The organism is Oscillibacter acetigenes (assembly GCF_025567605.1).
GTDB lineage: Bacteria > Bacillota > Clostridia > Oscillospirales > Oscillospiraceae > Oscillibacter > Oscillibacter welbionis.
Genome location: NZ_JAOQKG010000006.1, coordinates 235,053 through 291,402 on the forward strand (window position 1 = coordinate 235,053; position 56,350 = coordinate 291,402).

A 56,350-nucleotide genomic window follows, 5' to 3' on the forward strand; every position below is an offset into this window, starting at 1 on the left:
GGAGGAGACATCATGAATCAGACCATCCGCGGCATGGGGCTTCCGGACCCCGACGCGGTTTTTCCAAACGAATACGGCACATCCTGCTATATCAAAAATGTGGTGACGGCCCCGAACATCCAGATCGGGGATTACACCTACTACGACGATCCGGTGGACCCTGCGGGGTTTGAACAGAACAACGTCCTGTTCAACTATCCGGAGTTCGGGGACCGGCTCATTATCGGCAAGTTCTGCTCCATCGCCGCCGGGACCCAGTTCATCATGGGCCCGGCCAACCACCGGACCAGCAGCGTCAGCACCTACCCCTTCCAGGTGTTCGGCGGGGCATGGGCTGACCAAGCGCCGCCTCACCTGGGCCAGTTGCCCCGAAAGGGGGACATCATGGTGGGCAACGACGTGTGGATCGGCCGGGAGAGCGTGATCCTGCCGGGGGTCCACATCGGCGACGGCGCCATCATTGCGGCCCGCTCCGTAGTGGCGAAGGATGTGCCCGCCTATACCGTGGCGGGCGGCAATCCGGTCCGCGTGCTGAAGCAGCGGTTCCCAGAGGATCTGGTCCAGTTGCTCCTGGCATGGCGGTGGTGGGACCTGCCCCCGGCGGAGTTGGCGGAGGCCGTGCCGCTGCTGTGCGACCCGGATCTGGACGCGGTGCGGACGGACCTGCGCCGTCGCCTGGGAATGGCGGAGTGAGTGGCTGTATGCAAAAAAGTCCCGGCCCTTTTTAGGGCCGGGACTTCTGCTTTTTTATGAAGCGCCGTCTTTCTTGGGCTCGATCAGATAAGACGGCAGGCTCCGCTGGCAGCCGTTTTTCTCATAAAACGCTTCCGCCCCCGGCTGGGCGCCGAAATACAGCAGCGTGGGGGTATGGGCCGCAGCCAGCCGCAGCAGCCGGCTTCCGATGCCCTGCCGCTGATATGCCGGCAACACCAGCAGCTCCGTGATGGTGCCGAAAAAGCAGCCGTCTGTGAGGACTCGCAGGCAGCCCGCCAGCTGGCCGCCGTCCCAGGCAGTGAAGTTCATCGTTTTTGACAGCGCGGCGCGGGTCTGCTCCAGATTGTACGCTCCCGGCCAGACCTGCTGGACAAAGTCGAGGAAGGTCTCTCCGGAAAGGCTCCGGTCGTCCACACGATACTCCATGGCAGCATCCTCCAATCCCGTCACGCCTCCGCCATCTCCCGCATCAGGGCGATCTCCCGGGCATAGCCGGGCAGGTCGTTGGGGGTCTCCAGACAGAAGGGAAGATCCTTCAGCGCCGGGTGGCGGACGATCCGCCCCAGCGCCTCCAGACCGATGGTCCCCTCCCCCAGACAGGCGTGGCGGTCCTTGCGGCTGCCGGGGGGATTCTTGCTGTCGTTCAAATGAATCGCCTTCAGCCGCCGGAGGCCGATGATGCTGTCAAATTCTGTCAGCACGCCGTCCAGGTCGTGGACGATGTCGTATCCTCCGTCGGACACGTGGCAGGTGTCCAGGCAGACGCCCACCTTGCCGGAGAGCTCCACCCGGTCCAGAATGGCCCGCAGCTCCTCAAAACGGCCGCCTACTTCGCTGCCCTTGCCTGCCATGGTCTCCAGCAGAACGGTGGTGGCCTGATCGGGCCGCAGGATGGCGTTGAGTCCGTCGGCAATGAGAGCGATGCCGGTCTCGCTTCCCTGCCCCACATGGCTGCCGGGATGGAAGTTGTAATACTGTCCTGGCACATGCTCCAGCCTAGCCAGGTCGTCCGCCATGGTCTCCCGGGCGAATATCCGGTTCTTCTCCTCCGCGCCGCAGAGGTTCAAAGTATAGGGAGCGTGGGCGACAATGGGGCCAAAGCCGTGCCGGGCCAGCAGGTCCCGCAGGGCTGCAGCGTCCGCCGGGTCCAGGTCCTTGGCCCGGCTGCCCCTGGGATTGCGGGTGAAAAATTGAAAGGTGTTGGCCCCCAGCTCCAGCGCCTGGCGGCCCATGGCCGCAAAGCCCTTGGAGGAGGACAGATGGCAGCCGATATACAGCATGGCCGCGCCTCCTTCTCTCGGTCTGTACTGCTCTGCATCCGCCGGAAGGCGGAAGGAGATTATATTTTATCATACCACATGGACACTGCCTATGCACGGGCAAAAGCAACAAAAAGCGGGGTCTGCCGGCCGAAACCGGTGACCCCGCTGAGACACTGCCGGACGCTGGTAAAGCGGCGGCCCCGTCCGGCGGGGGCCTTATATGTTTCGGGAGAGCGGATCGGCTTCATCGTCTGTGATGAAAAGTTCCTCCGCCTTCTGCTGCGCATCGATCAGCCGGGCCTGGAGCCGGCGCAGGGATTCCTCCGCATCGGTGATGGCGTTGAAGAGCAACAGATATTCCTTGGAGACCTTCTGCATTTGGTATTCATCCTTTCTAAACCGCCACAAGATCTGGGGACTGCCCTTATCATACACAAAGGCCGGGCGAAATTCTGTCTGAATCTGTCGAGATACCCAAGGTTTTGCAAAAAATTCAAAAACCAACACAAAATAGCAGGAATTTCCGAAAAAACGAAAAAAATCCAGGGCCTTTTGCCGGAAAAAATGGAAATGGCAAAAAAAAGCGGTCCGCGTCAGGCGCGGACCGCTCCGGAATTCAAGTCAGGTTTCGGGCTGCTCCAGCTCCCGCAGGCCGGCGATGTCACCCACCGGCAGGGAGAACACCAGGGACTGAGCGGCGCTCTGGATGCCCGCCTTGGCCATGATGGCCTTCATAATGGGCTTCTTCGCCTCGCTCCGGGCCAGGATGAAGACCATCTCCTGCTCCGACGCGATGGACACGCCGAAAAACTTCCGCACCAGGTCTGTGCCGGTGCCCTTGGCGTGGATCACCGTGCCGCCGGTGGCGCCTGCCTCCCGGGCGGCGTCCATCACCAGGTCGGTGGACCCCTGGTTGGCAATGACCACGATCAGATCGTGGGCAATCTCCCGTTCCATAGCAGTTTCTCCCTCCTGTTCATGCAGCAGATATTCCTTGGCGGTGGATCCGCCGATGCTGTTCACCGGCACAGTCATCAAAACGCCCTGGCCGGGCACATCCAGCCACAGGTCACGGGCCGCCTGGCGCACCAGCCGGGGGGACCGGGGGGACACGCAGAACAGCACGGCCTTCTCCGTGGCCTCCAGGCCCAGAAAGTCCAGCACCTCCGTGGTGGCGGTGCCCTGACCCAGAGCTGTCAGCACCAGCGAGATCCCGTGGGTCCGGAACCAGGCGGCGAACTGCTCTGCCCGGCTGCGGTCAGTGATGGTGATGAACAAATCGACGCCCTGCATGGCGGTCTCTCCTCTCTTTACGATGTCGGACGGACTGCTCACAGCTCGATGATCTCCTCGTCCACCGGGGCGGGAGGCGTCTCCTGAGCGGCTCTCTTCATCTTGAGCTGATACAAAAGGCCCAGCATCTGGATGGTCAGCAGCGGCGTCATAGCCACCATAGCCACCACGCCGAAGGCGTCCGTCACCACATTGCCGCCCAAGGCCTCGCAGGCGCCCTGAGCAAAGGGCAGCAGGAAGGTGGCCGTCATAGGCCCGGAGGCCACGCCGCCGGAGTCAAAGGCAATGGCAGTAAAGATCTTGGGGACGAAAAAGGACATGACAATGGCGGCCAGATACCCCGGCACCACCAGCCAGAAAATGGAAATCCCGGTCATCACCCGCATCATGGCCAGACCGATGGAAACCGCCACGCCGATGGAGAGGCTGGTGCTCATGGCCTTGCCGGGAATGGCGCCGGAGGTGATCTCCTCCACCTGCTTGTTCAGAACATGGACCGCAGGCTCCGCCTGGACGATGAACCAGCCCATCAGCATTCCGATGGGAATCAGGATCCAGTTGAAGGACAGGCCGGCGATCTGGCGGCTGAGGTAGCTGGCCGCCGGCATGAAGCCCACGTTGGCGCCCGTAAGAAACAGGACCAAACCCACATAAGTATACAGGATGCCGATGACAATTTTCAATACTTTTTTCTTCTTTAATTTCAGGGAAACCGCCTGAAAAACGGCGAAGAACAGTGCGATGGGGGCCAGACACACCGCCACTTCGCTGAGATACGCCGGAAGTTCCACCTGAAACAGGTGCCACAGAGCCCGGCTGTCTGTCACGGAGGGGATTTCCACCGGGGTGTAGACGCCCGCGCCCGGGTAGATCAGGGCCAGCACCATCACCGCCAGGATGGGGCCGACAGAACAGAGAGCCACCAAGCCGAAGCTGTCCTGGGCGGCATTCTCGTCGCTGCGGATGGAGGCCACGCCCACGCCCAGGGCCATGATAAAGGGCACGGTCATGGGACCCGTGGTGACGCCGCCGGAGTCGAAGGCGATGGCCAGGAAGTCCTCCGGTACAAAGAGGGCCAGCGCAAACACGAGGATGTAGAACACGATCAGCATCCGGTTCAGGGGAATGCGGAACAGGATGCGCAGCATGGCGATCACCAGAAAAACGCCCACGCCCACGGCCACAGCGCCCACCAGCGTGGCGTTGGGCACACCGGGCACCTGCTGGGCCAGCACCTGGAGATCCGGCTCCGACACGGTGACGATGACGCCGATCAGAAAGCCGACAGCCGCCACAACCCAGAGCTTTCTGGAGCGGGTCATGGCGGCGCCCACCCGTTCTCCGATGGGGGTCATGGCGGTGTCAGCGCCCAGGGAAAACAGGCCGATGCCCAGAATCACCATCACCGCGCCGATCAGAAAGGCCAGCAGCGTCTCGGTGGGGATGGGCGCAACAGTAAAGCTGAGGATCAGCACGATCACCGTAATGGGGACCACGGAGGCCAAGGCTTCCCGGAGCTTTTCCCAGAGGATGGTTTTATTCCGCCCCAATCGTTCCTGCCATTGCTCTCGTCTCTTCCACGGCAATCTCATCACCTCTCCAAAATTCATACAATTTATATAGATATGATTATAATAACATAAATAGGCCGCCCACAGTGACGAAAAAGCAGAAATTTACAAAATCTTTATAAGCGGAGCGGTGATTCCCTTTTTTCCCGAACTGTGCTATGCTGTACCATATCACCTTCACAGGAGTGCGCAGGATGAAGAAGAGTCCTTACGACAGAGAGCGGTTTTTTGAAAAATACAGCCAGATGGACCGCTCCCGCCTGGGACTGGCGGGCGCCGGGGAGTGGGAGTCCTTGGAGCCCCTGCTGCCGGACTTCGCCGGGAAGCGGGTGCTGGATCTGGGCTGCGGCTACGGCTGGCACTGCATCTATGCGGCGGAACACGGCGCGGCGGCTGTCACCGGCGTGGACCTGTCGGAGAAAATGCTGGCCGTGGCCCGGGAAAAGACCACGGCTCCGCAGGTGACCTATATCCGGGGGGATATGGCGGAGACCCCATTCCCGCCGGAGAGCTTTGACGTGGTCCTCAGTTCCCTGGCCATCCACTATCTGCCTTCCTTTACAGACTTTTTGGAGCGGGTGCGGCAGTGCCTGTCACCCGGCGGCGACTTTGTCTTCTCTGTGGAGCACCCCATTTTCACTGCTGCCGGTCCCCAGGAGTGGTACTACGGCCCGGACGGCACCCCCCTCCACTTCCCTGTGGACCGGTATTTCGAGGAGGGACGGCGCACCGCCCGCTTTCTGGGGGAGGATGTGACCAAGTACCACCGCACCCTCACCACCTATCTGGACGGCCTGCTTACCGGCGGATTCCAGCTGCTGCGGGTGGTGGAGCCTCAGCCGCCGGCGCGGATGCTGGGCCAGCCGGGAATGCGGGACGAGCTCCGCCGCCCCATGATGCTGCTGGTCTCCGCCCGGAAGCGGACGGCGTGGCCGCACGGAAAACCGGGGCGGCGCGACGGCCCCGGATGAAAAACTGCTGGAAGATCATGAATACACAGAAAGGAAGGACTGCTCCATGAAAACAGGTCTGGTGCTGGAGGGCGGCGCGCTGCGGACGATCTTCTCCTCCGGCGTGTGCGACGCTTTTTTGAACGAGAAACTGCCCATGCCGGACTACACCATCGGCGTCTCGGCCGGGATTGCCTACGGCGTCAGCTACCTCTCCCGGCAGAAGCGGCGGAATCTCCAGCTGCTGATGCACTACGCCAATGACCGGCGGTACATGGGCTGGGGGAATTTCTTTGATCCCCGGAATCGCAGCTACTTCGGGCTGAAGTTCGCCTACGACACCATCCCCAACGAGCTGGTGCCCTTTGATTACGACACCTTCGAGGCGTATCCCGGTCAGGTGGAGGCGGTGGTCACCAACCTGCAGACCGGCCGGGCCGAGTACCGGGAGGTCCCCCGGCGGGACGCCAGCTTCCTCCTGCTCCAGGCCACATGCGCCATGCCCGTGCTGTTCCAGCCCATCCGGCTGGATGACGGCGCCCCCTATCTGGACGGGGGCTGCTCCGACGCCATTCCCTGGAAGCGGGCGCTGGCGGTGGGCTGCGACCGGGTGGTGGTTGTCCTGACCCGGGAGCGGAGCTATCGGAAGGAGCCGGAGCAGCTGATGCCCCTGTTCCGGCGGGTGTACCGCAAATACCCCGTCTTTCTGGAAGGACTGCGGACCCGGGCGGAGCGCTATAACCAATGCCGGGAGGAGCTGTTTGCTCTGGAGCAGGAGGGCCGGGTGTTGGTGATCGCGCCGGCGAACACCCGGGGCTTCTCCCGCACGGAGCGGGACCGGCAGAAGATCCTGGCCCTGTGGCAGGACGGCTTCTTCGCCGGCCGCCGGGCTGCGGAGGCGGTGCGGGACTTCTGGACGCGGGAGACACCTTCCGCTGGGACACCGGAATAGCAGCAGACCGCCGCCCATCTTTCAGTGGGCGGCGGTTTCCTCTTGGCGGAAGTGGTTTTGCACAAGAAATCCGTACTGCTTTTTGCGTTTTACCATATTTTTACGCAAATTTTACAAAATCTTAGAAATCCTCTTTCCAGCGTGCCGCTTTGCATATATAATGTTGGAGCGCAGTATACATGACAGAATCGGACCGGCCGTGCCAGACGGTCTGGAATACTGGGAAAGGAAAGCGCAGTTATGGACATTTTCTCCGTCTTTACCCTCTGCGGCGGCCTGGCGTTCTTCTTGTACGGCATGACCGTCATGTCCAAGAGCCTGGAAAAGATGGCCGGCGGCAAGCTGGAGCGGATGCTCAAGCGCATGACCTCCAGCCCCTTCAAGAGCTTGCTGCTGGGGGCGGGCATCACCATCGCCATCCAGTCCTCCTCCGCCATGACGGTGATGCTGGTGGGCCTGGTGAACTCCGGCGTCATGGAGTTGAGACAGACCATCGGCATCATCATGGGCTCCAACATCGGCACCACCCTGACGGCGTGGATTCTGTCTCTCACCGGCATCGAGAGTGAGAACGTCTTTGTGAACCTGCTGAAGCCGGAGAACTTCTCTCCCCTGATCGCTCTGGCGGGTATCCTGCTGATCATGGGCTCCAAGCGCCAGCGGCGCCGGGACGTGGGGCGCATCATGATGGGCTTTGCCATTTTGATGTACGGCATGGAGCTGATGAGCGGCGCCGTCAGCCCTCTGGCGGAGATGCCCCAGTTTGCCGGGCTGCTCACCGCCTTTGAAAATCCCCTGCTGGGTGTGTTGGTGGGCGCGGTGTTCACCGGGATTATCCAGTCATCCGCTGCCTCTGTCGCCATTCTGCAGGCCCTGGCCATGACCGGCTCCATCACCTACGGCATGGCCATCCCCATCATTATGGGGCAGAACATCGGCACCTGCGTCACCGCCCTCATCAGCTCCATCGGCGTCAACCGCAACGCCAAGCGAGTGGCGGTGGTCCACATCTCCTTCAACGTCATCGGCACCGCCGTGTGCCTGATCCTCTTCTACGGCGGCGACATGATCCTCCACTTCACCTTCCTGAATCAGGCCGTGGGGGCCGTGGGCATCGCCTTCTGCCACACCGCCTTTAACGTGTTCACCACGATCCTACTCCTGCCCTTCTCCCGCCAGCTGGAAAAGCTGGCGCGGAGACTGGTGCGGACCGAGGACACCCGCGAGAGCTTCGCCTTCCTGGATCCCCTGCTGCTGCGGACCCCCGGCGCGGCAGTCAGCGAAAGCGTCGCCATGGCAGGCCGCATGGGACAAGCCGCCCGGGAGAACATCTGCCTGGCGACGGACCAGCTCTCCCAGTACAGCCGGGAGCGGGAGACCCAGATCCTGCAGAACGAGGACAAGCTGGACATTTACGAGGACCGGCTCAGCAGCTACCTGGTGGAGATCTCCCAGCACGGGCTGTCCATGCAGGATATGCGCACGGTTTCCCGCTTGCTCCACGCCATCGGGGACTTCGAGCGGATCGGCGACCATGCCGTGAACATCCAGGAGTCCGCCCAGGAGCTCCACGACAAGGAGCTCCGGTTCTCTGACAGCGCCCGGGAAGAGCTGCAGGTGCTGCTCTCCGCGCTGGATGACATCCTGGACCTGACCATCCGCAGCTTCCAGGCAGCGGACATGGAGACCGCCCGCCGGGTGGAACCCCTGGAGGAGACCATCGACCAGCTGATTGAGGAGATCCGAAGCCGCCATATCCAGCGGCTCCAGGCGGGCCAGTGCACCATCCAGCTGGGCTTTGTGCTCAGCGACCTGCTGACCAACATCGAGCGGGCGTCCGATCACTGCTCCAACATCGCCGTCAGCGTCATTGAGGAGTGCTCCGGCGGCCCCGGCCGCCACGCCTATCTGCAGGAGGTGAAGGCCGGCGGCGCCTTCGGCGAGGACCTGCGGCGCGACCGGAAGAAATACCATCTCCCCGAGGCATGACGGAAAGCGGACAGGCTCTGTGTCTACCAGACGCAGGGCCTGTTTTTTATCATTCAGGTATAGCCGTCCCCTGTCGGAGGGAAAATACCCCTATCTCACCGAAAACAGGAGGAATCCGTATGTCTGTGGATCTGAAGAACAGCGAGACCCTGAAAAACCTCATGCGGGCCTTTGCGGGCGAAAGCCAGGCCCGGAACCGCTACACCTTTGCCGCCTCCGTCTGCCGCCAGCAGAAGCTGCATGTGGTGGAGGCGGTGTTCCGCTTCACTGCGGACCAGGAGAAGGAGCACGCGGAGATTTTTTACAACCACATGAAAGAGCTGGCGGGCCAGACCGTGGCCATCGACGGCACCTATCCCGTGGACCTGACGAACGATGTGAAGGAGCTGCTCCGCAAGGCGCAGCACAACGAGTATGAGGAGCACGACCCGGTATACAAGACCTTCGGCGACGTGGCCCAGCAGGAGGGCTTTTCCGCTGTGGCGGCTTCCTTCCACAAGATCGCAGAGATCGAGCAGGCCCATGGCAACCGCTTCGGCAGGCTGGCGGATCTGCTGGAACAGGGAAAGCTGTTTGTCTCCGATGTCCAGTGCGCCTGGATGTGCCTGAACTGCGGTTATATCTTTGAGGGGGCGGCAGCCCCCAAGGTCTGCCCTGTGTGCCAGCACGACCAGGGCTTTTTCGTGCGGCTGGAGATGGCACCCTTCGGGGACGCGGTGCTGAAAAAGTGAATCAGGCTCCCAAGGCGGGGAGGCCGGAAAAGCGGCCTCCCCGCCCTCTTGCAGTCGGATCTGAATATTCACTCTTTTATTCATCTGCAATATACATCGATGCTGGAAATATTCACAAATTTTCGGCTGTTTTTCCGGGATTGAACCGGATAAAATAGAGCACTCCACCAACAGGGGCAAATAAATATTCATTTTTGCACGAAAATCTATTGACAAGAGGGAGGGAACGTGATAAGGTAAGGCATGTTCCGGCGGGAGGTGCTTCCTCCCTTGGAAATTCAGAGAAAACCGCCCCGCGACCGCGGGAGCATGAAAAAGGGAGATTGCGATACCATGAAGAAGTTTCTTGCATTGATTCTGACGCTGGCCATGGCGCTGTCCGTCACGGCCTGCGGCGGCAGCGACGACACTGCGGATGACACCGCCGACGGCGAGGGCTCCGGCACGGAGGAGACTGCGGATTACGCCTCCATGACTGACGACGAGCTGAAGGCCGCCATCACCACTGTGGAGGGCGGGAAGCTCACCGTCGCCACCAGCCCGGACTTCGCCCCCTATGAGTTCTACGCCATTGATGAGAACGGCGATCCCCAGCTGGCTGGCTTTGATATGGACCTGGCCCAGTATATCGCCGACTACCTGGGCCTGTCCCTGGAGATCGTTCCCATGGACTTTGACGGCACCATCATGGAGCTGCAGAACGGCAATGTGGACTTGGGCATGGCCGGGTACTCCCCCGATCCCAAGCGTGCCGACAGCATGGACTTCTCTGACATTTACATCACCGGCGGCCAGTCTTTCGTGTGCGTGGAGTCCAACAAAGACCTGTTCACCTCTTTGGAGGATGCCAACAATGCCGACTATCAGATCGGCGCTCAGGTGGGTTCTATCCAGGCGGATCTGGCGCATGAGAACACCCCGGACGCTGATATCATCGAGCTCGCTAAGGTGCCCGATATCATCGCCGAGCTGGTGACCGGCAAGCTGGACGGCGCCTTTATCGAGACCATGGTGGCCGAGAGCTATGCCACCCAGTATCCCGAGCTGTGTCTGGTGCTGGAGGTCCCCTATGACGCCGAAGGCTCTGTGGTGGGCGTCACCAAGGGCAACGCCGCCCTGCTGGAGGGTGTGAACCGTGCCATCGCCGCCGCCAAGGAGGATGGCTCCTTCGATCAGTATGTGCTTACGGCCAACGAGCTGGCTTCTGGCGACATCATCGAGGGCCTGGTGGACGAAAACGGCGAGGCCGTTCAGTAAGCTTGTAAAACTTTCAATTCCTCCCTGCGGCTGCGCAGGGAGGAATTGGCCGCTTTCTCATATATTTTGGTAAAGATAGAAGGAGGAACCGCCCGTGTTTACAGCCGCCGGTTTCGAAAGAACTTGGGAGTACATAGACCTTTTCAAAGAGGGCCTGATTTGTACCGTCTCCCTCTCCCTGCTGACCGTGATTTTCGGTTTTGTCCTGGCACTGCTCCTGGCCATCATGCGGCTGTCCAATGTGCGGCCGTTTCGCTTTCTGGGTCTGACCAAGGACGGCCATCTCCGGGAACAGGGCGTGCTGATGGTCCTCAGCAGATTTAACCCCCTCAGCTTCATCGCCACGGTTTACGTGGAAGTCTTCCGTGCCACCCCTATGCTAGTTCAGCTTTTCATGATCTATTATGTGGTGTTCGGAGATATTGATCTGCCCTCTTTCAAGATCTTTGGAACCATTCGCTTTGAACGGTTCCTCCCGGGCGTGATTGCCCTGTCCCTGAACTCCGGGGCCTATCTTTCCGAGATCATCCGCTCCGGTATCCAGTCCATCGACGGCGGTCAGACGGAGGCGGCACGGTCCCTGGGACTCAGCCAGGTGCAGAACATGCGATTCGTGATTCTGCCGCAGGCTATCAAGAATATCCTGCCTGCCATCGCCAACGAGTTCGTCACCATTATCAAGGAGTCTTCTATCTGCTATACCATCGGCGTTCAGGAGATCATGTACGCGGTTTCCTCCATCAAAGGTGCGACCTACCGCATTGCGGAACCGCTTGTGGTGGCCGCCTGTGTCTACTTCTGCCTGACGTTCCCCACCAGCAAGATCATCGCTTACTTCGAAAGGAGAATGAGCCGTGGCGACCGGAGATAAGCTGATCCAAGTCAAGGACCTGAAGAAATACTACAACCGGGGCGCCATCAAGGCCCTGGACGGCGTCACGGTGGACATTGACCGGGGCGACGTGATGGTGGTCATCGGCCCCTCTGGGTCCGGCAAGTCCACGTTCCTCCGCAGCCTGAACCTGCTGGAGGAGCCCACCGGCGGCTCCATCATCTTCAATGGGGTGGATATCACAAAAAAGAAGATAAAAAATGCGGAGGGCAAAACGGTAAAGGTGGACATCGACCAGCACCGCCAGAAGATGGGCATGGTGTTCCAGCACTTCAACCTGTTCCCTCACATGACCATCATGGACAACATGACTCTAGCCCCCATCCAGGTGAAGCACATGGACCGGGGCGAGGCGGAGAAAAAGGCCCTGGCCCTGTTGGACCGAGTAGGCCTGCAGGACCGTGCCCGCGCCTATCCCATCCAGCTCTCCGGCGGCCAGAAGCAGCGGATTGCCATTGTCCGGGCATTGATGATGGAGCCGGAGGTTATGCTCTTTGACGAGCCCACCTCCGCCCTGGACCCGGAGATGGTGGGCGAGGTGCTGGAGGTCATGAAGGAGCTGGCCCAGGAGGGCATGACTATGGTGGTGGTCACCCACGAGATGGGCTTTGCCCGGGAGGTGGGCAGCCGGGTCCTCTTCATGGCAGACGGCAAGCTGCTGGAGGAGGGCTCCCCCGCCGACATTTTCGGAAATCCCCAGCACCCCCGGCTCCAGGACTTCCTCAGCAAGGTACTGTAAGGCAGCCTGAGCCCAGTGCCGCCCGCTGGGCGGCGGGACCGGGCAACTGCGGGGCGCGCACATCTGTGCGCGCCCTTTTTAACGGGCCGGGGCATCCGGCGCAGAAAGGAGCATCCCCATGACAGCAGAAAAGCAGGCGGCCGTCGCCGCCATCGAAAAAAAAGCAGATCTGGTAGCCCAGGTGGCAGATGAGATCTGGTCCTTTGCGGAGTTGTCTCTCCAGGAGGAGCAGTCTGCCGACCTGTACTGCCGAGTGCTGGAGCAGGAGGGCTTCAAGGTGGAGCGGGGCATCTGCAACATCCCCACCGCCTTCTCCGCCTTCTACGGCAGCGGGCGGCCCATCATCGGCCTGCTGGCGGAATATGACGCGCTCTCCGGCCTTTCCCAGAAGGGCGGCAGCCTGACGCGGGAGGAGCTGGTCTCCGGCGGCTGCGGCCACGGGTGCGGGCATAACCTGCTGGGCGCCGGGGCCATGGCCGCCGCTCTGGGAGTGAAGGCGTATCTCGAGGCCGCCAAGATCCCCGGCACCGTGGTACTGTATGGCTGCCCCGGCGAGGAGGGCGGCGCCGCCAAGGCATTTATGGCCCGGGATGGGCTATGGTACGGTCTGGATGCGGCCCTCACCTGGCACCCGGACGACGCCAACGAGGTGCTTACCGGCTCCTCCAACTCCTGCATCCAAACCCAGTACCACTTCACCGGCGTGGCGGCCCATGCCGCCGGAGACCCGGACCGTGGCCGCAGCGCCCTGGACGCGGTGGAGCTGATGAACGTGGGCGTCCAGTTCCTGCGGGAGCACATGAGTGACAAGGCTCGGGTCCACTACGCCATCACCGATGCCGGCGGCCGGAGTCCCAACGTGGTCCAGCCCAGGGCCAGCGTGCTGTACATGGTCCGGTCCAATCATGTGGCGGAGGCCGTGGAGCTGCAGGCCCGGGTGGACAAGATCGCCCAGGGCGCAGCTCTGATGACTGAGACTACGGTGGAGAAGAAATTCATCGACGGCCTGGCGGACACCGTCACGAACCACGCCCTGGAGCGGGTCCTCTACCGAAATTTTGAGGCCCTGGGGGTCCCCAGTTACACGCCGGAGGAGCTGGCCTTTGCCGACAGCCTGGCCGGGACCTATTCCGGCAGTGACCGGGCGCCGGGCGTGGGCAGCCAGTATGATCTGGACTACGCAGCGGATGCCCAGGCCAGGCGGGCCCAGGCTGGCCACGCCATGAACCGCTTTCTGCTGCCCCTGTACCAAGGGGACGCCTTCCAGCCCGGCTCCACGGATGTGGGCGACGTCAGCTGGCAGTGCCCTACTGCACAGATCCACGTGGCCGCCTGGCCCAACGGCTGCCCCGGCCATAGCTGGCAGAATGTCTCCTGCGGCCGGACAGACATCGGCCACAAGGCGGCCCTCCATGCCGGCAAGGTCCTGGCGGCGGCCGCCATTGACCTGCTGACGGACCCGGCCCTGCTGGAGGAGGCAAAGACGGAGTTTCAGCGCCGGACGGCGGCAGGCTACACCTGCCCTATCCCCGCGGACGCGGTACCCACCATCGCAGACTGATTAAAAGGGCGCCCCGGTCAAAGCCGGGGCGCCCTTTTGTCGAAACAACCAATTATTTTTTCAGGTTACCAAAAATTTTGTTTGCTTTTGGGGAAATCCATGGTATCATAAGAGCAGAAGCCTCAAGCCCCGACTTCCGCACCACAGAACGCGCGGAGTTTCCGCCCGAAAGGAGTCCTGCCCATGGAGTCTCGCTTTGACCGCCGGGAGCTGCTGTTTCAGCCCCGGGGAATTCCGCCCCTCGGCACCTCGCTCTCCCTGGCCCTGCAGCATCTGGTGGCCATGATCGTGGGGTGTGTCACCCCGCCTATCATCATCGCCGGAGCCATCGGCCTCAGCCAGGAGGAGCAGGTGCTGCTGATCCAGGCATCCCTGGTGATGTCCGCCGTGTGCACATTCCTCCAGCTGTATCCCATCGGCGGGCGGTTCGGCTCTGGCCTGCCGGTGATCCTGGGTGTCAGCTTTGCCTATGTTCCCAGTATGCAGGCCATCGCCGCCTCCGGCGGCGGAGTGGCGGCCATTGCCGGCGCCATGATCGTGGGCGGCATCGTGGCTGTGCTGGTGGGCGTGTTCGTCAAGAAGATCCGCCGGCTGTTCCCGCCGGTCATTACCGGCACGGTGGTGTTCACCATTGGCCTCTCCCTCTACCCTACCGCCATCAACTACATGGCCGGCGGCACCGGCAACACCTATGAATCCGTGGTGGCGCAACAGGGGCTGACGGAGGCGCTGGTATATGGCTCCTGGCAGAACTGGCTGATCGCGGCCCTGACGCTGACTGTCGTGCTGGTGCTGAACCACAAGGCCAAGGGCATCTGCAAGCTGGCTTCTATCCTGATCGGGATGCTGTTCGGCTATGCGGTGGCGCTCTGCTTCGGCATGGTCAGCTTTGCCGACGTGGGAAATGCTGCCTGGTTCGCCCTGCCGGAGCCCCTACACTTCGGTCTGAAGTTCGATCCAGCCTCCTGTGTGGCCATCGGGCTGTTGTTTGCCATCAACTCCATCCAGGCCATCGGCGACTTCACCGCCACCACCGTGGGCGGCCTGGACCGGGATCCCACGGACCAGGAGCTCCAGGGCGGTATCATCGCCTATGGCACCAGCAATATCCTGACGGCGCTGATGGGCGGCCTGCCCACGGCTACCTACTCCCAAAATGTGGGCATCGTCACCACCAACAAGGTGGTGAACCGGACGGTGTTCGCCATTGCCGGGGGATTCCTGCTGCTGGCGGGCATCTCCCCCAAATTTGCGGCGCTGCTGACCACCATTCCCCAGTGCGTGCTGGGGGGCGCCACAGTGACGGTGTTTTCCACCATTGCCATGACGGGCATGAAGCTCATCGCCTCCCAGGACCTGACGGCCCGGAACACCACCATTGTGGGTCTCTCTGCTGCTCTGGGCGTGGGGATTTCCCAGGCCTCCGAGGCCCTCAGCCAGTTCCCGGAGGCGTTCACCATGGTGTTCGGACAGTCTCCCGTGGTGATCGCAACTATCATGGCGGTGCTGCTGAACCTGATTTTGCCCAAGGAGAAATGAAAAAACGAACGCCGGATGGGTTTCCATCCGGCGTTTTTATTTAGGGGGCGGGGCGCTCAGATCTCCCGGCGGCCCTCTAGGGCCCGCATCAGCGTGGCGTCGTCGGCGAACTCCAGATGTCCGCCCACGGGAATGCCGTAGGCCAGGCGGGTCACCCGCACGTCAAAGGGCTTTAAGAGCCTGGCGATATACATGGCTGTGGCCTCCCCCTCCGTATCCGGATTGGTGGCCATGATGACTTCCTTCACCTCGCCGCTGGCCACCCGCTCCACCAGGGATTTGATGGCCAGGTCGTCCGGCCCCACGTGGTTCATGGGAGAGATGACGCCGTGGAGCACGTGATACCGGCCGTTGTACTCCCTGGCCCGCTCTATGGCGGCCACGTCCCGGGGATCCGCCACCACGCAGATAACGGAGCCATCCCGCTTGGGGGAGGCGCAGATGGGACACAGCCCCCCGGCGGTGAAGTTTTGGCACACCGGGCAGCAGGTGACGCTTTTCTTGGCGTCCAGGATGGCGTCGGCGAACTCCTTGGCCTCCGCCTCCGGCAGGCCCAGCACGTAAAAGGCCAGCCGCTGGGCAGACTTGCCGCCGATGCCCGGCAGGCGGGCAAACTGCTCCACCAGTTTTTCAAGAGGTGCGGGGAAATATTCCATGGTCTGATGCTCCTTCAAAGGGTTCGTATCCGGTCTCCGGCCGGGTATGGGAAAAAGAGGCGATCACCGGGGCAGATCGATGGCGAACAGGGCCGCCGTGCCGCCGGTGTGGACAAACAGCAGGTCGTCCTGCCCGTCAAAAGCTCCCTGGCGCAGCAGCTGCATCATGCCGGCAAAGGCCTTCCCGGTGTAGACCGGATCCAGCAGGATGCCCTCCGTCCGGGCCAGCTCCTCGATATAGGGGGTATCCTCCGGATTCGGCAGGGCATAGCCGGGGCCCATGTGCTCCACCATCTGAAATGCATTCTCTTCCGGCTGGAAGGGGCACTCCAGCAGTGCTGCGGCCTCCCCTGCCAGGCGGGGGACGATCTTGTCGAAGGGGCCGCTGTCCACGGCGATGCCGGTGACCTTCACACCGGGCAGAAACAGCCCGGCTCCCAGCAGCAGCCCAGCGGCCGTGCCGCCGGAGCCGGTGGCGGAGACGATGTGTCCCAGCCGCACGCCCGCAGCCATAGCCTGGACGGCGATCTCCCGGGCGCCGCTCACGTAGCCCACGGCGCCGAGGGCCGTGGAGGCGCCCACGGGAATATAGCAGCACTTGTGCCCCGCCTGCTCCAGCGTGCCGCCGATCCGGTGCATCTCTGCATAGATCTCGTCATAGGAATCCATGTCCAGCAGACGCACCTCGGCGCCGAAGAGCTCGTCCAGCACCAGATTGCCCCGGTGCTCCGTGACGCCCCGGCGCTTCAGCAGCAGGATGCACTTCATCCCGAGCCGCGCGGCGCAGGCGGCGGTGAGGGCCGCGTGGTTGGACTGGGCGCCGCCGGTGGTGAATACCGTGTCGCACCCCTGGTCCAGGGCCTCCGCCAGAACGAATTCCAGCTTGCGGACCTTGCTGCCGCCCAGGGCCACGCCGCACAGGTCATCCCGCTTGATCCAAATGCCCCGGCCGTACTGCTCGCTCAGCCGGTCCAGCCGGTAAAACGGGGTGGGAAACACGCCCAGCCGGACCCTGGGCAGATCGTGCAGATTCCGCATGGCGCGCGCCCTCAGCCCCGCAGCTCCGCGATGCGGGCGGGGATATCGTCAGCCTTGTAGACGGCGCTGCCGGCCACCAGCACATTGGCGCCGGCGGCGATGCAGGTCTTGCAGGTGACGGGATCCACGCCGCCGTCCACCTCCAGCTCGCAGCCGGGGTTCTTCTCATCGATCCAGCGGCGGATGGCGGAGACCTTGGGCATCATATCCGCCATGAACTTCTGGCCGCCGAAGCCCGGCTCCACCGTCATCACCAGCACCAGTTCCACCTCATTCAGGAAGGGTAGGACCGTCTCCGCAGGCGTTTTCGGCTTCAGCACCACACCGGCCCGCTTGCCCTTGGCGTGGATCCTGGCAATGGCGTCGTGGAGCTTTTCCTCCGTGTCGGACTCCACATGGACCGTCACCAGGTCGGCGCCGGCGTCGCAGAACTGCTCCACATACCGGCCCGGCTCCACGATCATCAGGTGAACATCCAGGGGCAGCGCCGTGGTGGGGCGGATGGATTTCACCACCGGGATACCGATGGTAATGTTGGGGACGAACATGCCGTCCATCACATCCACATGGACGTAATCGGCGGTGGAGATGCGCTGGATATCCCGCTCCAGATTGGCAAAATCCGCGGAGAGGATGGACGGTGCGATTTTTATCATGGAAAGCCCCTCTTTTCTTTCATTCCGGCGGCAGACCGGACGGAATCGGGCTGCCGGGCCCTGTGGCGCGGGAAGAACCCGGCGCATAGGATACCCCGAGCGGCAGGCCGCCCCCCAGTCTGCACTTCCGCGCAGCGTCCGCCCCTGGGCGGGGCGCCGCCGCTTTTTTGAATAGGGAGCCGGTGGAGCGTACGCTCTGCCGGCTCTCAGCTTGCGTATATACCGTATTCAGTGTAGCAGACTTCCGGTGCAAAAGCAACGGTCTCTTGCCCGGACGAGCCGGGAGGCCGGCCCTGCAAAAAATTCCAAAAGTGTTGCATAAACCACTTCTAAAATGAGAATATTCTGATAATCTAATACCAGAATCCAAGAGAGAGGCGGTGGAATCGTGGAAGAGCAGATCGACTATGAGGAGCGGGCATCGCTGCTGAAGGCCCTGTCCAACCCCATCCGGCTGCAGATCGTCCACGGCCTGCTGATTTCCGGGTGCCACAATGTGGGCTGCATGGAGGCGTCCACCGGCATGTCCCAGTCCTGCATCTCCCAGCATCTGCAGAAGCTGCGGGCGGCCAATGTGGTGACGGCGGAACGGTCCGGAAATGAGGTATACTATCAGGTGGCGTCCCGGGAGGTGGCCTCCCTGGTGGCCGACCTGCTGGGAGAGGAGGCGGACTCCTATGTCCTATGATGTGCTGGTGATCGGCGGCGGCCCCGCGGGGCTGTCCGCGTCCATCAACGTCCGGGCACGGGGGCGCAGCGCCCTGGTGGTCTCTAATCCCCTGGAGGAAAATCCTCTCTGGCGGGCGGAGAAGGTGGACAACTACCTGGGCCTGCCCGGCCTGTCCGGCGCGGAGATGCTGGCCGCCATGCGCCGGCACGCGGAGCAGGCGGGGGTGGAGTTTCTGGCGGGCAAGGTGCTGAACGCCGTGCAGATGCCGGACGCCTGGTATGTCAGCGTGGGGCCGGATATGTACAACGCCAGGGCTGTGGTGCTGGCGGCGGGCGTGGCCCGCGGGAAGAAGTTTGCCGGCGAGGCGGAGCTTCTGGGCCGGGGCGTCAGCTACTGCGCCACCTGCGACGGGATGCTCTACCGGGGCAAGCCGGTGGCGGTGGTGGGATACACCGACACCGCCCGGCAGGAGGCGGAGTTTCTCCAGAAAATCGGCTGCTCCGTGACCTATTTCGACCGCCCCAAGCAGTGCGAGATCCGGGGCGACGGCCGGGTGGAGTCCGTCACCTGCGACGGCCGGACCATTCCGGCGGAGGGCGTGTTCATCCTGCGGCCCACCATGGCCCCCACGGAGCTGTTCCCGGGGCTGGCGGTGGAACAGGGCTATGTGACGGTGGACCGGCGTATGGCCACCAACCTCCCCGGCCTGTTTGCCGCGGGAGACTGCACCGGCGGTCCCCTTCAGGTCTCCAAGGCCGCGGGAGATGGGCTGATCGCCGGGCAGAGTGCGGCGGCCTGGGCGGCGGCTCAGGAGCGCCGGGAAAAACAGAGCTGAACGTACAACATCAAATTTGAGTGTATAAAGGAGACATGACGTATGGGAATCAAGCATTTCAAGACTGCGGAATTTGACGCCGCCGTGGCGGCGGCCCCCTTGGCGATGGTGGACTTCTGGGCCGACTGGTGCGGCCCCTGTAAGATGCTCTCTCCGGTGATCGAGTCCCTGGCAGACCAGTACGAGGGTAAGGTCCTGGTGGGCAAGGTGAACGTGGATGAGGAGCCGGATCTGGCCCGGCGGTTCGGAGTCATGAGCATCCCCACGGTGGTGTTCCTGAAGAACGGCCAGGAATTTGACCGGAAGGTGGGCGTGATGCCGCCCCAGGCGTTTAGCGGCGTGCTGGACACCAACCTGTGAGCTGCCCCGGGCGGTGCGCACAGTCCAAAGGCGGGAAATCCGTTAAAGCAGGCCGGGCCTCTTGAGGCCCGGCCTGCTTCTGCCTGGGCGCGGCGGCCCAGTCCCCGCGGGGGTGGGGAACTTGCCTTCCGGTGCGCCCCCCTTTCCTTCTGCGGCCAGCAGGGGCAGCCCCGCCGCAGGGCTGCCCGCAGCCCATTCGCTGGTGCGGCAATTCGGGCTTCCGCTTGGTGCCGTCCTATCACAACGGGGCACAGGGATTGGGGCTGCAAGGGAAACGCACAGCTCCCGGAGGCCGGTTTCAGAAAACCGTCGGTTTTCGATTCGCCTTTTCACAAGAAGGGGAAATTCAGCTGGAAGACCCGGCCGGGAATTACAGGCTGTGCGACTTCACCGCGGGCGCATTCCTAGACCGGGCTGTTTTAACGGTATACTGGGACCCGCACCGCAAGACCGGCATGAAAGCAGGCCCTGTCCATGTGGACAGGGCCTGCTTTCATGCTTCGATGCTGATGGCGCTGACCGGGCAGCCGTCCCGGGCCTCCTGGGCCGCCTCCAGCTGGCCCTCCGGGATGCCGCTGCCGTGGGCCAGACCGTCGTCGCCCATGTGGAATACCTCCGGGCAGGTGCCGGCGCACAGGCCGCAGCCGATGCAGTTCTCATTTACTGTTGCGTTCATATTGGTCACTCCTATTATTCCAGAATATTTCCATCCCGGCCCAGTGTCACCACCTGCCAGGGAATGAACTTGCCGCTCTGCCGCAGGGCCGTCTCCGCTGCCCGCTGCATACCGCCGCAGCAGGGGACATCCATCCGCACGATGGTCAGCTCCCGGATATCGTTGCGGCGAAGGATCTCCGTCAGCTTTTCGGCATAGTCTCCCTCATCCAGCTTGGGGCAGCCGATCAGCGTGATGCGGCCCCGCATGAACCGCTGGTGGAAGTCCGCCCGGGCATAAGCCGTGCAGTCCGCCGCGATCAGCAGCCGGGCACCGTTGAACCAGGGGGCCTCCACAGGCACCAGCTTGATCTGCACCGGCCACTGGGCCAGGTGGGACACCGCGCCGTCCTGCGGCGCGGAAACGGCCTGAGCCACCGCCGGACGGAGGGCCTGGGCCATACTGCCGGGACAGCCGCCGGAGGGCGGCGTCTGCCGCGGCGCGGTGCCTTTCAGGGCCTCCGCCTTCTTTGCCAGGACAGCTGCTTCATCATAGGCTGCGGCCTCCCGCTCCACAAACGTGATGGCTCCGGTGGGGCAGGTGGGCAGGCAGTCTCCCAGACCGTCGCAGTAGTCGTCCCGCAGCAGGACCGCCTTGCCGTCCACCATGCCGATGGCACCCTCGTGACAGGCTGCGGCACAGGCGCCGCAGCCGTTGCATTTCTCCTGATCGATCTCGATGATCCTTCTTACCATAGTGTGTCTCCTTTTTGGGGTTTCAAACGTTTTGCTTGCTTTCTGAGACCTAGTATCGTACAATGGGATAAAAAAGTATGTTGTTTTTACAACGGAATGGAGAAAATGGTATGGAAGTTTCTACCGCGCTTCTTCTCCGGACGCCGTTGTTCCGCGGGATTCCGCAGGAGGCGCTGCCTGCGCTGCTGGAGGGCCTGGGCGCACGGAAGCGCCGCTGTGGCCGGGGTGAAGTGGTCCTGCGGCGGGGAGAGCGGGCGGACCGGCTGGGGCTGGTCCTCTCCGGGACGCTGCATATCGTCAAGGAGGATTTCTGGGGGAGCCGCACCATTGTGGGCCTCGCCCGGTCCGGAGAGGTGTTTGCGGAGGCCTATGCCTGTCTGGGCGGTGAGCCGCTGGAGGTGGCCGTGCTGGCGGCAGCGGATGCGGAGGTGCTGTTTCTCAACAGCGTACAGGCGCTGTCCTGTGCCCGGCCGGGCGCCGCGGAATTCACCCGGAACCTGCTGACCATTCTGGCGGGGCGGAATCTGACCCTCACCCGGAAGATTGGCCACATGGCCCGCCGCACCACCCGGGACAAGCTGCTCAGTTATCTGTCCGCCCAGGCCATGCAGGCCGGAGGGCCGGAGTTTGATATCCCGTTGGACCGCCAACAGCTGGCAGACTATCTGGCGGTGGACCGCAGCGCCATGTCTACCGCACTTGGAAAGCTCCGGGACGAGGGTGTGCTGACGTTTCAAAAAAACCATTTCCACCTGCTTCAGCAGATGGAGCAGACTGACTGAGGAGGAGAGCGCCATGCTGACCCGAGTGCCGGATTATTATGAGGCGTTTCACTGTCTGGCGGGGGCCTGCCCCCACACCTGCTGCGAAAAGTGGGAGGTGGTGGTGGACGAGGAGACCGCCCGCCGCTATCAGGAGACCCCTGGCTCCCTGGGGGAGCGGCTGCGGGAGGCGCTCCAGACGGACGAGGAGGGGGATTTCTGCTTCCCCCTCCGGGGCGGCCGGTGCCCCTTTCTGAACCGAGAGAATCTGTGCGAGATCCACCGGATATTGGGAGCAGAGGCCACGTCCCTGACCTGCCGGACCCACCCCCGGTTCATTGAGGAGTACGGCCCCTTTCGGGAGGTCAGCCTCTGTGCCTCCTGCCCGGCAGCCTGTGACCTGCTGCTTGGCTCCACCGCCCCGCTGTCCTTCCTGGAACGGGAGACGGCGGAGCCGGAGGAACCGGGAGACCCGTGGCTCTGCGGCCTCCTGCCCCTGCGGGAGCGGATGCTTCGGGAGCTGGCGGATCGGCCTCGTCCCCTGCAGGAGCGGCTGGAGGCATTTTTGCTCCTGGCTGCGGAGGCGCAAATCCTGCTGGATGAGGACCGGACAGAGGACCTTGCGGCTCTGGCAGCGGACTGGAAGAAGCGGGAGACGGCGGTACCGCCCGGGCCTGGCCTGTTTCCACACGCCCTGCGGGTGCTGTCCAAGCTGGAGGCCCTGGACGGGGACTGGCGGGAGCTCCTGCGCAGGGCGGAGGAGGCGCCGCCCGCCGCCGTGCCGGAGACGCTGCTGGAGCGGCTGGGCACATACTTTGCATTCCGGTATCTCCTGAAGGCGGTCAACGACGGCGACCTGCTGGGGCAGGCGCAGTTCTGCGTGCTGATGGTCCTGACGGCACAGCGCCTGACGGCAGTATGTGGCTTTTGGGAGGCTGTCCGCCGCCTTTGCTGTGAAGTGGAGCACAGTGAAGAGAACCTGGAGGCGCTGCGCCTGGCGTTTCTTCGGGATGCAGCTCTCTCCCCCGGGGCGTTTTTGTGCCAGATGCGGAGTTGAGCGGCTTTGCCCGCACCTTTGTGCATTTTGCTCACGGTAATTGATTTCGATTTATGGAAAGCGTAAAAATACACAAAAGCACTTGACAGCAAAAGAAATCTATTGTACATTATAGACACAGGAAAGGAGTGAGTCCCATGGGCTAGTTAGCTCAGAGATTCCCAATCATCCCTGCACCGTTCGGAATCGAGGAATTCCTCAAAACGCGAAACTCCGGAAGAACCCAAAGACGAAACACACCTCACGATGATGAGCCACACGAGAATCGAGTTTTGGTAGCAACCAGAGCAGACGTCTGCGTGTACCGATGTTTTATGGATTGGCAAACCCCTGAGTTCCCCTGTTTCCCCAGCATCCGGACGGTATCTCAAGAAAGCAAGAGGTAATGCATATTGGAAACTCCGATCCAGAAGTAGGCCCCCCGTTCGTCGTTGGAGCGAGCGGGGGGTTGTGCTGTATAGAGGGCATCCGGCAAAAAGCAGGGATGCGGAAGCTGAAAGCCTGTTGGGGCGCCGGAGGGCGCTTTTTTGCTGCGCAGAAGCACCGAAACAGACTGTGTGCCGTCTCCGGCGGTACGGTGACCCGGTCCGGCCCGTGGGCCGGATGCATAAAGCTGCCGGGATCTGGCGGAGCGCCCCATTCTTATGTGCGTTCACACCGCATGAATTTTTCTGCCCTGAAGGGCTGGGAAAGCGGCAGAACACCGGGCGGCCCCTCCCCTGCCGCGTGCTGCGGGCCCTTTCCTCTGCGGAATGTGAAAAAAGCTCCCGGGCCAAATGGCCCGGGAGCTTCTGCGTCGATCTTACTTGTGGTCCACAGAGGACATATAGCGAATCAGCTCCACCATCTTGTTGGAATAGCCGCACTCATTGTCGTACCAGGAGACGACCTTCACGAAGGTGTCGGTCAGAGCGATGCCGGCATCCGCATCGAAGATAGAGGTGCGGGAATCGCCCAGGAAGTCGGAGGACACAACGGGCTCGTCGGTGTAGCCCAGCACGCCCTTCAGCTCACCCTCAGAGGCCTCCTTCATGGCCTTGCAGATCTCCTCATAGGAGGCGGGCTTCGCCAGCTTGGCGGTCAGGTCCACCACGGAGACGTCCAGAGTGGGGACGCGCATGGACATGCCGGTCAGCTTGCCGTTCAGCTCGGGGATGACCTTGCCCACGGCCTTGGCGGCGCCGGTGGAGGAGGGGATGATGTTGCCGGTGGCGGCACGGCCGCCGCGCCAGTCCTTCAGGGAGGCGCCGTCCAGCAGCTTCTGGGTGGGGGTGACGGAGTGGACGGTGGTCATCAGGCCCTCCACGATGCCGAACTTGTCATTCAGCACCTTGGCGATGGGGGCCAGGCAGTTGGTGGTGCAGGAGGCGTTGGATACGAACGTCATATCAGAGGTGTACTTGCTGTTGTTGACGCCCATGACGAACATGGGCGTATCGTCCTTGGAAGGGGCGCCCATGACCACGTGCTTGGCGCCAGCGTCAATGTGACCCTGGCACAGCTCCTTGGTCAGGTGCTTGCCGGTGCACTCGCAAATATACTCCGCACCCACGGAAGCCCAGGGAATGTCCTTGACCTCCATAGCGGTAAAGACAGGATACTTCTTGCCGTTGACCACCAGGGCGCCGTCCTCGGCGGAGACCTCGCCGGGGAACTTGCCATGCACGCTGTCATACTTCAGCATGTAGGCCATATACTCGGGGTTCATGAAGGGATCGTTCAGGCCGACGACCTCTACATCGTCATGAGTCAGGGCGGCGCGGAAGACGAGGCGGCCAATGCGGCCGAAGCCATTGATGCCAATCTTGGTTTTCATATCGGAAAGACTCCTTTCACAAAATCAGACGCACCGGCGGCGCGCCGTCAAAACGTTTGCGTAAACGTTTTCTAATAATCGCACAAGTATATTATCATACGGTCGACCTTTTTGCAACTGTCAATTCAGATAACATTTTCTGCGGCAGGTTGTGGATAATCCATAAGAAAAAGGGCATATTTCACAATTTTTACACGAAACAGGGGGAAAAGGGGCTTGACGCGGAGGGAAAGCTGTCCTATACTGAAGTGGCTAATTATTTGCGTAAACCAATAAACCATTGCGCAAGGAGGCTGTCCCATGAAGGTGACCATCAGCGATGTGGCGAAGCTGGCGGGAGTGTCCACCGCCACCGTGTCCCACACCATCAACAATACCCGGTATGTGTCCAACGAGACGAAGGAGAAGGTCTACCGGGCCATCGAGGAGCTGGGATACACACCGGACGCTTCCGCCCGCAGTTTCCGCACGGGAAAGAAAAAGATCATCGGCTTTATTGTGCCCGATATCGCCAATAAATTCTTCGCAACCATGATTGAGTCTGTGGAAAAATATCTCTCCGCCAACGGCTACCAGCTCATCATCGCCAATACCCGGGAGAATATGGACCGGGAGGAGACCAATATCCGCCTGCTGACGGCGGGACTGGTGGACGGGCTGCTGGTGGCCAGCACCATGGACGATTTCCAGCGGTTCGACGCCCTGATCCCCGCAGGATTTCCGGTGGTGCTGGTGGACCGGATCTTTGAGACAAAGAAGTACTCCTCCGTCTGCGTGTCCAACTTCCAGCCCATCTACCGCAGTGTATGCCGGCTGGCGGGAAAGGGCGACCAGCGGATCGGCATCATCGGCGGCCTCCCCCGCCTCTCCAGCACGCAGGAGCGGATCTCCGCCTATCGGCAGGCTGTGGCGGACTGTGGCCTGCCGGAGGATGAGCATTTAATCCAATATGGCGACTCCCTGGAGAACAGCGCCTGCGCCTGCCTGGACCAGCTGCTGGAGCGCAAGTGCGACGCCATCATCGTCTGTCAGGGGCTGATGGCCTCGGAGACCATCATCTATCTCCACCAGAAGGGCATCCAGCTGGCCCAGGACATCGACCTGGTGAGCTTTGTGGACTATGACTCCGATGTGTACGCCCTGTACGCCAATCAGATGGACTCCATCATCCAGCCGGTGGAGGACCTGGGGCAGGCTGCGGGCGAGCAGATCCTCAGACGGGTGGAGGTGCCCGACGCGCCGATCTTTGAAAATGTGCTCACATCCACGTACCGCCCCTACAACCAGCCTCGGGCCTGGTCTCATTCGGACCGCTGAACTGAAAAAACGCGCCGCAGAAGCGGCGCGTTTTTCATGTCCTGGAGACGTTATCCCTGGAAGCGCAGGTGGAAGCGGGCGCCGGGATCACCGGCAAAGACAATCGTTCCATCCTCCGGCAAGGTGACGGTGGTGTCGCCCCACAGGACGGAGGAGGCAGTCACCTGGCCGTTTCCGTCATACACCCAGAAGCCGGAATTCTCCGGCACCTGCACGGTCATGGTCTTGCCGGCGGCATCGCCGACCTGGTACCAGCGGGCATAGCCATCCTCCTGAATGGTGGTGTAGGAGGCGCCGGAGCCAGTGAACAGCGTGGGCGCTGCGGCCGCATCCATGTAGAGGCTGCCCTTGGCATTGATCCAGAGGACGCCGTCCCGCTCCTCCAGCTGGTAGTCCACGCCGTCCCGGCTGCCCACGCCGGGCACCTGGATCTCAGAGCGGGCGGTGGTCTCGTCCACGATCCGGGCGGCGCCGATATAGCCGGGGATCGTTTCCGGCACCTCCGCGACCGCGGCGGCGTCCGCCAGCGCCAGGAAGGTCTGGGAGTTGTATGGCTCGTTCATGGGCAGGATACCCAAGGTGGCGATGCTGTCCCAGGCGGCGGCTACCTCAGGAGAGAGATCGTTCTCCGGCAGCTTCACGGCGGCGTAGTTGGCGATGGGCAGCGCCCCCAGGCCCGGCAGAGGGGAGACGGCCTGCTGGTACAGATAGGTCTGGCCGTTGCGCTCTTTCACAAAGGAGATGTAGGACAACCCGGTGGAATCCCGGAAGGAGCCGTCGCTGCAATAGGTGAAGGTCTGGGCGGGGATCGAGGTGGGATAGTTCAGGTAGGACATGGTCAAAGTGCCGTCGGCCTGGATATCCACCTGATACTGGGCGGAGGTGGAGCCGTAGTACCCGGCGTTTTCCAGCTGTTCCGCGGGCATGGCGGCGGACTCCGCCGCGGGCAGGGCCTTTACAGTCTGGTCCACGGTGACGCCCTCCTCCGCCAGAGCGGCGATGAGGATCTGATTGGCGGCCAGCTGGTCATAGGTGGACACGCCGCCGGAGCTGACCACAGCCGCGGCCATGTCATACTCCGGCAGGACCACCAGGCCGGCGTGGTAGTACAGGGTGTCACCGCCTTTCACCAGGGCCTGGATGTCGCTTTGGCAGAAGGGATACCACTCCATGTTGTCCCAGCCCAGGCCGTAGGCCAGGGAGTCCGGCTCTCCGCTTTCGGGCCACAGGCCCCGGCCGTACTCCGGATAGGCCATGGCGTCCAGAGAGGACTGGCGCAGCAGCTCCGTGCCTGTCAGGGCACCGCCGAAGGACGCCAGATCGGAAGCCGTGGCATAGATGCCTCCGGCACCGATGGCGTTCAGGGCATCCTGGGGCAGGGCGCGGGGGTCGGTGCCCCGGTAGATGGGGGCCAAATCGTTGGCGTCAAAGTCCCCGCCGGGAGCAAAGGTGCGGTCCAGGTCCAGAGGGGCCAGGATATGTTCGTCCACATAGTCCATGAAGTCCATGTCAGTGATGGCCTCCACCACCAGCTCCGCCAGGGAGAAGCCGTCGTTGCAGTAGACGCTGAAGGCGCCGGGGTCCGCCGCCAGCCGCTGGGTGGAGAGCTTCTCCAGCAGGGTGTCATGGGCGCGTGTGCTGGCCTCGCCGAACAGCATGGCGTCAGAGAGGCCGGTGCCCAGGATGCCGGAGGAGTGGTTCAGCAGCATCCGAACGGTGATGTCCTTGTAACGCTCGTCCGCCATTTTGAAGTCCGGCAGATACTGGGTCACCGGGGCGTCCAGAGAGACCTTGCCGTCCTCCGCCAGCTGCATCACCGCCACGGTGGTGTAGATCTTGCTGACGGATCCGATGCCGTACAGCTCGTCCCCGGTCATCAGGCGGTTTTCGGACCGGGAGAAGGTGCCGGTCTGGCCGGTGAGAACGATCTCCCCATCCTGCCACAGCGCGTATTGCAGGCTTTGCGCGCCGCCGTACTGGGCGGCGTAAGAGGCGGCGGTGTCCGCCAGGGTTTGCAGGTCCTCCGCGGCGGTCTCGGTTTCCGCCGCCGCGGCGGGGACCGCCAGGCTCACGGCCAGGAGGAGGGCCAGAACCAGGGCTCTCCAGCGAGTGTGAAGTACGTTCATAACAGTTCCTTTCCCGCCCCACAGGGCGTTTGTGCCGGACGCTCCGGCGAGATGACAGTGCCAGGATACACCTTCCCCCCAGGGGAAGGTCAAGTAAAAAATCCGGAAAGATCCGGTCCAACAGACGTTCCCGGGGACGGATACCCGTCCCCGGTGTCTGCCGGAAACACAAAGGCGGTGTTGAGCGCAGGACTCAACACCGCCTGATCTTCTGGATCAAAGCGCAACACAACGCCCACTCCCCGGGTTCGCACTTGAAAAAAGCGCACCCCGCCGGTATAATGGGAAATACGGTGCAGTCAGATGACTGTTGTGTTGAGTGGTCATGACACTCATCACAGGGACATAGCGGGTGGCCGCCCGCTATGCCCTGCCGCAGTTTATGCTTCCGCATTCAGTTTAACCGATGGAGAATGGAAAATCAAGGGCTTTCCAGAGTTTCTCGCCATATAGAAAACGGCACGGCAACCGCCGTGCCGCTCTTTTTATGTCTTGCTCCGCCCTGCCGCCAGCATGAACAGCACGCCGATGACGCCGAAGACCAGGCACATCCCCAGCATGGCGTCGGCGCCGCCCCAGTCGATGGCGTACCCCGCCAGGAAGTTGCCGAACATGGCCCCCAGGCCGTTGGAGGCGATCATCATAATGGACTGGCCCTTCACCTGGTCCACCGGGGAGACGTTTGCGTTGGCGTAGTAGACCGAGGCGGGGGTGAACAGCCCGTACCCCAGCAGCTGGACGGGCTGCACCAGCAGGAGTCCGGAGAGGCCGGGGGCCAGCAGGAACAGCAGGGGCTTCACCGCCATGAAGCAGATGGACATCCGCAGGGTCCCCGCCGCGCCGAAGCGGCGGAACAGCGGCGTGAACAGCAGCGCCGCGGGCAGCTCCGACGCCCCCATCAGAAACAGTGCCAGACCCAGGTGCCCCTCGTCGCCGCCCCGGTCTGAGACGAGGTTCACCATGAAGCTGACGATGGGCATAATGGCCGCCAGGGTGAAGAACAGGCTCACCAGCGTCAGGGTGAAGGGGCGGCTGCTTTTCAGAATGTACAATATGGAGTGGGGCCGCTCTCCCCCGCCTTGGGCCTGCAAGGCATCTTTGGGAAAGGCAGGGTACAGGGCCACCACCGCGATCATCAGCACCAGCAGCGCCATGTGGGTCAGCAGCAGGCTTTCTGTTCCGAAGCGCACCGCCTGCTGGCCGCACGCAACGCAGGCCAGGGCATAGGACAGAGACCCCAGCCCACGGCTGAGGCTGTACGACATGTCCACCCCGGCGGCGATGAACTGCACCGCCATGGAGTCCAGCAGAGGATAGGCGTTCAGCTCCAGAATGCCCAGGGTCAGGAAGATCAGGGCGGTGCCCCAGAAGCCGGGGCGGGTGGTGTAGAATACCACATTCACCCCCAGGGCCAGCACCAGACAGGCGTTCAGCAGGCGTTTGATCGGCACCTCCGGGTGGCGGTCCGCCCAGCCTCCCAGCAACGGCTGAGCCAAAATGCCGGCAAAGCAGCGAATGGAGGCAAAGATCCCCGCCTCCCCGCTGGTAAAGCCCCGCCCCAGCAGCAGAGAGGTCTGGTAGCCCGCGAAGATGGCAAACATGGCCCAGTAGACCACGTGGACCAGCGTATAGGATACGTTCAGCCGCCGCAGAGAGGGGAATTCGGTCATACGGTCTCCTTTCCGGGAATCAGCAGACCCAGCAGGGGTTCAAAATCCACGCCCTCCCGCATAGGCAGGTCTTCCGCCGCGGTCCGCTCCGCGCAGGCACGGACGAACGCCGCCGCCTCTCCGGCGGCGGAGGAGAGGGACTCCCCCCGCACCAGGGCCCCGGTGAGGACGCTGGAGAACACGTCCCCGGTGCCGTGGAACTCATGGGCTACATAGGCGGTCTGAACGGCCTCCGTCTTCCCGGTGCGGGCGTCGAAGCAGACGGCGCCGGTCCGGCCGGGGGCCAGAGAGGCGCCCGTCAGCACCACAGACCGCCGCCCTCCCAGGCTCAGCCGCTCCGTGATCTCCCGGAGGCCCGCCTCGCCGGCGGGCAGCGTCTCATAGGGCTGGCCCAGCAGCAGCGCTGCCTCCGTCAGGTTGGGGGTGATGACGTCCGCCAGCTCCGCCAGCCGGGCCATGCCGCTGCACATGGCGGCGGTGTAGGTCTGGTAGACCCGGCCGTAGTCCCCCATCACCGGGTCCACCACCACCACGGTGTCCGGTCCCCGGAACCGGCAGATAAAGTTCTCCACCACGCCGATCTGCCGCTCACTGCCCAGGAAGCCGCTGTATACAGCCTGGAATGTCAGGCCCAAGCTGGCCCAGTGGTCCGCCACCTTGGACATTTCGTCGGTCATGTCCAGAAAGGTGAACCCCTCGAACCCGCCGGTATGGGTGGAGAGAAATGCCGTGGGCAGGGGGCAGCACTGGACCCCCATGGCGGAGAGAATAGGAATGGCCACAGTGAGAGAACACCGGCCGAAGCCGGACATGTCATGAATGGCAGCAACGCGTGGGGTCATCATGGTACGCTTCCTCTTTTCAATGGTTTTGAACAGACTGCATTTCATTGTATCGTAGATTTTCCTATTGTTCAAGAGGAAGAGATGTGATATACTGCAACTATCCCAGCATCATCTCTGCGGGTATGGTGGAATTGGCAGACACGATGGATTTAGGTTCCATTGGGCAACCGTGCAGGTTCAAGTCCTGTTACCCGCACCAGCTCGCCGCAAGCGTCATATCGCTTGCGGTGAGCTTTTTCATTTCATTGCAGAGCTTATCGTGCGCTCGTTCTGCTGCTTTTCGATTCCAAACTGAACCAACTTCACTGGGCTTCGGTTTGGGTCCGCCGCTTTGCGGCGATTTTATCTTACTCACGAGGTAATATCGACTCCAACCGGCCCTGCCATCAAAAGGGGCATCTTTTTGGGATGTCCCTTTTGACGGGTTTCGCTGTCCGGAGGGATGGCTCCGCCCTCCGATGCTCTAAAATACGCGGGTGAATGAATTTGCATTGCGCTAGGCATCCGCTTTCCGGGAAAACACCTGCCCGCCGCCCGTGCCGACTGGAAGGGCGGTGCTGAAAATGTGGATTTTGACCGAACCGTTCCCGCCCAAAAAGAACGATATCCAGAGGCCGCCGGTTTTTGACGTTCGGCGGCCAGAGAACGGCTCCAAACAGCCGGTCCCCTTCTGTGCTTCCACGGTCCCGCAGCCACTGCCGTGCCGCTGGCCGCGCCCTGATTGAAACTAAAAAAAGGAGACGCGCTGAAAAGCGCGTCTCCTTTTACAGCAGAGTTTGACCGTGGTGCATCCGGCACGGCAGGGCGGCGGATCAGACCTCCAAATTCCGGCCGGTCTCCCGGTCGAAGACATGGGCCACGTTCCCGCCGAAGGTGAACGGCAGGGCGCTGCCGGTGGCGGGAATCGGATGCCCCGCCCCCTGGAGATCCATGGTCTGGAGGATGACGATGGTGTCCCGCCCGCAGGCGTCCACGTGGAGATGGACCGCAGAGCCCATCATCTCCGCCACGTCCACAGTGCCCCGCACCGCCTGGGACGCATCCCCGGCCAGGGAGATGTGCTCCGGCCGGACGCCCAGCGTGATGGGGCCGGGCTGGACCTGCTTCCGGGCCAGGTTCGCCTGCTTGGCTTCGGAGAGTTCCACCCGGGCGTTCTCCAGAACCACCGCATAGCGGCCGTCTTCCTTCACCAGCTCCGCATCAAAGAAGTTCATCTGGGGCGTGCCGATAAAGCCCGCCACGAACAGGTTCGTGGGATGGTCGAACACCTCCTGGGGCGTGCCGATCTGCTGGATGACGCCGTCCTTCATGATGACGATCCGGTCGCCCAGTGTCATGGCCTCTGTCTGGTCGTGGGTCACGTAGATGAACGTGGTGTCGATCCGCTGGCGCAGCTTGATGATCTCCGCCCGCATCTGGTTGCGCAGCTTGGCGTCCAGGTTGGAGAGCGGCTCGTCCATCAGCAGGACCTTGGGCTCCCGCACGATGGCCCGGCCAATGGCCACCCGCTGGCGCTGGCCGCCGGAGAGGGCCTTGGGCTTGCGGTCCAGATACTCCGTGATGCCCAGAACCTCCGCCGCCTGATCCACCCGCTTGCGGATCTCCTCCTTGGGGTACTTCTTCAGCTTCAGGGGGAAGGCCATGTTCTCCCGCACAGTCATGTGGGGGTACAGAGCGTAGTTCTGGAACACCATGGCGATATCCCGGTCCTTGGGTGCCACATCGTTCATCAGCTTGCCGTCGATATACAGTTCGCCGCCGCTGATCTCCTCCAGGCCGGCGACCATCCGCAGGGTAGTGGACTTGCCGCAGCCGGAGGGGCCTACCAGCACGATGAACTCCTTGTCCGCAATGTTCAGGCTGAACTCCTGCACTGCCAGCACGCCCTCATCCGTAATCTGGAGGTTCGTCTTCTTCTCCTCAGAGCCCTTTTTCTTCTTGGCGGGTTCCTGGTGGGGATAGACCTTCTTGATGTTTTTCAGAATAACTTCTGCCATGATATCAGGCTCTGGAAACAGCGCCTCCGCAGCTGTTCCCTCACGGCCGGCCGGGGCCGGTCCGCCTCTGTGGCAGGTCTCCACGCTGCCGCACCGCGAGCCAGGCGGGGTTCTCCTCCTTTTTTCGTCCCGCTCCCGGCAGAATGTGGAGTGCCGGAGCGGACGGATATGTCGTATTTGACCGGGGACTCAATCCGGGATGGACAGGTATGTGCCCTCCATTGCGCCGCCGGCGCCTACTGTGAACGTCAGGGCCTGATGGGGGGGCGGGACTGCGCCGTCCGGACCGGGCGGGCAGTCGGAAAAGTACAGCCGTGCGCCGCTGTCCGCCATCATCTGCAGGATGGCCGGATCGGCGCTGTTGTAGCGGCGGTCGCTGGATGCGCAGCACACCACCGCCCGGGGAGCGATGGCCTGGATCTGTTCTGCAGAAATACCGTCCCGCTGGCCGTGGTGGCCCACCTTGAAGAGGTCGGCCCGCAGGGAGGCGGGGTCCAGCCCTCCATAGCCCATGTAGTTGGTGTCGCCGGGGAGTAGGATCCGGGTCCCCCGGTACTCCAGCAGGAGGATCAGGCTGTAATTGTTCATGGCCGCGTCCAGCTGGTCCAGGCGCTGCCAGAAAGCGGACGGGTCCGCCTCCTCATACAGTGCCCGGCACGAGGACGCCAGCTTCTCCGCCTGTGCACGGGAGGGGCCCAGCACCCGAACCAAGAGATCCCGGCACAGCCGGAGCTCCATTCCGGCCAGAGGCCGGTGGCGCGGGCAGCTCTGCCCCAGGCAGAGGCGGCGGTAGTCGTTCAGGGCCCGGAGAAACTTGCTCCGGGAGGGCGTCAGGCCCTCCGCCGGAATGTCCAGCGTCCGCATGGAGCGGCAAAACTCCGGGGGCAGCGTCTGCCAGAGGGCCGCGGGAGGCAGCTTCTCCGCCGCGGGCAGCAGGCCGCACAGGTGGTCCTCATGGACATGGGTGGCTGCCATCAGGTCGATGTGGTCCACGCCCCGCAGGGAGAGATACTGGTCCAAGGGGATACGGCCGGTGGCGCTGTCCCGGTACTCTTCTGCTTCGGCGCTGCCGCCGTCGATCACCATGACAAAGGTACCGCCGGGGAAGGCCGGGTCGGGACATTCCAGCAGGGCGGCCTCCCCATAGCCCACGTTGACGAATGTCAGCTTCAGTTCTTCCATAGGCGCTCAACCCATGGCCCGCTTGATGTAGAAGCTGGACAGGATCAGCACCAGCAATGTCATCACGATGGCGCCGGCGCTGCCGAAGCCGAAGTCCAGAGACTTGATACCGTATGTATACAAGAACTGAGTGATGGTCGTGGTGGTGCCCGCCGGGCCACCGCCGGTGAGGACGTTCACCTTCTCGAACAGGCGGAAGGTGTCGATGGTCCGCAGCAGGGCGCACAGGGCCAGGCTGCCCTTGATGTTGGGCAGGGTGATGTACCAGAACTGCTGGAAGAAGCCGGCGCCGTCGATGCGGGCGGCCTCATACTGGTTCTCCGACACGGACTGGAGGGAGGCGTACAGCAGCAGAAACACAAAGGGGACGTTCTGCCACACGTCGATCAGCAGGATCGTGCCGAAGGCCGTTTTTGTGTCCATGAACCAGTTGAACACCGGCAGGCCCAGTCCCTTCAGGAACTGGTTGATGATGCCGTAGTTGGCGGAGAGCATCATCCGCCAGCTGAGGGCCACCGTGACGGCGGGCAGCAGATAGGGCAGGAGCAGCAGCGTCCGCATAATCTTCTGCCCTCGCTTGAGGGAGTTGACAAATACTGCGATCAGAAGGCCGAGGGCCATCTCCAGTACCACCGCCAGGATAGTGAACTTGATGGTGTTCCACACCGCCTGCTGAAAATATCCGTTTTTAAAGAGGGAGACGTAGTTATCGAACAGCACAAAAGAGGCGTTCTCCGTGCCCTTCAGGTAGTTGTAGTCGGTAAAGCTGTATACAAATGTGAAAATCAGGGGATAGGCCGTCATGACCAGCAGGACTATCAGGGTGGGCGTGAGCATTCCGATCCCGAACCGGTTTGTGGCCGCCTGGGCGCTATTCAGTTTTGCAATCTCGTTTCTCTTCATACATTGGCCTCACAAACTCGAGAGGTGTGGCCCCAGGGCCCGGCTCCGGGGCTTTTGGAACAACGGCCGGGGCGCCAGACGGCGCCCCGGCCGGCCGTGTCATTTCTGTTTTAGAGAGGCTGGGTTCAGGCCATCAGCTGCTCCAGCTGCTCCTGGGCGTAGGCCAGCGCCTCGTCCATGGTCTTGGTGCCCTGGATGATGTTGTCCATCTCGGTGCCTAGGATGTTGGTGAACTCCGTCCACTCCTCGATCACAGGGCGGTACACGCCGGTCTCCAGAGCGCCGCAGACGGTCTGCAGGTGGGGATAGGTCTCCAGCACGGTGGAATCGGTCAGGCAGCTGTACCGGCAGGGCACGCCGTTGTTCTCAATGGAGGCCAGCTGCACCTCGGGGCTCATGACGTACTCCAGCAGCTCCAGGGCCAGGTCCTTGTGGGGGGCGTTGTCGGGGATGCCGATGCACCACACGCCCTGCAGGGCCACGGCGTCCACAGGCGCGGAGTCGTCGGTCAGCTTGGTGGGGATGGTGGTGTAGTTGGCAGGACCGTCAGCAGTGGGGGTGTACCAGCCGGGCCAGATCTGGGCCAGGGCGGTCTCGCCGGAGGTCACGGAAGCCACGATGTCGTCCTTGTCCAGGGTGCTGCCCAGGGCGTACAGGTCCAGGTACTCCTGCATGGCGGCCTTGAACTCGGGAGTGTCAACGGTGGGGTTGTTGTTCTCATCCACGACCCAGCCGCCGTGGACAACCAGGTGGGGCAGGAAGTCGGACAGGATGTTGTCGGCGCTGCCGCCGCGGATCAGGAAACCGTTCTTGTTGGAGTCGGCCGCCTTGGTCTTCTGGGCGATGTCCATCAGATCCGCGAAGGAGTCGATATCCTCGGGGGCGTAGCCGGCGTCCGCCAGCAGCTGCTTGTTGTACATCATGACCGTCACGTTGCCGTAGTAGGGAGCCAGGTAGATGTCCTCGCCCACCTTGCAGATGGTGGTGGTGGCGGGAATGATGTCGTCATCAAAGCTGTATCCCATCTCGCTGAGGTTGGCCAGTACGCCGTTCTCAGTGAACTCGGCCATCCAGGAGCCGTCCACCATGCACAGGTCGTAGGTGCCAACTTCGTTGACGGCATCCAGGGCGATGCCGGTGTGCAGGTCGTCGAAGGACATGAGCATCACTTCGATGTCCACGTTGTGCTCCGCTTCAAAGGGGGCCAGGCTGGCCTCCAGGGACTCGCCGTAGGCGCCGCCCCGCAGGATCAGGGTCATCTTGGTGGGCTCGCCGGAAGTGCTGCCCTCGCTGCCTTCATCGGCCGTGTCCTCTCCACCGCCGCCGCAGGCCGCCAGAGACAGCGTCATGGCCAGCGCCAGGACCAGGGTAAGCAGTTTTTTCATTTCGTTTCCTCCTACTCTTTTCCGCTTGATGTTGTGTCAGGGATCGGAAGTGCGATGTATTTTGTTACTCTTTGACAGCACCGCTTGACAATCCGGAGATCAAGTAGTTCTGCGCAAAGATCACAAACAGGGTGATGGGGATGACAGACACCACGCCGCCTGCGGCCACCAGGCCAAAGTTGGTCAGGTTGTCCTCCGTGTTCAGCACCGACAGCGCCAGGGGCACGGTGTAGTTGCTGGGGCTGCGGGTAAAGATGACCGTGTAGGTGTACTCATTCCAGGCGTACATGAAGGACAGCATGGCTACCGCGGCGATACCCGGCGCCACCAGGGGCAGGACGATCTTGCGGAAGAGCTGCCACTCTGTGGCGCCGTCCACCTTGGCGCTCTCCTCCACCTCCTCCGGCAGGTCCTGGAAAAAGCTGATGAGGAACCAGATAATCAGCGGCACGTTGATGAGCACGCAGGCCAGCGTCACCGGGATCTTGGTGTTCAACAGGCCGATCTTGCTGAACATGGTGTACAGGGGGATGGTGAAGGCCACCGGAGGCAGCACGCGGACCAGCAGCACCCAATAGGTCATTGGCCGCTTCAGCCCGAAGCGGAATCTCCGCCGGGCCAGGATATAGGCGGCGCAGATTCCCACGATCAGCGACAGCACCAGGGAGCTCAGCGTGGTCTGCAGGCTGTTGATGGCGGCTTGGCCGAAGCCCTTGCTGACAAACAGGCTGATAAAATGCTCAATGGTGAGGGACTGCGGGATCAGGGAGATATGCCCCTGCATCTCCGATGTAGGGCGGATGGCCATGGCCACCAGCCAATAGATGGGAAACAGGGCGATCACCAACAGCAGGGCGCAGCCCAGGACTTTTCCCACTGTCCCGGCTCTTTTTCTCGCTTTCATATCCTCTCCTCCTCGTTTTTGCGCATGGCAAAATTCCCGCCGCGCACCCGCGGCATTCTGTATTTTTCCAAAGTACGGGTCAACTGGAGCCGCGCACCCGCAGCTCTGTGGGCACCACCGTGACCTGGGGGACGTCCGTCTCCCCTGCCAGCAGCGCCTGGAGCCGCGCCACGCTCAACTCCCCCATCCGGCGGCAGTCGATGTGGACGGAGGTGAGCTCCGGCTCCAGCATCCCGCAGGCGGAGCTGTCGTCTAGTCCCGTCACCGCCAGGTCCTCCGGCACCCGCAGGCCCAGGCGGAGGGCGGCCTTCATGGCTCCGGCGGCCATCACGTCGTTTCCGCCGAAGATAGCCGTGGGCCGGTCCTGCCGGGACAGCAGCTCCAGGCAGGCCTCTGCGGCACTCTCCACCGTGGGATCGCACAGCTTGATGTGCCGGGTGTCTGCCAGCAGGCCGTGGGCCTGGGTGACTTCCAGAAAGGCCCGGTACCGCTCTCCCAGTATATAGGGGGAGAAGCGCCCTGCCAGCATGGCGATGTTCCGATGACCCCGGCCGATCAGGTGCTCCAGCGCCTGGCGGACCCCGCCGTATTCGTCCGACACCACGCAGGGAATGTCCAGTCCCTGGATGCGGTTGTTTACCAGTACCACGGCCAGATCCCGATTCTGGAGCTCTGCGATCATATCCGGTCGGGCATTGCCGCCCAGGATCACACCCTCCACCTGTTTGTTTTTGGAGGTGTTGGAGGCCGTGTCCCAGTCCGCAGCGGTGGAAATGACCAACTCAAAGTCACTTCGGTTCGTCTCCCGCATGATCCCGGTGCAGATGCCGGCGTAGAATTCGTCCAGGATCGTGGCCCCCTCCTTACAGATCAGGAAGGCGATCTTGTCCGTTCGCTGGCGGGCCATGGCCCGGGCGATGGCATTTGGAGAGTAGTGGAGCACTTCCGCTGCTTCAAACACCTTCCGGCGGGTGTCCTCCCGGACCCGCTCCGGATTGGAGAACGCGCGGGACACGGTGGCGATGGAAACTCCGGACAGTCTGGAGACATCATAGATGGTTGGATTCACGGTCACGCCCCTTTTCGCGTAAGCGTTTTCATATTTTTCGTAGGAAAATAACAGTTTTTTGTTGTAAAGCTTCCAGTGTTTTCCTGGATCAAGTCAACTTTAACACTTTTTTGCGGTGGAAGCAAGGGATTCTTTGTATTTAATGTACATTTTACACAGGTGTAGAAAAGCTCTAACATTCCTTGTATAGATCGGCAGAAATGTAACCGCTTCCATTAAAAGCACTTATGACAGATGATACTGCTCCGGGAATGTGAGAGGTGCTTCTCTCCAGGCTTGTCTTTTTCCCGCGCCTATATTATACTGTTCACGGAATTCTCAGGAAAAGAGCTGATGGGATGTACAGAGCCAGGTCCGCCCTCCGCCATGGGCAGATGTCCGAGGCATTTTCCACCATGGTTTTTCTGACCCTGTCCGGCGGGCTGCAGGACGCTTACACCTACTGCATCCGGGGACAGGTTTTCGCCAATGCCCAGACGGGAAACATCGTTCTTATGAGCCAGCGGGCCTTTGCCGGGGATCTGGCCGGCGTCCTCCGGTATCTGATCCCGCTGCTGGCCTTTGCGCTGGGCGTCTTTGCTGCGGAGATGGTCCGCCGCCGCTGTCAGGAGATTTCCAGGCTCCACTGGCGGCAGATGGTGGTGCTGGCTGAGATCGGCCTGCTGCTGGGCGTGGGATTCCTCCCATCGTCCTGGGATGCGCCGGCCAACGCGCTGGTGTCCTTCACCTGCGCCATGCAGGTCCAGGCGTTCCGCAAGGTCAACGGCAGTGCATACGCCAGTACCATGTGCATCGGCAATCTCCGCAGCGGGGTGGACGCCTTCTGTGCCTACTGGGACACCCGGGACCGGACCGCCCTGCGGAAGGCCGGCCGCTACTTCGCCGTCATCCTCATTTTTGCCCTGGGGGCCGGATTCGGCGGCGTTGCCTCCCAGCTCTGGGGAACAGGGGCCATCTGGGCCAGCTGTCTGCTGCTGGCCGTCAGTTTTCTTCTGATGTTCCGGCAGGAGATCCAGGCGGAAGCGGACTGCTGAGGATGCGGGGAACGGCCTCCATCCGGATTTCACACCAATAATGATATGATGAGGAGAATGAGAACCATGTCTGAAACAGCCAAAATGCTCCATGTGAATCTGGCCCCCGGAGAGGCGGGCCGCTACGCCATCGTCCCCGGGGATCCGGACCGGTGCGAGCTGATCGCCGCCCACCTGGACAACCCCCGCATGGTGACCCGGAAGCGGGAGTTCACCACCTGGGAGGGCACGCTGGATGGAGAGCGGGTCACCGTTACCTCCACCGGTATCGGGGGGCCCTCCACCGCCATCTGCGTGGAGGAGCTCCATAAGTGCGGGGCGGATACCTTCATCCGGGTGGGCACCTGCGCCTCCACCTGCGCCGACGTCCAGTGCGGGGACATCGTGGTGGTCAGCGGCAGTGTCCGCATGGACGGCACCAGCCTCCACTACCTGCCCATGGAGTTCCCTGCCGTCCCCAGCTACCAGCTGCTGAAGGCTCTGGAGGAGAGCTCTGTGTCTCTGGGCTTTCACACCACGGTGGGCGTCAGCATCACCAAGGACTCCTTTTACACGCAGGCGGAGCCGGAGACGAAGCCGGTGTCCGATGATCTGATCCGCCGCTGGCAGAGCTATGTCCGGGGCGGTGCCGTCTGCACCTCCATGGAGGAGTCCATCCTCTTCTCTGTGGGCTCCAGCCTGGGGATCCGCACCGCCTCCATCCTGGTATCAGCCACCAATTTCGACGGGTCCGTCTCCAAGCGCAACAGCGCCGACGTCTATCCCACCGACAGCATCCAGAAGCCCATCCTCTCCGCCATCGAAGCCCTGCGCCGGATCATCCGGCAGGACAAGGGCTGATCTCCCTCCGGATATCAAAACCGCCCCGTGCCGCAGGCACGGGGCGGTCCTTTTATATCACATCTCTCCGCCGTACTCCCGGCGGTATTCCTCCAGCTCTTCCGCGTCCCGGTCATCCAGGGCGTGAAGGCCGCCCCGGCCCTCCATGTGGTGGGTCAGCTCATGGGACAGGGTGGTGTACAGCTCGTCCTCCCATGTTTCCTGGCCCCAGTCCTCCCGCTCTGCAAGGGCGGCAAAGGAGCCGTAGTACAGGTTGATATACTGGCCCAGCAGGTCGTCGCAGTACTCCCCCAGGATATACATCTCGCCCTCTGGGAACTCCGGGTCCGGCTTGGCCTCCTCCAGCAGGTTGATCCCGCCGTTGAGGCCGTCGAACAACGCCGCCGGGAAACTGTCTGCCATGTCGTCCAGCAGGTCGTTCACCCGGTCGATGGTCAGGATCATGGCTGTTTCCCTCCTCACGCCTTGGGCACCTGCTTCATGCTGAGGCCGATGCGCTTTTTCTTCTCGTCCACCTCCAGCACCACCACCTGGACGATGTCTCCCACAGACACCACCTCCGAGGGGTGTTTGATAAACTTCTGGGACACCTGGGAGATGTGGACCAGCCCGTCCTGGTGGACGCCGATGTCCACGAACACGCCGAAGTCGATGACATTCCGCACCGTGCCCGTCAGCACCATGCCGGGCTTCAGGTCCTTCATCTCCAGCACGTCGGTGCGGAGGATGGGCTTGGGCAGCTCGTCCCGGATGTCCCGGCCGGGCTTCATCAGTTCCGCCGCCACGTCCCGCAATGTGGGCACGCCCACGCCGCAGTCCGCCGCCGCCCGGTCCTCGCCGTAGGTCCTGATCTGGGCGTTCAGATCTCCCAGCTTCCCATCCCGCACGTCCGTGAGGGTGTGGCCGGTGAGGGAGAGCAATTTCTCCGCCGCGGCGTAGCTCTCCGGGTGGACGGCGGTGTTGTCCAGCACGGAGCGGCTCTCCGGCACCCGCAGGAAGCCGGCGCACTGCTCAAAGGCCTTGGGCCCCAGCTTGGGCACTTTCAAAATCTGCTTCCGGGAAGTGAAGGGGCCGTTTTCCTCCCGGTAGGCCACCACATTTTTCGCCGTGGTCGCGTTCAGCCCCGCCACACGCTGAAGCAGGGAGGGGGAGGCGGTATTCACGTCCACGCCCACGGCGTTCACACAGTCCTCCACCACACCGTTCAAAGCCTCGTCCAGCCGCTTGGGGGGCATGTCGTGCTGGTACTGTCCCACGCCGATGGCCTTGGGGTCGATCTTCACCAGCTCCGCCAGAGGGTCCTGGAGGCGCCGGGCAATGGATACGGCAGACCGGAGATTCACGTCGTACTGGGGGAACTCCTCCGCCGCCAGGGGGCTGGCGGAGTACACGCTGGCCCCGGCCTCGCTGACGATCATGTAGCTGACATGGGCGCCGGCCTCATTCACCTGCCGGATCAGCTTCACCGCCATCTGCTCCGTCTCCCGGCTGGCTGTGCCGTTGCCGATGGCGATGTGCTCCACGCCGTGCTTTCGGATCAGCTTTGCCAGGGCGGCGATAGCCTCGTTCTCCTGCCGCTCGCCGTAGGTGGGGTATACCACGGCGGTGTCCAGCACTTTGCCCGTGCCGTCCACCACCGCCACCTTGCAGCCCATCCGGTACCCCGGGTCCAGGCCCATGGTGACCCTGCCCTTCACCGGGGGCTGCATCAGCAGGGGCTTCAGATTCAGGGCGAACTGGCCGATGGCCCCCTCGTCCGCCCGCTCCGTCAGGTCGGAGCGAGCCTCCCGCTCCAGGGCGGGGAAGATCAGGCGGTCGTATGCGTCCTCCGCCGCGGACTTGATAAATTCCATTGCGGCGCTGCCGGGGACGATCACATGCCGCCGGACGGCCTGGAGGGCCCGGTCCCGGTCCAGCTCCACGCGGACCTTCAGAAAGCCCTCCTTCTCCCCCCGGTTGACGGCCAGGATCTGGTGACCCTGAAGCCGGGAGAGGGCCTGGGAGAAGTCGTAGTACAGCCGGTAGACAGAGTCCTCCTCCACCGCCGCCTGGGAGCAGAGCTTTCCCTCCCGCTCCAGGAGGGTGCGGAGGGTCTTGCGGAGGGCGGCGTCGTCGCTGATGGTCTCGGCGATGATGTCGGAGGCGCCGGAGAGGGCGTCCTCCACCGTCTCCACGCCCTTTTCGGCATCCACATACCGGGCGGCCTCCGCCGTCGGGTCCGGGCAGTCCGGCCCCTGGGCAAACAGCAGCTCCGCCAAAGGCGCCAGGCCCTTTTCCCGGGCAATGGTGGCCCGGGTGCGGCGCTTCTGCTTGTAGGGGCGGTACAGGTCCTCCACCTCCGCCAGCGTCCGGGCGGCGTCGATGGCGGCGGAGAGTTCCTCCGTCAGCTTGCCCTGTTCCTCGATAGACCGCTTCACCGCCTCCCGGCGTTCCGCCAGGTTCCGCAGGTACTGGAGGCGCTCCTCCAGATTCCGCAGGGCGGTGTCGTCCATGGCGCCGTGAAGCTCCTTGCGGTAGCGGGCGATGAAGGGAATGGTGTTGCCCTCGTCCAGAAGGCGGACCACGTTTTCCACATGGCGGGGGTCTTTGTCCAGCTCAGATGCCAGTTGTTGAATGAGATCCTGCATGCTCCTGTTCCTTTCCTGATAAATCGCTGTTTATGATGAAGAGCAGTCCCGCTTTCCACACCGGAAACGGGACTGCTTCCCCAGAGATCGCGTTGTGTTTCTTATGCGTATGGTGTTCCGCCCTTACCGATCATCCAGCTGCTCCAGAGAGTCGTAACACCATGTCCTGAATAACTGGCAATAGGCCCGGAATCCCTTCTGCCCGATCAGGTAAATATTCGGCATATAGCGCATCCGCTTCCGCGCGTAAGCGATCCGCTCAAGGCCATTGTCCAAGGCCGTATGATTGCTGAGCGCCACTTCTACGTTCTGGCGTTCCGCCTGTTCCATAAAATGTTCCAGAGACCGCAGGTATTGGATCGTGCCGTGTCGGCTCATGGGAGGCGCGGAACCTCCCCAAAGGGCCGCCTGATGGGATACGCCATTCTCTGTTACATTGAAGATATAACTCAATCCTCCCGGTGTGTGTCCGGGGGTCTCATAGACCAGGAGCCGTTTGTCTCCCAGAGCAATGACATCCCCTTCTCCCACATAGACGTCGATGTCATAGTCTTTCCACGTCTCCGGCCTGTCTCGCTTGATGGGCTCTTCCGCCCAAAATCGGTCATCCCGTTGTGAGAGATATGTCTCTGCATGAAACGCCTCCCGGAGCCAGCGTCCGCAGCCGGTGTGATCCACATGTCCATGGGTCAGCACCAGTTTTCGGATCGCGCCGGGGTCCCATCCGGTCTCCCGAACCGCAGAAATGATCGCATCAAACGCCTGCTGGCAGGGCCAGATCGCGTCCAGCACGATCAGTCCCTCCGAAGAGCGCAGGACGAAACAGTTTGTCTCTTTCTGCGCAATAATCAGAAGATCGTCAAAAATCCGTGCGTGCGTAAAGAAGGACATATCCTCCATATTCCGAAAGGTCTCTGCTGTGATCTGTGGCCGGTCATCTCGCATACTGACAACATTCCTTTCTATTCCATCAAAAAATGTTACAGATGAGCCGCGGCACAGTGTCAGTTCAATTTTGATTGAGAGCAGAATTTGAGAACCCGTTTCTATGAGAGTTTTCGGTGAAACTGGTCCATCCGCTATGCTCTGTGCAACGTCTCACCTATTGCTTGCACAGAGCCCCGGCGATTCTTCGCCGGCAGCATCCTCTGTTTCTTCATGCTCCACCTCATCCGAAAGCGCAGGTCATTTCATTTGTGATACAGCTTCTTCGTCTCGTACCGGGCCTCGCAGCTGACGTTGATGCCCAGGCGGCGCAGAAGGTTTTCGTCCACCTCGCTGAGGATCACCGTGAAGTGGGCGTCGCAGCCCCGGAGCTTGGGCAACTGCTGCTGGGCCAGCTCCGCCAGGGGGTTGGTCAGGGCGGAGATGGTGAGCGCCATCAGCACTTCATCCGTGTGGAGCCGGGGGTTCTTGTGGCCCAGGTACTGGGTCTTCAGCCGGCACACCGGCTCCAGCACCTGGGCGGAGATCAGCTCGAACTGGTCACCGATGCCGCCCACGGCCTTCAGCGCGTTCAGCAGCAGGGCGGAGGCCGCCCCCAGGGTGTCGGAGGTCTTGCCGGTGACCACCCGGCCGTCTGGCAGCACCATGGCGCCGGCAGGGCCGCCGGTGGTCTCCGCCTTCAGCAGGGCAGCGGACACCGCCGGGCAGATGTCCGGTGTGACGCTCGCCTGTTGCATCACCAGCTCCAGCTTCCGCACCGGCTCGTCCCCGGCTTTGCCCCGCAGCCGCTCCACGCAGGCGGTGTAGTAGCGCCGCAGGATCTCCATGCGGCTGGCGGCGCAGCACACCGCGTCGTCACAGATACAGTTGCCAACCATGTTCACTCCCATGTCCGTGGGGGACTGGTAGGGGGACGTGCCCTGGATCTTCTCAAAGATGGCGTTCAGCACCGGGAAGATCTCCACATCCCGGTTGTAGTTGACGGCAGTCTTGCCATAGGCCTCCAGATGGAAGGGGTCAATCATGTTCACGTCGTTCAGATCCGCCGTGGCCGCCTCGTAGGCCAGATTCACCGGATGCTTGAGGGGCAGGTTCCAGATGGGGAAGGTCTCGAACTTGGCGTAGCCCGCAGCGATGCCCCGCTTGTAGTCGTGGTAGAGCTGGGAGAGGCAGGTGGCCATCTTGCCGCTGCCGGGGCCCGGCGCCGTCACCACCACCAGCGGGTGCGTGGTCTCCACATACTCATTCTTTCCAAGGCCCTCGTCGCTGACAATGTGCTGCACGTCGGAGGGGTAGCCCGCGATGGGATAGTGGCGGTAGCACCGGATGCCCAGGGTGGTCAACCGCTTCAAAAAGGCGTCCGCCGCCCCCTGGCCGCTGTACCGGCTCATCACCACGCCGCCCACATAGAAGCCCATGCCCCGGAAGATGTCGATCAGCCGCAGCACGTCGTCGTCATAGGTGATGCCCAGGTCCCCCCGGACCTTGTTTTTCTCGATGTCTGCGGCGTTAATGGCAATGAGGATCTCCACGTCGTCCTGCAGCTGCTGGAGCATCCGGATCTTGCTGTCCGGCTCGAATCCCGGCAGCACCCGGGAGGCGTGGTAGTCGTCGAACAGCTTGCCGCCGAACTCCAGATACAGCTTGCCGCCGAACTGGGCGATGCGCTTTTTGATCTGCTCGGACTGGGTGGTGAGGTACTTCTGATTGTCAAAACCGATGGCCGGCATACGATCTTCCCCTTTTCTCTCTGGTTGTTCAAAATTCGGTGATAGTATACCACACCCTGTCCCGTTTTGGAAGTGGAGAACCAAGGCTTTTCCGCTGCGCCCTGCATCTTGCAGGCGGCCAGCTCCCATGGTACAATCAGCGGAGAATTTGCAGGGAGGGGATCCAGATGCGCAACACCTTTGACCGCTTCAATGGCCGGCACCAGGACTATCAGGCCGCCAGACCTTCTTATGCCCAGGAATTCCTGGACTGGCTGGGAGAGCTGTACGCGCCGCCGGAGCGCTATACAGCGGCGGACATCGGATCCGGCACCGGCAAGCTCTCCGCCCAGCTGCTGGCAGCGGGCTTCCGCGTCTGCGGCGTGGAGCCGAATCCGGATATGCGGGGGGCGGCGGAGGCGCTTCTGGGCGGCGATCCCCGGTTCTCCTCCTCAAATGGAACGGACCATGATACCGGGCTGCCGGACCGGTCCGTGGACATGGTCGCAGCGGCCCAGGCCTTCCACTGGTTCGACGGTCCTGCCTTTGCGCGGGAGTGCCGCCGGATCCTGCGTCCCGGCGGGCGGGCCGTTCTCGTCTGGAACGTCCGCGGGTCTGCACCGATGAACCAGGCCTTGGCCCAGGTCTTTCGGGAGCACTGCCCGAGCTTTCACGGATTCACCGGCGGGATGGGGGAGGACGACCCCCGCATCCGGGATTTTTTCGGCGGGGCGTATGAAAAGCGGCGGTTCCCCAATCCCCTGACGCTGGACCGGGACCGATTCCTCCGGCGGTGCTTTTCCAGCTCCTATGCCCTGCGGGAGGGAGACGCGGATTACGAAGCCTTTCGGGCGGCGCTGGAGGCGCTGTTCGACACTTTCGCCTCCGGCGGGCAACTGATTCAGCCCAACGAGACTGTGGCCTATGTGGGGATCCCCGCCGCTCCCCAGGGATGAGGCATTTCCAGAATTGAAAGGTCGACCTTATCAGAAAAAATAATGCTTATTATTACAAGTTCAGGCTTTACTTATGGAAAATCAGCCGATATAATAACTAAGGTTGGGCATCTTTGGAGAAAAGGTCGACCTGACCGGAGTGTCTGTAAATCAAAACCGGGAGGTTTTTGGATATGTCAAATTGTGCCATCGTGGGAATCAACTGGGGAGACGAGGGCAAGGGCCGCATGGTAGACCTGGTGACCGCGGACTACGACGTGGTGGTCCGCTATCAGGGCGGCGGCAACGCCGGCCATACCGTGGTGAACGAGTTCGGCAAGTTTGCCCTGCACCTGCTGCCCTCCGGCATCTTCCGCAAGGGTGTGGTGAACATCCTGGGCAACGGCGTGGCTCTGGATTGCGAGAGCCTGTGGACCGAGATGTCCGACGTCATGGACCAGGGCGTGGCCATCACGCCGGAGAACCTGAAAATCAGCGACCGGGCGTCCCTGCTGCTGCCCTGGCACCGGGACCTGGACTCCCTGGAGGAGGCCCGCCTGGCGGACAAGAAGTACGGCTCCACCAAGCAGGGCATCGCCCCGTTCTATTCGGACAAGTACCAGAAGAAGACCATCATGGCCGGCGAGCTGCTGTACCCGGAAAAGCTCTGGGACCATCTGGCGGGCATTCTGGAGTGGAAGAACCTGACGCTGGAGCGGGTCTACGGCGCCAAGCCCTACACCATGGATGACCTGAAGGCATGGGTGACGGAGTTTGGCGAGAAGATCAAGCCCTTCATCTGCGACACCGGCGCCTTCCTGCGCCAGGCCCAGGCCGAGGGCAAGCACATCCTGTTTGAGGCCCAGCTGGGCTCCCTGCGGGATCTGGACTACGGCATTTACCCCTACACCACCTCCTCCAACCCCATTGCGGCGTATGCCCCTGTGGGCTCCGGCCTGCCCACCGCCAAGCTGGACAAGATCATCGGTGTGGTGAAGGCATACTCCTCCTGCGTGGGAGAGGGCCCCTTCACCTGCGAGTGGTTCGGTGAAGAGGCGGAGAAGCTGCGGGAGGCCGGCGGTGAGTACGGCGCCAAGACCGGCCGGCCCCGCCGGGTGGGTCCCATCGACATCGTGGCCACCCGCTATGGCATCCAGTGCCAGGGAGCCACGGACATCGCCCTGACCAAGCTGGATGTGCTCAGCTACATGGATGAGATCCCCATCTGCGCCCGATATGAGCTGAACGGGCAGGAGACCGACGCGTTCCCCTTCCCCGCCGTGCTGCCGGACGCCAAGCCCGTCATGACTGCCATGCCCGGCTGGAAGTGCGACATCTCCGGCGTCCGGAAGTGGGAGAACCTGCCGGAGGCGGCCCGGAACTATGTGGAATACGTGGAGCGGGAGATCGGCTGCCATATCACCTATGTGTCTGTGGGACCGGAAAGAGATTCCATCATCATTCGGTGAGGAGGAAATCCGATGCTGTTTGCCGTATTCGGGTGGATCGCGTTGGCAGGTGCCCTCTGCTGGCCGTTTCTCCTTTACCGGATCATTTCAAAAGCATCGAAGGATCGTTCCGCGGGTGTCGAGTGTTTCCTGTTGGCACTGCTCAGCCTGGATTTTTGTCTCTGGCTGTTTACAGTTTTTACCGCACTCCCTGCTTCATAAATGCTTCGCCTCCGGCGAAACAGATCGTACCCTCTGGAGGCACCCATGCCGGTGCCTCCTAAACTTTTGAGCGAAAGAAAGGTGGACCTCTTATGTCCAAAGAACGTTACGAATCCCCCCTGGCGTCCCGGTACGCCTCGGCGTTCATGCTGCACCTGTTCTCCCCCGACATGCGCTTTGAGACCTGGAGGCGGCTGTGGGTGGCCCTGGCCCGGGCCGAGCGCAATCTGGGCCTGCCCGTCACCGCGGAGCAGGTGGCGGAGCTGGAGGCCCACATCACCGACATCGACTATGAGACGGCTTCGGCGCGGGAGAAGGAGGTCCGCCACGACGTGATGGCCCACGTCTACACCTACGGCAAGGCGGCCCCCTCCGCCGCGGGGATCATCCACCTGGGGGCCACCAGCTGCTATGTCACCGACAACGCGGATCTCATCATCTACCGGGAGGGCCTGCGGTATCTCCGGGGAGAGCTGCTGGCTGTGGTGGCGAACCTCAGTAAATTTGCAGAGCAATACAAGGCCACCCCCACCCTGGGCTATACCCACTATCAGCCCGCCCAGCTGGTGACGGTGGGCAAGCGGGCCACCCTCTGGATGCAGGACCTGCTCTCCGACCTGGAGGAGCTGGACTTCGTCCTGGACCACATGAAGTTCCTGGGCTGCCGGGGCACCACCGGCACAGAGGCCAGCTTTATGGACCTGTTCGATGGAGACGGCGCCAAGATTGACGAGATGAACCGGCAGATCGCCGCAGAATTCGGTTTTGAGCAGTGTTATGCCGTCTGTGGCCAGACCTATCCCAGAAAGGCGGACAGCCGCATCCTGAACTGCCTCTCCGCCATTGCCCAGAGCTGCTACCGCATGGCCAACGACATCCGCCTTCTCCAGCACGACCGGCAGGTGGAGGAGCCCTTTGAGAAGAACCAGATCGGCTCCTCTGCCATGGCCTACAAGCGCAATCCCATGCGGTCCGAGCGGATCTGCTCTCTCAGCCGCTACCTGATGGCGGACGCCATGAACGCCCCCATGACCGCCTCCGTCCAGTGGTTGGAGCGGACCCTGGACGACTCCGCCAACCGCCGCATCTCCATGCCAGAGGGCTTCCTCTGCGCCGACGCCATCCTGCGTCTCAGTCAGAACGTCACCGACGGGCTCCACGTCAACGAGAAGATCGTGGACCGGACCTGCCGGGAGTACCTGCCCTTCATTGCTACGGAGAACCTGATGATGGAGGGCGTCAAGCGGGGCGGCGACCGGCAGGCGCTCCACGAGATCATCCGCACCTGCTCCATGGCCGCCACCGCCCGGATGAAGGAGGGGGAGCCCTGCGACCTGCTCTCCCGCCTGGCGGCGGAGCCTGCCTTCGGCATGACCGAGGCGGAGATGGAGGCCGTGCTGGACCCGAAGCTGTACATCGGCCGCTGTCCGGAGCAGGTGGACGCCTTCCTGGCCCAGGTGAGGCCCCTGCTCTCCGGCGCCAGCCGGGAAGTCCCGGAGATCAGTCTCTGACCGTTTCATACCGTCCGGGCGCCCTGCCCGCCGTGCCTGCGGCGGGAGGGGCGCCGGAACGCTTTTCAGGCGGAACCCCTTCGGCTGTCCCGGAGCGGAGGAGCCGGGAAGGCTGCCGGAAATGGAATGCCGATTTTGTGGGTTTTGACGTTGACAGTGCGCTGCTGGCGGTGATACACTGCTACCATCGCTTTCGAGATCGAGGCCAAATCCAACCATCAGAAGGCATTGATGGAGAAAAGGATCGTGGAAATTCCGGTTCAGTGAGCGGGGGCAGTGGGAAGCCCGTACAAAGAGTCCGCGGGAAGAAGACTCTGCAGCTGCATTCCGAACGCGGATCTCCGCTAGTAAGTGCGACGAGTTGTGATCGTTATCTCACACGGGCTTGTTGGAGCTTTGAAAGGGATCCCATCATGGGAGCAAATTAGGTGGTACCGCGGATCGCAGCTATTCATCCTAAGATTTTAGGAGAAAGCTGCGTTCTTTGTTATACGCTCCATAGCAAAGAGTGCTCTGCGCCAGTACCCTGCCCTTTGGGCAGTCGGCGGCTGATGCGCAAATTCATCCGGGAGGCGCTTCTGCCCATGTGCGGGGCCATGGTTTTTTCAAAAGATCTGTACCAAGGAAGAGCTGCTGCCCCTCTTCGGCCGGACGTATTTTGACTTTGAGACGCTGCGGAGGAAGGGCGGCCGTCGTCCGCCCTTTACCAAGGTGAGCCTGCTGGACCGGGAGATCTTCGGGCAACACCATTCCGGCCGGAACTGGATGCTTCGGGACTTCCGGATGCCCAACCGGTCCTGGGGGATGCGACGCGGACGGCCTCTGTGCCCGGGGCCCCTCCGATGACGGCGAGAGCGGCAAATGAGGCGGAAAATCCGCATTTCCTGTTGAGTTTTCCATATCTGATGTGATACGATACATTTTATAAATACAGGAGGATGAAACGCATGAGTACCACCACGAAACTCTCCGATCTGTTCGGCAGCATGGTCTTCAATGAGGACACCATGAAGGAGCGCCTGTCCTCTGCGTCCTATGAGGCGTGGAAGAAGTGCGTTACAGACGGAACGTCTTTGGATATCTCCACCGCCAATGAGATCGCCCAGGCCATGAAGCAGTGGGCCGTGGAAAAGGGCGCCACCCACTACACCCACTGGTTCCAGCCCATGACCGGCGTCACGGCGGAGAAGCACGACAGCTTCATTGCCCCTGCCGGCGGCGGCAAGATCCTCATGGAATTCTCCGGAAAAGAGCTGGTCCGGGGTGAGCCGGATGCCTCCTCCTTCCCCTCCGGCGGTCTGCGGGCCACCTTTGAGGCCCGGGGCTACACCGCCTGGGATCCCACCTCGTTTGCCTTCATCAAGGAGGGTAGCCTCTGCATCCCCACCATCTTCTGCTCCTACTCCGGCGAGGCCCTGGACAAGAAGACGCCTCTTCTGCGGTCCATGGACGAGATCAGCCGCCAGGCGGTGCGAATCCTGCGCCTGTTCGGGGACACGACGACCAAACGGGTGGTGGTTCAGGTGGGGCCGGAGCAGGAGTACTTCCTGGTGGACAAGGCCCAGTACGCCCAGCGGGAGGACCTGCGGATGTGCGGCCGGACCCTGTTCGGCGCAAAGCCCCCCAAGGGACAGGAGCTGGACGACCACTACTATGGCGCCATCCGGCCCCGGGTCGCCGCCTATATGAAGGATCTGGATGAGGAGCTGTGGAAGCTGGGCGTGCTCAGCAAAACCAAGCACAACGAGGTGGCCCCCTCCCAGCATGAGATGGCCCCGATCTACACCAACGCCAACGCCGCCTGCGACCAGAACCAGCTGGTGATGGAGATGATGAAGAAGGTGGCCGACCGCCACGGACTGGTGTGCCTGCTCCATGAGAAGCCCTTCGCGGGCGTCAACGGCTCCGGCAAGCACGACAACTGGTCCCTCTCCACCGACACGGGCAAAAATCTGTTCAAGCCCGGCTCCACCCCCCGGCAGAACGCCCAGTTCCTGCTGTTTTTGGCGGCCTTCATCAAGGGTGTGGACGACTATCAGGAGTTCCTGCGGGCCACGGTGGCCTTCCCCGGCAACGACCACCGGCTGGGCGCCCAGGAGGCCCCGCCCGCCGTGCTCTCCATCTTCCTGGGAGACGAGCTCTCCGCTGTGGTGGACTCCATCATCAACGACACGGACTTCCAGAGCACCGGCAAGCGGACGCTGGAGATCGGCGTGGACGCCCTGCCTGCCATCCGCCAGGACAACACGGATCGGAACCGCACCTCCCCTATGGCCTTTACCGGCAACAAGTTCGAGTTCCGGATGCTGGGCGCATCCCAGTCCATCTCCGGCCCCAATATCGCCCTGAACACCATCATGGCCGAGGAGCTGAAACAGTTCGCGGACGAGCTGGAGGCATCCCGGGACTTCCAGGCGGACCTGCCCAAGCTGATCCGCCGGGTATTCACCGAGCATCAGCGGATCATCTTCAACGGCAACGGCTATGACGAGGCATGGCTGGAGGAGGCCGGGAAGCGTGGCCTCTCCAACCTGACCTCCACCGCTGACGCTCTGCCCATGTACACCGCTCCCAAAAACGTGGATCTGTTTGTCAAGCACGGCATCTACACCAAGGAGGAGATCGAGGCCCGGGCGGAGATCCACATTGAGAACTACACCACGGTCCTGACCATTGAGGCCAAGACTATGGCGGACATGATCCGCCACCAGATCCTGCCTGCGGTGTCCGACTACGCCGACCAGCTGTGCCAGCGGGCCTATCACAAGGACGCCATGGGTGTGCCCCACCAGTATGAGACTTCCACAGCCATGCAGATCGGCACCCTGACGGACGCCCTGCAGGCGGACTGCGCCAAGCTGGAGGCGGATCTGGCCGCTATCCCCGTGGGCTCTATCAAGGCCATGAACTACTGCCATGAGGTGCTGATCCCCGACATGGCAGAGGCCCGGAAGGCCGCCGACCAGTTGGAGACGCTGACTGCCTCCAAGTCCTGGCCTTTCCCGGTATACAGCGACCTGCTGTTCTACGTATAAAGTGCGCAAGAGGGCCCCGGCCATCGGCCGGGGCCCTCTTGGATTCATTTGTTACACCAGCACGTCGAAGAACAGCGCCAAAATAGTGGTGGCGAGGCCGCAGAGGCCGATGGCAAGGCCGCTCATGGCCCCCTCCGTCTCCCCCAGCTCCAGGGCGCGGGCGGTGCCCATGGCGTGGCTGCAGGCGCCGATGGCCAGCCCTGCCGCCACCGGATCCTTCACCCGGAAGAGGCGTGCCAGCGCGGGGGCGCACAGGTTGCCCAGGATGCCGGTGAAGATCACCGCCGCCACGGTGATGGAGACAATGCCGCCCTGCCCCTCCGCAATGGCGGTGGCGATGGGTGTGGTGACGGACTTGGGAAGGAGGGAGACGGTCAGTGTCCGGTCCAGGCCGAACAGGCGGCACAGGCCCCAGATGCTGAGGACCGAAGTCACCGCCCCGGCCGCGCATCCCGCCAGGATGGGCAGCAGGTTCTTTTTCAGCAGGTCAATCTGGGCGTAGATGGTTACTGCCAGGCAGACCGTGGCCGGCCCCAGAAAGAGGTTGATGAGGCTGCCGCCGGCGTTGTACGCTGCATAGGGAATGTCAAACACCGCCAGCACCGCGATAATCATCATCACCGCCAGCACCAGGCCGTTGCAGATCACAAGCCCGGTCCGCTTCTGAATTTTGCAGCCTGCCCAGTAAGCCAGGATCGTCAGCGTCACCCCGAAAAAGGGGGACTCCCACAGCGCGCTCATCTCCGCTTCCCCCTCTCCAGCAGGCGGCAGGTGAGCCGCACCGCTCCCACTGTAGCGGCAAAGGTGGCAATCAGCGAGACCGCGCAGACGACCACCAGGGCAAGCAGGTTCTCCCGTAACACATCTGCATAGTTGATGATGCTGACACTGGCCGGGATGAAGAAGAAGGGGAGATTCCCCAGCAGATAGTCCGACTTCTCCCGGATGTGTTCTGTCTTAATGACACGTGCAAGCAGCAGCACCAGAAGCAGCAGCATCCCGATAATGCTGGCAGGCAGGGTGAAGGGCAGCACCTGCTCAATGCAAGTGCTGATCCAGCAGATGCCGAAGATGATGCCGATCTGCGTTAGAAGTTTCAAAGTGAACCGCCTCTCCCGGCGGTCCCCCGCCGCGTTACTCTGCGCCGTATTCACACAAGGGCGCGGATTCTTTTCAACTTTTTTATTCTACGGAGACGGCCGGGGAATGTCAAATCCTTCCGGCTCCTTTTTCTGCTGCCGCCGCAAAATTCGGCAAAACAGTACAAGGCCCCGCCGGGAAAGAGCGGGACCTTGTCCAGGTCATCCAAGCATCCACAGGAGGCCGGGGGACTCAGAGGGGCATTTGCCGCTCCAGCTCCCGGCGGAAGTCCGGGTGGGCGATGGCAATCAGCGCCCGGGCCCGCTCCACGGTGCTCTTGTATTTCAGATCCGCCACGCCGTACTCCGTCACCACATACTGGACGCAGGTGCGGGGGGTGGTCACCACGCTGCCGGGGGCCAACTGTGGCACGATTTTGGAGTGGAGGACCCCCGCCTTGTCCCGGTAGCTGGACCGGAGGGCCAGGATGCTCTTTCCGCCCTTGGACCACTGGGAGCCTACCACCCACTCCAGCTGTCCGCCGGTGCCGGAGTACTGCCGGGGGCCGATACTCTCGGCATTCACCTGGCCGGTGAGGTCGATCTCCATGGCGTTGTTGATGGAGACCACATGGTCGTTCCGGGCGATGTTCCGGGCATCGTTCACCCAGTCGATCTCCTTCTGGCAGAAGGCGGGATTCTCATGGGCGAAGGCCCACAGCTCCGGCCCGCCCACCATGTTGGCGTATACGCTCCGCCCCGGGCAGGTCTGTTTGCGGCTGTTGTTCACCACGCCCCGGCGCATCAGCTCCATGACGCCGGTGCTCAGGATCTCTGTGTGGACGCCCAGATCCCGCTTTCCCGCATGGGCCAGACACTCGCCCACAGTATTGGCCAGCCCTCCCAGTCCCAGCTGGATGCAGGCGCCGTCTGGCACCAGATCCGCGATGTAGCCCGCGATGCGGCTGTCCGTCTCGTTTCCCGCCGCGATGGGCGTCTCTACCAGAGGACGGCTGGATTCGATGATCCCGTCCACCTCTGATACATGGATGCGGGTGTGGGCCTCCCCATCACTGGGAATATTGGGCATTCGGGGGTTCACCTCCGCCAGCACCAGCTCGCACTGCTCCAGCACCTTCCGGCTCAGGGCCGTGCCCCACAGGGAGCGGCTCATCCACCCGTTCTCATCCGGGAGCGAGCAGGTCAGCGCCGCCACCCGGGGGCGCCGGGCCAGGAGCCACGCGGGCGTCTGACTCAGGTTGGAGGGGGCGTAATGGACGTTGCCCATGGGCTCCAGGCCCCGCTCCACGCCGTAAAAGTTGGAGTCATAAGTCACCTGTCCGGCCAGCTCCGGCGTCAGCAGCCGGGTCCCGGCGGGGATGAAGTGCCCGTAGATGGCGATATGGCCGCCGGTCTCCAGCAGGCGCTCCGCCAGCGCCCCGTCCAGCTCCCAGGGCCAGTTGGACATGGCGGCGAAGGCCGCCGTGTCCCCGTCCCGGATCAGCTCCGCCGCCTCCCGGGCGGTCATCTGCAGGGCCTGATACTGGGTCTGCCAGTTGCCCGCTCCCGCGCAGCGTCCCCGGCGGATGGGTGTCAGTTCTGTCATCGTCATTCTCCTTTGCCGCGCCCCTCTGCGGGGCGGTGTCTCCGGCGGTTTGTACAGCCCGCCGTGGGGGCCGCGGCCGCCGGTTCCCTTTCCCGTCTATTGTACCGCACATTCCGCTTCCGCACAATCCTCTTTTCCGCGGACGAGTTAATAGAAATTTTGTTTTTTTCTGCTTGCGCCCGGCCGCTTCGCCGTGCTATACTGGCGTTGTTCTTGATTTTTTCCATGGAGGTGCATCTTGCAGAAACGCAGTCACAAACTGCTGGCCGCCACCCTGCTGGAGAATACCCAGGGATTTCAGGCCAGACGATTCGAGCTCGCCTTCCTGTTCGGCTCCTTTCAGCCGGACTGCAACCCCCTGACCTATTTGAAGGGCTCCCTGCGGGCCTATAAGTTCCGGGGGCATAACTACTCCAACTCCCAGCACTACATCTACTCCCGCATCTCCCGGCTCCAGCGCCGCCAGCGCTGGACCATCTGGCAGTATTACACCCTGGGCAAACTGACCCACTATCTGGCGGATGCGTTCACCTATCCCCATAACGAGAATTATCCCGACAGTATGCTCTGCCACCACCAGTATGAGACGGACCTGCGGGCCTATCTGGAGGAGTATCTGGCCACCCGCGCCCTTCGTCGGGAGAAGTTCCGTCAGGACGTGGCGGACGCCCTTCAGGAGCTGCACCGGCAGTACATGGCCGGCGTGGCCGATATGCGCAAGGATGTGCAGTTCATCCTGAAGGCCACCTCCCTGCTGATGGCCGGCTGCCTGCCTGCCAGCGCCGCAGCGGCTGTCTGAACCCTGTTTTGGGAAAAGCGCACAGCAGCGGTTTCCCTTTCGGCGCATTCTTTGGAATCATTGTCAATTTCCATTTGCTTTTTCTGGTGTTATCCTGAAACTATCAAAGGACTCGGAAAGGAACCCAGTCATGACCAACATCACCCGTTCTGCCGAATACCGTTACTTTAGCTTTACCTATTTTTATGGTAAGGCTTATTTCGGTTTGGCTGAAAATGTGTGTGATCGTGTCTGACGCCAGGAAAAGGCTATCAGTGCATGACGACCCGCAGCCGAACCGGCTGCGGGTCTTTTTTGTACCAGCCCCATCATTTTTAGGAGGAATACAGTATGATCGTCGTTCTGAAACAAAACCCCAACCGGGACCAGCTGGAGAGCCTGATCGCCTGGCTCCAGGAAAAGGGGATCATCATCCACACCAGCATCGGCGAGGCCCACACCATCTTAGGACTG

At 62.3% G+C, this 56,350-nt stretch carries 52 protein-coding genes and 1 tRNA gene (1 of these 53 running past the window's edge); 26 read left to right on the top strand and 27 right to left on the bottom strand.

The genetic code is table 11. The features are described from left to right. Nucleotides 1–33: 33 nt before the first annotated feature. Nucleotides 34–693: a CatB-related O-acetyltransferase gene (locus tag OCV80_RS13450; RefSeq protein WP_119311865.1), complete on the top strand. Its 660-nt coding sequence runs from the start codon at nt 34–36 to the stop codon at nt 691–693. A 54-nt stretch (nt 694–747) separates the two neighbouring features. Here OCV80_RS13450 and OCV80_RS13455 read toward each other — a convergent pair whose 3' ends face one another. The 5 genes from OCV80_RS13455 to OCV80_RS13475 all read right to left on the bottom strand — a co-directional run bounded on the left by OCV80_RS13455 (nt 748) and on the right by OCV80_RS13475 (nt 4,861). Further along, nucleotides 748–1,140: a GNAT family N-acetyltransferase gene (locus OCV80_RS13455; RefSeq protein ID WP_036631186.1), complete on the bottom strand. Its 393-nt coding sequence runs from the start codon at nt 1,138–1,140 to the stop codon at nt 748–750. Nucleotides 1,141–1,160: 20 nt separating this feature from the next. After that, nucleotides 1,161–1,994 carry a deoxyribonuclease IV gene (locus OCV80_RS13460; protein WP_021751023.1) on the bottom strand — a complete coding sequence of 278 codons (834 nt, stop codon included), beginning with the start codon at nt 1,992–1,994 and terminating at the stop codon, nt 1,161–1,163. A gap of 198 nt (nt 1,995–2,192) precedes the next feature. Then, a complete protein-coding gene (locus OCV80_RS13465) occupies nt 2,193–2,354 on the bottom strand; it encodes a hypothetical protein (RefSeq protein WP_156909670.1) in 162 nt (53 codons plus the stop codon). 243 nt (nt 2,355–2,597) lie between these two features. Further along, nucleotides 2,598–3,311, bottom strand: coding sequence for a P-II family nitrogen regulator (locus OCV80_RS13470; protein ID WP_021751021.1), 714 nt, complete (start codon nt 3,309–3,311; stop codon nt 2,598–2,600). After that, the gene (locus OCV80_RS13475; RefSeq protein WP_119310379.1) at nt 3,308–4,861 is read right to left on the bottom strand and encodes a DUF1538 domain-containing protein; all 1,554 of its coding nucleotides are present in this window, start codon (nt 4,859–4,861) and stop codon (nt 3,308–3,310) included. The genes OCV80_RS13470 and OCV80_RS13475 overlap by 4 nt, the downstream gene beginning before the upstream one ends. 173 nt (nt 4,862–5,034) lie before the next feature. Here OCV80_RS13475 and OCV80_RS13480 point away from each other — a divergent pair, with 173 nt between their 5' ends. The 9 genes from OCV80_RS13480 (at nt 5,035) to OCV80_RS13520 (ending at nt 15,450) form a co-directional block, all read left to right on the top strand. After that, nucleotides 5,035–5,811, top strand: a complete 777-nt coding sequence (locus OCV80_RS13480; RefSeq protein WP_119310380.1) for a class I SAM-dependent methyltransferase — start codon at nt 5,035–5,037, stop codon at nt 5,809–5,811. Between the two features lie 46 nt (nt 5,812–5,857). Continuing rightward, complete coding sequence (locus OCV80_RS13485) at nt 5,858–6,742, top strand: patatin-like phospholipase family protein (RefSeq protein WP_021751017.1); 885 nt, start codon at nt 5,858–5,860, stop codon at nt 6,740–6,742. A 240-nt stretch (nt 6,743–6,982) separates the two neighbouring features. After that, nucleotides 6,983–8,731 (top strand): Na/Pi cotransporter family protein, encoded by a 1,749-nt coding sequence (locus OCV80_RS13490; protein ID WP_136891336.1) that lies wholly within the window; start codon nt 6,983–6,985, stop codon nt 8,729–8,731. A gap of 119 nt (nt 8,732–8,850) precedes the next feature. Next, complete coding sequence (gene rbr / locus OCV80_RS13495) at nt 8,851–9,462, top strand: rubrerythrin (protein ID WP_136891337.1); 612 nt, start codon at nt 8,851–8,853, stop codon at nt 9,460–9,462. A gap of 333 nt (nt 9,463–9,795) precedes the next feature. Beyond that, nucleotides 9,796–10,719, top strand: a complete 924-nt coding sequence (locus OCV80_RS13500) for a transporter substrate-binding domain-containing protein (RefSeq protein WP_083491015.1) — start codon at nt 9,796–9,798, stop codon at nt 10,717–10,719. A 94-nt stretch (nt 10,720–10,813) separates the two neighbouring features. After that, nucleotides 10,814–11,590 carry an amino acid ABC transporter permease gene (locus tag OCV80_RS13505; RefSeq protein WP_021751011.1) on the top strand — a complete coding sequence of 259 codons (777 nt, stop codon included), beginning with the start codon at nt 10,814–10,816 and terminating at the stop codon, nt 11,588–11,590. Nucleotide 11,591: 1 nt separating this feature from the next. Next, nucleotides 11,592–12,350 carry an amino acid ABC transporter ATP-binding protein gene (locus OCV80_RS13510; RefSeq protein ID WP_181446436.1) on the top strand — a complete coding sequence of 253 codons (759 nt, stop codon included), beginning with the start codon at nt 11,592–11,594 and terminating at the stop codon, nt 12,348–12,350. Between the two features lie 118 nt (nt 12,351–12,468). Further along, complete coding sequence (locus tag OCV80_RS13515; protein WP_136891338.1) at nt 12,469–13,911, top strand: M20 family metallopeptidase; 1,443 nt, start codon at nt 12,469–12,471, stop codon at nt 13,909–13,911. Between the two features lie 183 nt (nt 13,912–14,094). Then, a complete protein-coding gene (locus tag OCV80_RS13520) occupies nt 14,095–15,450 on the top strand; it encodes a uracil-xanthine permease family protein (RefSeq protein WP_136891339.1) in 1,356 nt (451 codons plus the stop codon). A gap of 56 nt (nt 15,451–15,506) precedes the next feature. On the opposite strand, the gene recR is transcribed toward OCV80_RS13520, so the two are convergent. From recR to rpe, 3 genes are all read right to left on the bottom strand, one after another. Then, entirely contained in the window at nt 15,507–16,106 is a 600-nt protein-coding gene (gene recR / locus OCV80_RS13525; protein WP_119310385.1) for a recombination mediator RecR, read from the bottom strand. A gap of 63 nt (nt 16,107–16,169) precedes the next feature. Further along, nucleotides 16,170–17,144, bottom strand: a complete 975-nt coding sequence (locus OCV80_RS13530; protein ID WP_136891340.1) for a D-cysteine desulfhydrase family protein — start codon at nt 17,142–17,144, stop codon at nt 16,170–16,172. A gap of 11 nt (nt 17,145–17,155) precedes the next feature. Then, nucleotides 17,156–17,800 (bottom strand): ribulose-phosphate 3-epimerase, encoded by a 645-nt coding sequence (gene rpe, locus OCV80_RS13535; protein WP_021751005.1) that lies wholly within the window; start codon nt 17,798–17,800, stop codon nt 17,156–17,158. Between the two features lie 388 nt (nt 17,801–18,188). Here rpe and OCV80_RS13540 point away from each other — a divergent pair, with 388 nt between their 5' ends. Genes OCV80_RS13540 through trxA form a run of 3 tightly spaced genes read left to right on the top strand, consistent with a single transcriptional unit; the run spans nt 18,189 to nt 19,665 of the window. Then, nucleotides 18,189–18,488, top strand: a complete 300-nt coding sequence (locus tag OCV80_RS13540; protein WP_021751004.1) for an ArsR/SmtB family transcription factor — start codon at nt 18,189–18,191, stop codon at nt 18,486–18,488. Next, entirely contained in the window at nt 18,478–19,305 is an 828-nt protein-coding gene (locus OCV80_RS13545) for an NAD(P)/FAD-dependent oxidoreductase (protein ID WP_021751003.1), read from the top strand. Before OCV80_RS13540 ends, OCV80_RS13545 begins: the two co-directional genes overlap by 11 nt. A 42-nt stretch (nt 19,306–19,347) precedes the next feature. Further along, nucleotides 19,348–19,665, top strand: a complete 318-nt coding sequence (gene trxA / locus OCV80_RS13550) for a thioredoxin (protein ID WP_021751002.1) — start codon at nt 19,348–19,350, stop codon at nt 19,663–19,665. A 493-nt stretch (nt 19,666–20,158) separates the two neighbouring features. Here trxA and OCV80_RS13555 read toward each other — a convergent pair whose 3' ends face one another. Together OCV80_RS13555 and OCV80_RS13560 are read right to left on the bottom strand one after the other, a co-directional pair. Beyond that, a complete protein-coding gene (locus OCV80_RS13555) occupies nt 20,159–20,341 on the bottom strand; it encodes a ferredoxin (protein WP_021751001.1) in 183 nt (60 codons plus the stop codon). Nucleotides 20,342–20,355: 14 nt separating this feature from the next. Further along, on the bottom strand, nt 20,356–21,075 hold the full coding sequence (locus OCV80_RS13560) for an ATP-binding protein (RefSeq protein WP_021751000.1): 720 nt from the start codon (nt 21,073–21,075) through the stop codon (nt 20,356–20,358). A 110-nt stretch (nt 21,076–21,185) separates the two neighbouring features. On the opposite strand from OCV80_RS13560, the gene OCV80_RS13565 reads away from it, so the two are divergent. Beyond that, nucleotides 21,186–21,857 (top strand): Crp/Fnr family transcriptional regulator, encoded by a 672-nt coding sequence (locus OCV80_RS13565; RefSeq protein WP_021750999.1) that lies wholly within the window; start codon nt 21,186–21,188, stop codon nt 21,855–21,857. Between the two features lie 13 nt (nt 21,858–21,870). After that, nucleotides 21,871–22,893, top strand: coding sequence for a flagellin lysine-N-methylase (gene fliB / locus OCV80_RS13570; RefSeq protein ID WP_267288473.1), 1,023 nt, complete (start codon nt 21,871–21,873; stop codon nt 22,891–22,893). Nucleotides 22,894–23,695: 802 nt separating this feature from the next. Here the strand turns inward: fliB and gap are convergent. Next, nucleotides 23,696–24,709: a type I glyceraldehyde-3-phosphate dehydrogenase gene (gap, locus tag OCV80_RS13575; RefSeq protein WP_021750997.1), complete on the bottom strand. Its 1,014-nt coding sequence runs from the start codon at nt 24,707–24,709 to the stop codon at nt 23,696–23,698. 300 nt (nt 24,710–25,009) lie between these two features. On the opposite strand from gap, the gene OCV80_RS13580 reads away from it, so the two are divergent. Beyond that, nucleotides 25,010–26,026 carry a LacI family DNA-binding transcriptional regulator gene (locus tag OCV80_RS13580; RefSeq protein WP_021750995.1) on the top strand — a complete coding sequence of 339 codons (1,017 nt, stop codon included), beginning with the start codon at nt 25,010–25,012 and terminating at the stop codon, nt 26,024–26,026. Nucleotides 26,027–26,076: 50 nt separating this feature from the next. On the opposite strand, the gene OCV80_RS13585 is transcribed toward OCV80_RS13580, so the two are convergent. The 3 genes from OCV80_RS13585 to OCV80_RS13595 all read right to left on the bottom strand — a co-directional run bounded on the left by OCV80_RS13585 (nt 26,077) and on the right by OCV80_RS13595 (nt 30,667). After that, nucleotides 26,077–28,152: a serine hydrolase domain-containing protein gene (locus tag OCV80_RS13585; protein ID WP_267288474.1), complete on the bottom strand. Its 2,076-nt coding sequence runs from the start codon at nt 28,150–28,152 to the stop codon at nt 26,077–26,079. Nucleotides 28,153–28,637: 485 nt separating this feature from the next. Continuing rightward, complete coding sequence (locus OCV80_RS13590) at nt 28,638–29,822, bottom strand: MFS transporter (RefSeq protein WP_021750991.1); 1,185 nt, start codon at nt 29,820–29,822, stop codon at nt 28,638–28,640. Further along, a complete protein-coding gene (locus tag OCV80_RS13595) occupies nt 29,819–30,667 on the bottom strand; it encodes a pyridoxamine kinase (protein ID WP_036631223.1) in 849 nt (282 codons plus the stop codon). The genes OCV80_RS13590 and OCV80_RS13595 overlap by 4 nt, the downstream gene beginning before the upstream one ends. A 116-nt stretch (nt 30,668–30,783) precedes the next feature. Between OCV80_RS13595 and OCV80_RS13600 the strand changes: the two genes are divergently transcribed. Then, nucleotides 30,784–30,866, top strand: a tRNA-Leu gene (locus OCV80_RS13600). A 613-nt stretch (nt 30,867–31,479) separates the two neighbouring features. Here the strand turns inward: OCV80_RS13600 and OCV80_RS13605 are convergent. The 6 genes from OCV80_RS13605 to OCV80_RS13630 form a co-directional block, all read right to left on the bottom strand. Then, entirely contained in the window at nt 31,480–32,664 is a 1,185-nt protein-coding gene (locus OCV80_RS13605) for an ABC transporter ATP-binding protein (RefSeq protein ID WP_021750988.1), read from the bottom strand. A 189-nt stretch (nt 32,665–32,853) separates the two neighbouring features. Next, nucleotides 32,854–33,846 carry a ComEC/Rec2 family competence protein gene (locus tag OCV80_RS13610; protein WP_119310391.1) on the bottom strand — a complete coding sequence of 331 codons (993 nt, stop codon included), beginning with the start codon at nt 33,844–33,846 and terminating at the stop codon, nt 32,854–32,856. 6 nt (nt 33,847–33,852) lie between these two features. Then, a complete protein-coding gene (locus tag OCV80_RS13615) occupies nt 33,853–34,749 on the bottom strand; it encodes a carbohydrate ABC transporter permease (RefSeq protein ID WP_021750986.1) in 897 nt (298 codons plus the stop codon). Between the two features lie 125 nt (nt 34,750–34,874). After that, nucleotides 34,875–36,134 (bottom strand): extracellular solute-binding protein, encoded by a 1,260-nt coding sequence (locus tag OCV80_RS13620; protein WP_021750985.1) that lies wholly within the window; start codon nt 36,132–36,134, stop codon nt 34,875–34,877. A gap of 64 nt (nt 36,135–36,198) precedes the next feature. Next, complete coding sequence (locus OCV80_RS13625) at nt 36,199–37,038, bottom strand: carbohydrate ABC transporter permease (RefSeq protein WP_021750984.1); 840 nt, start codon at nt 37,036–37,038, stop codon at nt 36,199–36,201. 79 nt (nt 37,039–37,117) lie between these two features. Continuing rightward, the gene (locus OCV80_RS13630) at nt 37,118–38,107 is read right to left on the bottom strand and encodes a LacI family DNA-binding transcriptional regulator (RefSeq protein WP_267288475.1); all 990 of its coding nucleotides are present in this window, start codon (nt 38,105–38,107) and stop codon (nt 37,118–37,120) included. A gap of 338 nt (nt 38,108–38,445) precedes the next feature. On the opposite strand from OCV80_RS13630, the gene OCV80_RS13635 reads away from it, so the two are divergent. Beyond that, on the top strand, nt 38,446–39,141 hold the full coding sequence (locus OCV80_RS13635) for a YoaK family protein (protein ID WP_267288476.1): 696 nt from the start codon (nt 38,446–38,448) through the stop codon (nt 39,139–39,141). Between the two features lie 66 nt (nt 39,142–39,207). Continuing rightward, complete coding sequence (locus OCV80_RS13640; RefSeq protein ID WP_119310394.1) at nt 39,208–39,981, top strand: nucleoside phosphorylase; 774 nt, start codon at nt 39,208–39,210, stop codon at nt 39,979–39,981. Between the two features lie 57 nt (nt 39,982–40,038). Here OCV80_RS13640 and OCV80_RS13645 read toward each other — a convergent pair whose 3' ends face one another. The 4 genes from OCV80_RS13645 to OCV80_RS13660 all read right to left on the bottom strand — a co-directional run bounded on the left by OCV80_RS13645 (nt 40,039) and on the right by OCV80_RS13660 (nt 45,283). Continuing rightward, nucleotides 40,039–40,425 (bottom strand): metallopeptidase family protein, encoded by a 387-nt coding sequence (locus OCV80_RS13645; protein WP_119310395.1) that lies wholly within the window; start codon nt 40,423–40,425, stop codon nt 40,039–40,041. Nucleotides 40,426–40,439: 14 nt separating this feature from the next. Further along, on the bottom strand, nt 40,440–42,608 hold the full coding sequence (locus tag OCV80_RS13650) for a Tex family protein (protein ID WP_119310396.1): 2,169 nt from the start codon (nt 42,606–42,608) through the stop codon (nt 40,440–40,442). Nucleotides 42,609–42,731: 123 nt separating this feature from the next. Then, nucleotides 42,732–43,553, bottom strand: a complete 822-nt coding sequence (locus OCV80_RS13655; RefSeq protein ID WP_021750978.1) for an MBL fold metallo-hydrolase — start codon at nt 43,551–43,553, stop codon at nt 42,732–42,734. Nucleotides 43,554–43,798: 245 nt separating this feature from the next. Beyond that, nucleotides 43,799–45,283 carry a DUF1846 domain-containing protein gene (locus tag OCV80_RS13660; RefSeq protein WP_021750977.1) on the bottom strand — a complete coding sequence of 495 codons (1,485 nt, stop codon included), beginning with the start codon at nt 45,281–45,283 and terminating at the stop codon, nt 43,799–43,801. A 167-nt stretch (nt 45,284–45,450) separates the two neighbouring features. Here OCV80_RS13660 and OCV80_RS13665 point away from each other — a divergent pair, with 167 nt between their 5' ends. From OCV80_RS13665 to OCV80_RS13685, 5 genes are all read left to right on the top strand, one after another. Next, complete coding sequence (locus tag OCV80_RS13665; RefSeq protein ID WP_119310400.1) at nt 45,451–46,218, top strand: class I SAM-dependent methyltransferase; 768 nt, start codon at nt 45,451–45,453, stop codon at nt 46,216–46,218. Between the two features lie 173 nt (nt 46,219–46,391). Next, nucleotides 46,392–47,666: an adenylosuccinate synthase gene (locus OCV80_RS13670; RefSeq protein ID WP_021750975.1), complete on the top strand. Its 1,275-nt coding sequence runs from the start codon at nt 46,392–46,394 to the stop codon at nt 47,664–47,666. Between the two features lie 12 nt (nt 47,667–47,678). Continuing rightward, the gene (locus tag OCV80_RS13675) at nt 47,679–47,867 is read left to right on the top strand and encodes a hypothetical protein (RefSeq protein ID WP_136891348.1); all 189 of its coding nucleotides are present in this window, start codon (nt 47,679–47,681) and stop codon (nt 47,865–47,867) included. Between the two features lie 92 nt (nt 47,868–47,959). After that, complete coding sequence (gene purB / locus OCV80_RS13680; RefSeq protein ID WP_267288477.1) at nt 47,960–49,378, top strand: adenylosuccinate lyase; 1,419 nt, start codon at nt 47,960–47,962, stop codon at nt 49,376–49,378. A gap of 947 nt (nt 49,379–50,325) precedes the next feature. Next, on the top strand, nt 50,326–52,413 hold the full coding sequence (locus tag OCV80_RS13685) for a glutamine synthetase III family protein (RefSeq protein WP_256264588.1): 2,088 nt from the start codon (nt 50,326–50,328) through the stop codon (nt 52,411–52,413). Nucleotides 52,414–52,464: 51 nt separating this feature from the next. Here OCV80_RS13685 and OCV80_RS13690 read toward each other — a convergent pair whose 3' ends face one another. From OCV80_RS13690 to OCV80_RS13700, 3 genes are all read right to left on the bottom strand, one after another. After that, complete coding sequence (locus OCV80_RS13690) at nt 52,465–53,154, bottom strand: LrgB family protein (protein ID WP_021747996.1); 690 nt, start codon at nt 53,152–53,154, stop codon at nt 52,465–52,467. Next, nucleotides 53,151–53,513: a CidA/LrgA family protein gene (locus OCV80_RS13695; RefSeq protein ID WP_267288478.1), complete on the bottom strand. Its 363-nt coding sequence runs from the start codon at nt 53,511–53,513 to the stop codon at nt 53,151–53,153. The genes OCV80_RS13690 and OCV80_RS13695 overlap by 4 nt, the downstream gene beginning before the upstream one ends. Nucleotides 53,514–53,745: 232 nt before the next feature. Continuing rightward, nucleotides 53,746–55,098: an acetyl-CoA hydrolase/transferase family protein gene (locus OCV80_RS13700; RefSeq protein WP_267288479.1), complete on the bottom strand. Its 1,353-nt coding sequence runs from the start codon at nt 55,096–55,098 to the stop codon at nt 53,746–53,748. Between the two features lie 238 nt (nt 55,099–55,336). Here OCV80_RS13700 and OCV80_RS13705 point away from each other — a divergent pair, with 238 nt between their 5' ends. Together OCV80_RS13705 and aroF are read left to right on the top strand one after the other, a co-directional pair. Then, nucleotides 55,337–55,897, top strand: a complete 561-nt coding sequence (locus OCV80_RS13705; protein ID WP_021747999.1) for a zinc dependent phospholipase C family protein — start codon at nt 55,337–55,339, stop codon at nt 55,895–55,897. 330 nt (nt 55,898–56,227) lie between these two features. Beyond that, on the top strand, nt 56,228–56,350 hold the 5' end (the start) of the coding sequence (gene aroF, locus OCV80_RS13710; RefSeq protein WP_021748000.1) for a 3-deoxy-7-phosphoheptulonate synthase. The gene runs 891 nt beyond the window's last position; 123 of the gene's 1,014 nt are visible here — the first part of the coding sequence; it begins with the start codon at nt 56,228–56,230; the stop codon falls past the right edge of the window.

Excerpts from the sequence above, each read along its gene's own strand:
- OCV80_RS13450 (WP_119311865.1), top strand. The coding sequence starts at position 34 with ATGGGGCTTCCGGACCCCGACGCGGTTTTTCCAAACGAATACGGCACA.
- OCV80_RS13455 (WP_036631186.1), bottom strand. The coding sequence starts at position 1,140 with ATGGAGTATCGTGTGGACGACCGGAGCCTTTCCGGAGAGACCTTCCTC.
- OCV80_RS13460 (WP_021751023.1), bottom strand. The coding sequence starts at position 1,994 with ATGCTGTATATCGGCTGCCATCTGTCCTCCTCCAAGGGCTTTGCGGCC.
- OCV80_RS13465 (WP_156909670.1), bottom strand. The coding sequence starts at position 2,354 with ATGCAGAAGGTCTCCAAGGAATATCTGTTGCTCTTCAACGCCATCACC.
- OCV80_RS13475 (WP_119310379.1), bottom strand. The coding sequence starts at position 4,861 with ATGAGATTGCCGTGGAAGAGACGAGAGCAATGGCAGGAACGATTGGGG.
- OCV80_RS13480 (WP_119310380.1), top strand. The coding sequence starts at position 5,035 with ATGAAGAAGAGTCCTTACGACAGAGAGCGGTTTTTTGAAAAATACAGC.
- OCV80_RS13485 (WP_021751017.1), top strand. The coding sequence starts at position 5,858 with ATGAAAACAGGTCTGGTGCTGGAGGGCGGCGCGCTGCGGACGATCTTC.
- OCV80_RS13490 (WP_136891336.1), top strand. The coding sequence starts at position 6,983 with ATGGACATTTTCTCCGTCTTTACCCTCTGCGGCGGCCTGGCGTTCTTC.
- rbr (WP_136891337.1), top strand. The coding sequence starts at position 8,851 with ATGTCTGTGGATCTGAAGAACAGCGAGACCCTGAAAAACCTCATGCGG.
- OCV80_RS13500 (WP_083491015.1), top strand. The coding sequence starts at position 9,796 with ATGAAGAAGTTTCTTGCATTGATTCTGACGCTGGCCATGGCGCTGTCC.
- OCV80_RS13515 (WP_136891338.1), top strand. The coding sequence starts at position 12,469 with ATGACAGCAGAAAAGCAGGCGGCCGTCGCCGCCATCGAAAAAAAAGCA.
- OCV80_RS13520 (WP_136891339.1), top strand. The coding sequence starts at position 14,095 with ATGGAGTCTCGCTTTGACCGCCGGGAGCTGCTGTTTCAGCCCCGGGGA.
- recR (WP_119310385.1), bottom strand. The coding sequence starts at position 16,106 with ATGGAATATTTCCCCGCACCTCTTGAAAAACTGGTGGAGCAGTTTGCC.
- OCV80_RS13530 (WP_136891340.1), bottom strand. The coding sequence starts at position 17,144 with ATGCGGAATCTGCACGATCTGCCCAGGGTCCGGCTGGGCGTGTTTCCC.
- rpe (WP_021751005.1), bottom strand. The coding sequence starts at position 17,800 with ATGATAAAAATCGCACCGTCCATCCTCTCCGCGGATTTTGCCAATCTG.
- OCV80_RS13545 (WP_021751003.1), top strand. The coding sequence starts at position 18,478 with ATGTCCTATGATGTGCTGGTGATCGGCGGCGGCCCCGCGGGGCTGTCC.
- trxA (WP_021751002.1), top strand. The coding sequence starts at position 19,348 with ATGGGAATCAAGCATTTCAAGACTGCGGAATTTGACGCCGCCGTGGCG.
- OCV80_RS13555 (WP_021751001.1), bottom strand. The coding sequence starts at position 20,341 with ATGAACGCAACAGTAAATGAGAACTGCATCGGCTGCGGCCTGTGCGCC.
- OCV80_RS13560 (WP_021751000.1), bottom strand. The coding sequence starts at position 21,075 with ATGGTAAGAAGGATCATCGAGATCGATCAGGAGAAATGCAACGGCTGC.
- OCV80_RS13565 (WP_021750999.1), top strand. The coding sequence starts at position 21,186 with ATGGAAGTTTCTACCGCGCTTCTTCTCCGGACGCCGTTGTTCCGCGGG.
- fliB (WP_267288473.1), top strand. The coding sequence starts at position 21,871 with ATGCTGACCCGAGTGCCGGATTATTATGAGGCGTTTCACTGTCTGGCG.
- gap (WP_021750997.1), bottom strand. The coding sequence starts at position 24,709 with ATGAAAACCAAGATTGGCATCAATGGCTTCGGCCGCATTGGCCGCCTC.
- OCV80_RS13580 (WP_021750995.1), top strand. The coding sequence starts at position 25,010 with ATGAAGGTGACCATCAGCGATGTGGCGAAGCTGGCGGGAGTGTCCACC.
- OCV80_RS13585 (WP_267288474.1), bottom strand. The coding sequence starts at position 28,152 with ATGAACGTACTTCACACTCGCTGGAGAGCCCTGGTTCTGGCCCTCCTC.
- OCV80_RS13590 (WP_021750991.1), bottom strand. The coding sequence starts at position 29,822 with ATGACCGAATTCCCCTCTCTGCGGCGGCTGAACGTATCCTATACGCTG.
- OCV80_RS13595 (WP_036631223.1), bottom strand. The coding sequence starts at position 30,667 with ATGATGACCCCACGCGTTGCTGCCATTCATGACATGTCCGGCTTCGGC.
- OCV80_RS13605 (WP_021750988.1), bottom strand. The coding sequence starts at position 32,664 with ATGGCAGAAGTTATTCTGAAAAACATCAAGAAGGTCTATCCCCACCAG.
- OCV80_RS13610 (WP_119310391.1), bottom strand. The coding sequence starts at position 33,846 with ATGGAAGAACTGAAGCTGACATTCGTCAACGTGGGCTATGGGGAGGCC.
- OCV80_RS13615 (WP_021750986.1), bottom strand. The coding sequence starts at position 34,749 with ATGAAGAGAAACGAGATTGCAAAACTGAATAGCGCCCAGGCGGCCACA.
- OCV80_RS13620 (WP_021750985.1), bottom strand. The coding sequence starts at position 36,134 with ATGAAAAAACTGCTTACCCTGGTCCTGGCGCTGGCCATGACGCTGTCT.
- OCV80_RS13625 (WP_021750984.1), bottom strand. The coding sequence starts at position 37,038 with ATGAAAGCGAGAAAAAGAGCCGGGACAGTGGGAAAAGTCCTGGGCTGC.
- OCV80_RS13635 (WP_267288476.1), top strand. The coding sequence starts at position 38,446 with ATGTACAGAGCCAGGTCCGCCCTCCGCCATGGGCAGATGTCCGAGGCA.
- OCV80_RS13640 (WP_119310394.1), top strand. The coding sequence starts at position 39,208 with ATGTCTGAAACAGCCAAAATGCTCCATGTGAATCTGGCCCCCGGAGAG.
- OCV80_RS13645 (WP_119310395.1), bottom strand. The coding sequence starts at position 40,425 with ATGATCCTGACCATCGACCGGGTGAACGACCTGCTGGACGACATGGCA.
- OCV80_RS13650 (WP_119310396.1), bottom strand. The coding sequence starts at position 42,608 with ATGCAGGATCTCATTCAACAACTGGCATCTGAGCTGGACAAAGACCCC.
- OCV80_RS13655 (WP_021750978.1), bottom strand. The coding sequence starts at position 43,553 with ATGCGAGATGACCGGCCACAGATCACAGCAGAGACCTTTCGGAATATG.
- OCV80_RS13660 (WP_021750977.1), bottom strand. The coding sequence starts at position 45,283 with ATGCCGGCCATCGGTTTTGACAATCAGAAGTACCTCACCACCCAGTCC.
- OCV80_RS13665 (WP_119310400.1), top strand. The coding sequence starts at position 45,451 with ATGCGCAACACCTTTGACCGCTTCAATGGCCGGCACCAGGACTATCAG.
- OCV80_RS13670 (WP_021750975.1), top strand. The coding sequence starts at position 46,392 with ATGTCAAATTGTGCCATCGTGGGAATCAACTGGGGAGACGAGGGCAAG.
- OCV80_RS13675 (WP_136891348.1), top strand. The coding sequence starts at position 47,679 with ATGCTGTTTGCCGTATTCGGGTGGATCGCGTTGGCAGGTGCCCTCTGC.
- purB (WP_267288477.1), top strand. The coding sequence starts at position 47,960 with ATGTCCAAAGAACGTTACGAATCCCCCCTGGCGTCCCGGTACGCCTCG.
- OCV80_RS13685 (WP_256264588.1), top strand. The coding sequence starts at position 50,326 with ATGAGTACCACCACGAAACTCTCCGATCTGTTCGGCAGCATGGTCTTC.
- OCV80_RS13690 (WP_021747996.1), bottom strand. The coding sequence starts at position 53,154 with ATGAGCGCGCTGTGGGAGTCCCCCTTTTTCGGGGTGACGCTGACGATC.
- OCV80_RS13700 (WP_267288479.1), bottom strand. The coding sequence starts at position 55,098 with ATGACAGAACTGACACCCATCCGCCGGGGACGCTGCGCGGGAGCGGGC.